Source organism: Micromonospora sp. C97 (assembly GCF_018070385.1).
Taxonomy (GTDB): Bacteria; Actinomycetota; Actinomycetes; order Mycobacteriales; family Micromonosporaceae; genus Micromonospora; species Micromonospora parva.
Window position 1 is genome coordinate 1 of the sequence record NZ_JAGPXU010000007.1, and the last position, 57,671, is coordinate 57,671.

Consider the following 57,671-nt stretch of genomic DNA (forward strand, 5'->3'; position numbering starts at 1 on the left):
CGGGCGGCGATCCGGCAAGGCGCGGTTTCGTCCGGATACCGGTGTCGTATCCGGACGAAACCGCAACGCCGCCGGTCGTCGTCCGGGCCCGCCGCAGGCCGGCCAGTTCTTATGAAACAGGCCCTAGGGGCCTGCCCGGCGTCATGCCGGACAGACCCCGAGGACGGGTCAGCGTTTCAGCGTGAAGGTGAAGTCGCCGGAGAGCTTGCCGCTCAACCGGGCCGCCGAAACAACCTTCCCCTCCGTGATGAGTCGGCTGACCTCGCCCCGCGACAGACCGCAACCGTCGGCGATCAGCCGGGTCGGCCGGACCGGGATCCGTGCCGCGTTGCGGACCGCGACGTCGAGCACGTCACAGTCCAGGTGATCCGATCCGGCGGTGTCGAGACGCCAGGCGTCGGTCCAGTCCAGGGTGAACCGGTTGCGGTGCTGAACGTCCGGATCCTGGAGCAGTTCGGCGGCCAGGCCGGGGTCGTTGGCATGGAGCCGGTCCAGCATCTCGGGTGGGATGGTGCGCACGGTCATCCGCTCCAGGACGGTGAGCTTCGCCGTCTCCCCGCACTCGGTACAGAGCGCGAGCAGCCAGGTATCGATGAGCTTGTGGTTGGCGTTGACCCGGAACTTGCCGCTCGCCCGAAGGCGCTGGGACGTGCACCCGTGGCAACGGCGGCGAATCATGGGCAGGCAGGTGGGCACGACGGCCCAATTGATGAGCACAGAGGTACACCGGTTTCAGTGAGAAGTCCGCAGCAAAAAGGAGCGCGGCGCACAGGCGCGACGCGCGACAGATCAGCTCTCGGGAGGTCTCACAGGGTGTACAACGGCACGTCCTTGCCTAGACGACCAAGGTTGCGCAGCACGGTAACGGCGCACGGCGGCGCCGCTCCACCGGTTTTCCGCGTACGCCTCAGCAGCCCAGGTGGCGGGACGTGCGAACCGGTCAGACGGTCGGGACCGGCAGCACCACGCCCTCGGCCGCCGACCGGTGCGCCAGCTCGATCAGCTCGACCGTGTGGACCGAGTCCCGTGGGTCCACCGGCATCGGTGTGCCGTCGCGCAACGCGGCCGCCACCTGTGCGTAGAAACTCTGGTACGCGCCCGGCGCGGTCGGCACCGGCCGCAGGTCACCGTCGACACCGAGCAGGCCGTAGCGCTCCGGCGGGACCTCGCCCCAGCCCGGCTGGTCCGGTCGGCCGCCGTCGTGCAGCGCCGCCTCCTGCACGTCCAGCCCGTAGCTAGTGTAGCCGGCCCGGTCGCCCAGCACCCGCAGGCGCGGTCCGAGCTGAGCGGTCACCGCGCCCATCCACAGGTGCGAGTGGACCCCGTTGGCGTGGGTCAACGCCACGAAGGCGTCGTCGTCGACGGCTGCGCCCGCGCGGCGACGGTCCACCTCCGCGTAGACGCGGTCGACCCGGCCGAACAACTGCACCGCTTGGTCGACGAGGTGGGCGCCGAGGTCGAAGAGGGCACCACCGGCCTCCTCCGGGCCGGCGAGCTCCCGCCAGCCCGGCTTGATGGTCGGGCGGAACCGCTCGAACCGGGACTCGAAGCGCAGCACCCGCCCCAACTCGCCCCGCTCGACCAGGTGGCGGACGGTCAGGAAGTCGCCGTCCCAGCGGCGGTTCTGAAAGACCGTCAGCGGCACCCCGCGCTCGGTCGCCTCGTCGACCAGCGTGCGGCCCTCCGCGGCGGTCGGGGAGAGGGGCTTGTCGACGACGACCGGCAGGCCGGCGGCGAGCGCCGCGCGCGCCATCGGCACGTGCTGCCGGTTCGGCGTCGCCACCACGACCAGGTCCAGGTCAGCAGGGGTACGCCACAGCTCGTCGGCGTCGTCGACCAGGCGGGCGTCCGGGAAGTGCTGTCGGGCCTGCTCGCGCCGCTGCGGATCACGGGTCACGATGGCGTCGAGCCGCAGGCCCGGGGTCGCGGCGATCAGCGGCGCGTGGAACACCCGGCCCGCCAGCCCGTACCCCAGCAGACCAACCCGCAGCGCCTTCGCCATGCCGTGCCCCCGTCTCCCCGGGCCGTGCCCTGGTGACGGCGGCCCCGCTGATCGAATCTACGCCCCGGGCGGTCGTGCCCGGTCGCGGCCCGGCGCTGGTCAGCTCGCGGCGTCGGCGCGCAGGTAGGTGAGGACCGCGAGCACCCGGCGGTTGGTGTCGTCGCTGGGCGGCAGGTCGAGCTTCACCAGGATGTTGCCGACGTGCTTGCCGACCGCCGCCTCGCTGACGTGCAGGCGGCCGGCGATCGACGCGTTGGAGCGCCCCTCGGCGAGCAGCGCCAACACCTCGCGCTCCCGGGCGGACAGCGCGGCGAGCGGATCGCGAGGGCGGTGCAGAAGCTGCCGGACCACGTCCGGGTCGATGGCCGTGCCGCCGTCGGCGACCCGGCGCAGCGTGTCGACGAACTCGGTGACCTCGGCGACCCGGTCCTTGAGCAGGTAGCCCACCCGTTGGCCGTCGCCGCTGTCCAGCAGCGCCGCCGCGTACCCGGTCTGCACGTACTGGCTGAGCACCACGACCGGCAGCTGGGGTCGGTCGGCGCGCAACGCGACGGCCGCGCGCAGCCCGTCGTCGCGGCGGCCCGGTGGCATCCGGATGTCGGTCAGCACCAGGTCCGGTTGGTGTTCGCGGGCCGCGGCCAGCAGGTCCGGTGCGGAGCCGACGGCGGCGCAGACAGTGAAGTCGAAGCGGTTCAGCAGCGCAACCAGACCCTCGCGCAGCAGCACCTCGTCCTCGGCGAGCACCACCCGGGTCACCGACGGCATGGCAGCTCCACCCGCACCACTGTAGGCCCGCCGGCCGGGCTGGACAGCAGCAGCCGGCCGCCCACGGCGGCGACCCGGTCGGCGAGCCCGGTCAGGCCGGTGCCCCGCGCCGGGTCGGCGCCGCCGTGGCCGTCGTCGGTCACCTCGACGACGAGGTCACCGTCGGCCCGGGTGAGGTGGACGTCGGCGCGGGTAGCCCGGGCGTGCCGGGCGACGTTGCCCAGCGCCTCGGAGACCACGAAGTAGGCGGTGGTCTCCACGATCTCCGGCAGTTCGCCGTGCAGGTCGGCGCGCACGGTGACCGGGATGGTGGCGGCGTCGGCCAGTTCGCGTACCGCACCGGCCAGGCCGAGGTCGGTGAGGCTCTGCGGGCGGATGCCGTGCACCAACTGCCGCAGCATCACCATCAGGCCCCTTGCCTGGTCGTGCGCCACGGCGAGGGGTCGGGAGGCGGGGGAGTCCTCGGGCACGTCCAGCCGGGCCAGCCCCAGCTGCAGGGTGAGGCTGGTGAGTCGGGGCTGTGCGCCGTCGTGCAGGTCGCGTTCGATGCGGCGGCGTTCGGCCTCGTACGCCCCGACCAGTCGGGTGCGGGAGCGGGTGACCTCGCGCAGCGCCGCCGCGTCCACCGGGTGGGCCAGCAGCCACCGGGCCACGGCCGCCTGCACGGCGGCGAGCAGGCCGACGGCGTACCAGAGCACCGGGATCAGCAGCACCCCCACGATCGCGTACGGAATGGCTTCGCCGGTGCTGTCGATCGGCTGCCAGATCACCACCGGCTGGTTGGCGTCGCCGGCCAGCCAGGGGCTGGAGATCATCCCGAGGTCCAGCAGGACCAGCAGCAGGAACACCCAGTACGCGACCGGCGCGAAGCCGCCCAGCCAGAACAGATACGCCACCTCCCGCCAGGTCGCGGCGCTGCGGTAGCGGGCGACCAGGCCCGGCCACGGCGACGAGGGCAGCGCACGACCGTCGACGAGCCCGACCCGCCACCGTTCGACGGCGGCCACCGGAAAGCTGACCAGCGGGGCCAACGCCAGCAGGATGAGGCTGCCGGTGGCCAGGAACAGCGTCAGCGCGACGCTCGGCGGCCGGCCGTGCAGGCGGAACGCGTTGACGGCGGCCAGCAGGGGCGCGCCGATGACGAGCAGCCCGACGGTGAGCACGCCGGCGATCGGCACGGTGGTCACCAGGTAGGCCAGCGCCCGCCAGGGCCACGCGGCGAGCAGCCAGCGGCGGCGGCGCAGCGCCTCGGCCAGGTGCGAAGGGTGTTCCGTGGTCATGCCGCAGACGCTAATCGGCAGCGGCTGGCTGCCCCAGCCGTCCAGATCCACTCTTCGGGGTATGCCCAGCACTACCCGCGAACGGGTGTGCGGGGTCCGGAAAGGGGAAGAACGGGCCGTCACGCGGCCTGCGTGACCGGTGTCGGCGGCGGCTGGAGAGACATGGGTGCCAGAACCTTCGTGGTGGTCGGCGGGACCAGCGGTCTCGGTCTCGCGGTGGCCCGACTGCTCGTCGACGAGCACCGGGTTGTGGTGTTCGGCAACGTGCCGGCCGAGGTCGCCGCGGCGACCGACGAGTTGGGTTGCGACGGGGCGGTCTGCGACGTCTCCTCCTACGAGCAGGTCCGCGACTCCTTCGCCGGGGTGGTCGAGCGCTACGGCACCATCGACGGGGTGGCGGCCTGCGCCTCCATGTGGGCGGGCGGCGACCTGGGGGACCTGTCGGTGGAGCACATCCGGCGGGCCGTGGAGATCAACGTTCTGGGCATCACGTACCTGCTGCGGGAGGCGGTGCGGCACCTTGACCGGCAGGGCCACGGCAACGTCGTCTACATCGGCGCGCTGGCGTTGGCGGCCCCCCGACCCGGCATCCCCGTCTACCGGGCCACCAAGAGCTACGGCAACAGCCTGGTCGACTCGCTGGCCGAGGCGCAGCACAGCAACCGGGTCAAGGTGATGCAGCTGCACCCCGGGCCGATGCCGACCCGACTGCAGGAACGGGTGGGTGCCGAGTTCCTGGACGAGGTGTACGCCATGCCCGAACAGGTCGCCACCGAGGTCGTCCGGTTGCTGCTGCTCGAACCCGACGACCTCTACGTCTCCGGTGAGCGCGTGCTGCGCGCGGACGGGCGGTGGTGACGGCCGCAGCCGGACCCGCCGACCGTCCGGCCTCGGCGTGGGCGCCGCTGCGGACGGCGGTCTACCGCAACCTGTGGCTGGCCCTGCTCGCCGCCAACATCGGCACCTGGATGCAGACCGTCGGCGCGCAGTGGCTGCTGATCAACCACTCCAACGCCCCCACCCTGGTCGCGTTGGTGCAGACGGCCAGTCTGCTGCCGGTGCTGCTGCTGGCGTTGCCCGCCGGGGTGCTGGCCGACAGCTTCGACCGCCGGCACCTGCTGATCGCCGTGCAGCTGTTCCTGGTGGCGGTGGCGGTGGCGTTGACACTGCTCACAGTCACCGGCCGGATGCCGCCGGCGCTGCTGCTCACCCTCACCTTCGCGTTCGGGGTCGGGCAGGCGTTGACCCTGCCGGCCTGGGCGGCGGTGATCCCGGAGCTGGTGCCGCAGGACCAGCTGCGGTCGGCGTCCGCGCTCGGTTCGATCAGCGTGAACGTCGCGCGGGCGGTCGGTCCCGCGGTGGCCGGTGTGCTGATCGCCCGTACCGGCGTCGCCCCGGTCTTCGGCATCAACGCGGTCGCCTTCGGCGTCTTCGCGTACGCGCTGTGGCGCTGGCGGCCCGACAACGCCCGCGCGGTCGAGGTGCCCGAGCGGTTCACCGCCGCGTTGCGGGCCGGCAGCCGCTACGTCCGTCACTCGCCGACGGTGCGCCGGCTGTTGCGCCGCGCGTTGGTCTTCGTGGTCCCGGCCAGCGCGTTGTGGGCGTTGCTGCCGTTGGTCGCGAGTCGCCGGCTGGGGCTGGGCTCCGGTGGGTACGGGGTGCTGCTGGCCGCCCTCGGCGTGGGCGCCATCGGTGGCGGTGTGCTGCTGGCCGTGATCCGCACCCGACTGTCGGCCAACCAGCTCCTGCTGATCGCCGGGGCTCTGTTCACGGTGGCGCTGACCGTGGTCGGCACCGTGCCGGTGGTGCCGCTGGTGCTGCTCGCCCTGCTGCCCGCCGGGATGGCCTGGGTGACCGTGCTGGCCAACGTCAATGCCGAGATGCAGCTCTTCCTGCCCAGCTGGGTACGCGCGCGGGGCCTGGCCGTCTACCAGGTGTGCTTCGCCGGTGGGCAGGCGGTCGGCGCGCTGCTCTGGGGGCTGGTGGCCGACATGGGCGGGTTGGTCCTCGCGTACCTGGCGGCGGCGGCGCTGATGCTGGTCGGCACCCTGACGAGCCGGATCTGGCCGCTGCCCGACCTCCGGTCGGTGAACCGTGAACCGGCGGCGTACTGGCCACAGTTGCACCTGGCGCACGAACCGGACCCGGGGGTGGGGCCGGTGCTGGTGACGGTGCAGTACACCGTCCGGCCGGAGCGGGCCCAACAGTTCCTGGCGGCGATGGACCTGGTGCGTGGCGCGCGGCAGCGGACCGGGGCGATGCGCTGGGGGCTGTTTCGCCCGGCCGAGACGGTGGATCGCTTCGTCGAGGTGTATGTGGTGCCGTCCTGGGACGAGCACCTGCGCCAGCACGGCGGCCGGTTGACCGGTGAGGACCGCGCGGCCGAGCAACGGGCCCGGGAGCTGACCGACGGGGAGCCCGAGGTCCGACACCTGGTGCCCGCCGCCGCTGGCCCCACGCTCTCCGACGACAGCGAGGCGCTCTGAACGGGCACCGCCAACGCGAGCAGCGGTCCACGCCGGACGTCAACCGGCCAGCGCGCCGCAGGCCGTGCTGATGGCCGGTGCCAGGCCGCCGTCGCCACAGTCGATGTTCGCCGCCGCCCGCCCGGCGAGCTGCCACTGCGCCCCGGACCGCTTCAGGAAGATCTGCGGTTCGGGAAGGGTGTCCGGCGAGCCGGCCGGTACGGCGGTCAGCCGGGCATAGGAGTTCCGACAGGCGAAGACCTCCACCCGGGCGATCCGCACGCCGCCCAGCAGCGCCTGGCTGGCCGCCTGCAACGTGCCGGGCGTACAGGTGGTGTCGGTGTCGATTGCCCGATCCGGCGCTCCGCCGCCTTCCGCTGGTGCGCCGGCACCGGCGGCGGCCCGACCCGAACCGTCACCGGCGACGGTCGCCGCGTCGCTCGCCGGGCCCGGCCCGGCGGTCGCGGTCCGCGTGGCGTCGACGGAGGGCGACGGACCACCGGTCGGGGGTGGCGTGGACGGGGTGGACCCGGGCGAGCTGGCGGCCGGCGCTCCGACCGAGCGCGGGGCGGGTTGCCCGCATCCCGCCACCGCACACGTCAGGGCCATCGCCACCGCCATCGCCACGTCACTGCCTCGAACTCGCACAGCTGACTCCCTACCTCGTCGGTCGGGTCGGATTGACTTCCCGGACCCGCCGACGACGGTAGGAGCCGTGCCTCTGCCAGAGCTGGAACAAACCTTGAATCCGCAGGCGGAGCGGCCTTTCAGGCGGCCGACACGGCCAGCGGGCCGCCGGCGGGCGACCCGAAGACGGAGCCACAGTCGGGGCCGCAGGCCCGGTGCCAGCCCGGAGCCTCCGCGGCCTCCCGGGTGCCCAACCTGGTGAACACGGCCAGGGCGTCGGCCCAGGCGGTGTGAGCCCCCGGCAGGTCACCGGCCGCCGCCCGGACCATCCCGGTGTCGCGCAGGGTTCGCGCCCGGCCCAGGTCGTGCCCGAGGGCCTGCCATCCGTCGTACGCCAGCCCCAGTGCGCGGACCGCGTCGTCGAGGTGGCCGGCGGCGAGGTGCAGCTCACCGATGGTGCGCTGCACGAGGGCGGTGCCCAGCCGGTCGTGGAGCCGCTTGCAGGTGATCAGAGAACGGTCGAGCGGCCCCCGGGCCTGGTCGACCTTCCCCTGGCGCAGCCAGATCTTCGCCAGCGCCTGCGACGTGTAGCAGGCGATGTGCTCGTCCTGATGCTCCACGATCAGGGCGTGTGCGCGAGTGCACCACTCCTCCGCCTCGCCCAACTCGCCTCGTGCCCGGTGCACCAGGCCGATGGCACGGGTGGCGATGGCCTCGCCCCGCCAGTGGCCGAGGGTGCGGTACGCGCCGATCGCCTCGCCGAGCCGCGCGGTGGCCGCCGCGTCGTCCCCCAACTCGCGGTGACAGTGCCCCAGCCCGTAGCGGGCGTGCGCGGCGCCGTTCTCGTCGCCGAGTCGGGCCAGCGTCTCGGCGGCGGCCGTCAACAACGGGATCGCCTCGTGGTGCCGTCCCACCTCGCGCAGCACGGTGCCGAGACCGTTGCGCGCGGCGGCGGCCCCCGCCTGGTGACCGGCCTCGTCGAAGAGCGCCACAGCGGCGGGAAAGTAGCGCTCCGCCTCGTCGAACCGGTCCTCCTTGTAGCGGAGCAGCCCGATGCCGCACTCGATGACGGCCTGCGCCACCCGGTTGCCCGTGCGGCGGGCGACGCCGATCGCCGCCGCGTGGGTACGGTCCCAGCTCACGAAGTCGTTGCGGACCGCGAACGAGGCGAAGACCAGCGCGTCGGCCAACGCACAGGCGGCGGCGTCCATGTCGAGTTCGGCCGCGCGCTCCACCGCGGCGACCAGGCACGCGCCCTCGGCGTCGAGCCAGCCCGGCCGCAGGTGATCCGCGGCGAGCACACAGGACTGCAGACTGACCGGCATCGGCGGTTGCCGGTACAGCGGTGGCACCGCGTGCGGAAGCCGCTCGCCGAGGCGCTCGCTGAGCTCGGTTGCCGCGGTCAACACCCGGGCCACCGCGGTGTGCAGTTCGGCGGTGCTGTCCTCCTCGACGGCACGCTCGTACGCGTACAGCCGAACCAGGTCGTGCATCCGGTAGCGCACCGTGCGGTGCACCGGGTCCGACACCACCTCGATCAGCCGGGCGTCGACCAACAGGTCCAGCAGGTCCTCGGTGACGTCGACCGGTTCGCCCAGCAGCGCCGCGCCCAGCCACTCGGCGAAGGTGGGCGCCCCCATGAAGCCGAGCAACCGGAAGATCCGCCGCGCGGCCGGGTCGAGGCCCTGGTAGCTGACCGCCACGCTGAGCCGGACCGCCAGCCCGTCGGCGGTCATCTCGTCGAGCCGGTTGCGCTCGTTGCGCAGCCGGTCGGCGAGCCGGGCGATCCGCTGGTGTGGTCGAGCGGTCAGCCGCGCACCGACGATGCGCAGGGCGAGCGGCAGGCCGGCGCAGAGTTCGACGAGCGTCTGCGCCGCCGCCGGCTCACGAGCGACCCGGTCCGCGCCGATCATCTGTCCGAGCAGGGCCAGCGACTGCTGGGAGTTGAACATCGTCAGCTCGACGTGGTGCGCCCCGGGAACAGTGGTCAGCCGGGCCCGACTGGTGGCGATCAGGGCGCAGCCCGAGTCGCCCGGCACCAGCGGACGGACCTCCTCGGCGCTGACGGCCGCGTCGAGGACGATCAGGATGCGTCGTCCGCTGATGGCCGACCGGTACTGGCCCAGCTTCTCCTCGGTGCTGCGCAGCTGCTGGACGTTCGACACGCCCAGGGCACGCAGGACCTGATTGAGGACACTGACCGGGTCGCTGCGCCGGCCGTCGAGCCCCACGAAGATCTGCCCGTCCGGGTAGCTGGTGCGCAGCAGGTGGGCGAGTCGGACGCTGAGCGAGGTCTTGCCGACGCCGCCGGGCCCGGACAGCATCAGCGGTGGCCGTGCGGTGAGCGTCTGCTGAGGCTGGGCCAGGGCGGTCAGCGCCTGCTCGATCTCCGCCTCACATCCGGTGTGGTCCGGCAGCGGGGGTGGTAGCTGGCAGCCAGGGCCGGCCCGCCCGGCACGCGTTGCGTCGTCCGGCTGGTCCTGCTCGTCCGGGTCGGTCGACGCGACCGGCTGTGGTGGGGCCACGGCGGGTGGCGGCGTCGGTTCGCGCTCGACCGCCGGACGCGGCACCGACTCGTCGCGCAGGATGCGTTGGTGCAGGAGCTGCAGCTCGCTGCCCGGGTCGACGCCCAACTCGTCGGAGAGCAGGGCGCGGGTCCGGGCGTACTGGTCCAGCGCCTCGGCGCGTCGCCCGCCGAGGTGCAGCGCGCGCATCAGGTGCAGGACGAGGGGTTCGGTGAGTGGGTCGCGTTCCAACGCCTGGCTGAGCCGGTCGGCCACCGGCCCGGGACGGCCCTGGCGCAACTCGCTCTCCGCCCACTCCACCAGCGTGCCGAGCGCCTGCTGACGCAGTCGTTCCCGGACCCGGGCCGCCCAGTCGCCGGGCAGCCCGTCCAGCGGGTCGCCGCGCCACAGCTCGACCGCCTGACGCAGCAGCTGCGCCCGTCGCGGGTCATCCGCGTCGAGGTGCTGGATCTGCTCGCTCAGGGTGCGCAGTTGCCGCAGGTCCACCCGGTCGTCGGCGGCCTCCAACTGGTACCCGCCCGCCCGCCGGGCCACCGTGATCGGGCTGACGCCCTCCCCGAGCGCGGCGGCGGCGAGCAGCCGGCGGATCCGGGTGATGTAGGTGTAGAGCACCCCGCGGGCGTCCGCCGGGGGCGAGCCGTCCCACACCCGGTCGATCAGCATCTCGACCGGTACGCCCCGACCGACGTCGACGGCCAGGGCCGCCAGCACCAGGCGCTGTTTCAGCGGGCCGAGTTCGATCGGCCGGCCGGCCACCTGGATCTGTAGTTCGCCGAGTATTCGAAGTTCCACGGCATCGCCCCCGCGCCCCGTTTGGTCGTCCACATCGGCCGTCACCAGGCCGGACATGCTTGTCAAGAATTCGTTCAGCTTCCCTACCGAATGCGGCTGCGAAGGTTTTGCCACAGCCGATCCGATGCACCGCTACCGGAGAGGCGAGCACGACCGACCAGTGCACTTCCCCTTCCGAGAGGAGCCGCCAGCAACAACTTCATCGAACGATGCGCAGAGAGCCGCCGGGGTGCCGGCAGCCCTCGTGATCTTGCACGTTCGCAGCGACTCTAACCGGCGATCGGTGGCTGTCATTGCCCCCGAGGCGATGCCGGCTACCCCGACGGGCCCTTCACCGGCCCGAAAAACCACCTTTTGCATTGGAGGACACCTGCTATGCGATTCTTCGCAGCACGCGGAAACCGGCAGTACACGACCCGGCTGATCGCCGGCGCGGCGCTGAGCCTCGCGGTCATCGGGGCGAACGCCCTGCTCACGATCTCGCCCGCCGAGGCGTCATCGATCAACGGGCCGATCACCCGGACCGAGATGCTCGACCGCGCACAGAACTGGGTCGATCGCGACATCACGTACACCCAGACCGGCACCTGGGCCAAGGACGTCGACGGTTCGCACACCTACCGGCGGGACTGTTCAGGTCTCGTCTCGATGGCCTGGCACCTCTCCCAGAGCTATGTCACCGACCAGTTCCAGGGCAGCAACGCCATGTGGACCACGCTCGGCAGCATCAACGACTTCCAGCCCGGTGACGCCATGGTGCGCAGCGGCCACATCGAGCTCTTCGCGTTCTGGAAGGACAAGAACGACCACTCCAAGGGCGCCTATGTCTACTCGTTCAACAGCGACGGGCAGACGGTGCAGAACCCGTACGCGAACAACAACACGGGCTCACGCGGCTTCAACGGTTGGGACGACCTGAGGACCTACAAACCCATCCGGCGAACCGGTATCGAGGCCACCGAGCCGACACCGGAGCCGGAGCCGGAGCCAACGCCGGTCGCGGACCCGAACGTGGTGCAACTGTCCGGGGACTTCAACGGTGACGGTCGCGACGACGCCGCCATGCTGTACCTCCACAAGGACTCGTCGATCGATTTGTTCACCTCGTTGGCCAACGCCAGTGGCGGGTTCGGGGCGTACTTCGGCAGTTACAAGCTGCCGGCGAATTCGTGGAAGTGGAACTCGTTCCGGACCATCGTGGGTGACTTCAACGGTGACGGGCGTTCGGATCTGGGGGCGATGTACTACCAGGCGGACGGGTCGATCACGATGCACACCGCGTTGGCGAACACCAGTGGTGGGTTCGGTGCGTTCACCGGGAGTCTGACCGTACCGGCGAGTGCGGCCTGGAAGTGGGACGCGATCCGGCTGACCAGCGGTGACTTCAACGGCGACGGACGCGACGACGCGGCGATGCTCTACCACCACAAGGACGACTCGATCGAGTTGTTCACCTCGCTGGGCACCACCAGTGGCGGGTTCGGCACGTTCACCGGCAGCTACAAGATCCCGGCGAACGCCTGGACGTGGGACTCGTTCCGGACCATCGCTGGTGACTACAACGGTGACGGGCGTTCGGATCTGGCCGCCATGTACTACCAGGCCGACGGGTCGATCACGATGCACACCGCGTTGGCGAACACCAGTGGTGGGTTCGGTGCCTTCACCGGCAGCCTGACCGTGCCGGCCAGCGCCTACTGGAAGTGGGACTCCGTGCGGTTGACCACCGGTGACTTCAACGGTGACGGCCGCGACGACGCCGGAATGCTCTACCGCTACAAGGACGAGTCGATCGAGCTGTTCACCTCGCTCGGCAACGCCAGTGGCGGGTTCGGCACCTTCACCGGCAGCTACAAGCTCCCCGCGAACTCCTGGAAGTGGGGTTCGTTCAAGACGATCACCGGAGACCACAACGGCGACGGCCGGTCGGACGTGGCCGCCATGTACTACCAGGCCGACGGATCGATCACGATGCACACCGCGTTGGCGAACACCAGCGGTGGGTTCGGTGCCTTCACCGGCAGCCTGACCGTGCCGGCCAGCGCCTCCTGGTACTGGGACGCCATCCGCCTTCTCTGATTCGCCCCTCGCCGCGGGAGGGCTCGACCGTCGAGCCCTCCCGCGCGCGTCGCCACGTCGGACCAGACCAGCATCAGCCGGCGCCCACCCGCGCCCGTACGCCGAGGAGTAACCAGCAATGATCAGTACAACGAGGTCGGGCGCCATCGCCGCGTTGGCAGCGGTCGCCCTGCTCGCGGTCGCCACACCGGCCGTCGCCAAGGACCCGGGCGCCGACGCCCCGAACGGACACCCGGCCATCTCCGACCTTTCCCGAATGACAGCGACTGCGGCGGTGCCCCCGGGCTATCCGGTGACGGGCATCGACGTCTCACACCATCAGGGCACCATCAACTGGTCGACGGTGGCCGCCGCGGGCGCGAAGTTCTCCTACGCCAAGGCCACCGAGGGGCTCTCCTTCATCGACAGCTCCTTCACCGCCAACTTCCGAGGCGCGAAGCAGAACGGCATCCTGGCCGGCGCCTACCACTACGCCCGCCCCGACAAGTCCGACGGCACCAGCCAGGCGAACTACTTCCTCGACCACGCCCAGTACTCCCAGGACGGCAAGACGCTCATTCCGATGCTGGACATCGAATGGCCCTGGGAGGGGTCGGGCGCGCCGTCCCCGTGTTACGGGCTGAGCACGAGCCAGATGTCGACGTGGGTCAAGCAGTTCGTGGACCGGGTCTACGCGCGCACCGGCCAGCGAACGATGATCTACACGAACACCAACTGGTGGAATCCGTGCACCGGCAACAACGCGACGTTCGGCGCCAACCCGCTCTTCATCGCCAACTACAGCTCCACGTACAAGCCGTTGCCCGCGGGCTGGAACCAGTTCACCCTGTGGCAGTACTCGGACAGCGGCTCCCTGCCGGGCGACCAGGACGTGTTCAACGGAAGCCTCAGCCAGCTCCAGGCGCTAGCCGGCGGCAGCCCGGCTCCGACTCCGGTCGCGGACCCGGACGTGGTGCAACTGTCCGGGGACTTCAACGGCGACGGTCGCGACGACGCCGCCATGCTGTACCACTACAACGACGACTCGATCGAGTTGTTCACCTCGCTGGCCAACGCCAGTGGCGGGTTCGGGGCGTACTTCGGCAGTTACAAGCTGCCGGCGAATTCGTGGAAGTGGGACTCGTTCCGCAGCATCGTGGGTGACTTCAACGGTGACGGGCGTTCGGATCTGGCGGCGATGTACTACCAGGCCGACGGGTCGATCACCATGCACACCGCCTTGGCGAACACCAGTGGTGGGTTCGGGGCGTTCACCGGCAGCCTGACCGTCCCGGCGAGTGCGGGTTGGTACTGGGACGCGATCCGCCTGACCACCGGTGACTTCAACGGCGACGGACGCGACGACGCGGCGATGCTCTACCACCACAAGGACGAGTCCATCGAGTTGTTCACCTCGCTGGGCACCACCAGTGGCGGGTTCGGCACCTTCACCGGCAGCTACAAGATCCCGGCGAACTCGTGGAAGTGGAACTCGTTCCGGACCATCGCCGGTGACTACAACGGCGACGGGCGCTCGGATCTGGCGGCCATGTACTACCAGGCCGACGGGTCGATCACCATGCACACCGCGCTGGCGAACACCAGTGGTGGGTTCGGTGCGTTCACCGGCAGCCTGACCGTCCCGGCGAGTGCGGGTTGGTACTGGGACGCGATCCGCCTGACCACCGGTGACTTCAACGGTGACGGCCGCGACGACGCCGGCATGTTCTACCGCTACAAGGACGAGTCCATCGAGCTGTTCACCTCGCTGGGCACCACCAGCGGCGGGTTCGGCACGTTCACCGGCAGCTACAAGCTCCCGGCGAACTCGTGGAAGTGGGACTCGTTCCGAAGCATCACGGGCGACCACAACGGCGACGGCCGTACCGACCTCGCGGCGATGTACTGCCAGGCGGACGGGTCGATCACCATGCACACCGCGCTGGCGAACACCAGCGGTGGGTTCGGTGCGTTCACCGGCAGCCTGACCGTGCCGGCCAGCGCCTCCTGGCAGTGGGACGCCATCCGACTTCTCTGAGCACGACCGCTCGGTGTGGGAGGGTTCCCGAGAACCCTCCCACACCGCTGTCGTCGCTGGCCCCGCTGCCGGTACGACGTACGGCACCGGCGGTTAGCATGGCGGGACTATGGCGACTGAGCGTAAGGCGACCGCAGACCCGGCCCGCAGCCTGGCCCTTCTCTGGCGCACCCGGGAGCCGACCAGCCGCAGCGCCGGCCCGGCGCTCAGCGTCGACCGGGTGGTCCGGGCCGCGATCGACATCGCCGACACCGAAGGGCTCGACGCGCTGACCATGCGCCGGGTCGCCGAGGCGCTGGGCGTCGGCACCATGTCCGTCTACACGTACGTGCCGGGCAAGGCCGAACTCGTCGCCGTCATGATCGACACCGCGTACGGCGAGATGCCGCGACCCGCCGTCGAGGGCGACTGGCGCACCCGGCTGGAGCGGATCGCCCGCGACAACCTGGCGCTCTACCAGCGGCACCCCTGGATGCTGCGGGCCGAGACGACCCGACCGGTCCTCGGCCCGCACCTGATGGCCAAGTACGACTACGAGCTCGCCGCGATCGTCGACATCGGGCTCACCGACGTCGAGGTCGACGCGGTGCTCACCCTCGTGCTCGGTCACGTGAAGAGCGCCGCGCGCGCCGCTTCCGAGGTGGTCGACCTGGAGCGCGAGACCGGCATGACCGACGGCCAGTGGTGGCAGTCGCACGCGCCCTGGCTGGAGCGGTTCATGACGGCCGGCGCCTACCCGATCGCCTCGCGGGTCGGCACCGCGGCCGGCCAGCAGCACGGCGCCGCGTACGGCCCGGAGTACGCGTTCGAGTTCGGTCTGCAACGCGTCCTCGACGGCATCTCGGTGGTGGTCGCCGAACGGGCGGCCAACCGGTAGCCCGGCCCGTTTCGGGTCAGCGCGACGCGCCCCGGTCACTCGCCCTGCCGACCCTGCGGCCCAGCCGGGCGAGTGACCGCGCCGACGGGCTGCCCGGCAACCCGACGTCACCCGGCCCGATCAGCTCGCGCCGGGCACGCAGATATTCGCCGAGCGGGCCGGCCGTGCTCACCCGCCCATCGTAGGAGCAGCCACCGGCCGCCCAGACTGGTCCTGTCACTACCAGGAAAAACAGGGAACCGGCTAGCCCCGGCCCATGGGGTGACAGTGTCGGGGTAAGCGTGATCGAGAGACGGGACAGCAATGACAGAGCCCATCACCACCCCCTTCGGTTTCGCCTCGACCGCCGACGAGGTCCTCGCCGGGGTCGACCTGACCGGCAAGCGGGCCGTGATCACCGGCGGCGCCGCCGGAATCGGCGTCGAGACGGCGCGTTCGCTCGCCGCCGCCGGCGCCGACGTCGTGCTCGCGGTCCGCCGGGTCGCGGCGGGTGAGCAGGCCGCCGCCGACATCGCGGCCAGCATCGGCGCGCAGCGGGTCACCGTCCGCGCGCTGGACCTGGCAGACCAGGATTCGGTACGCCAGTTCGTCGCCGACTGGGACCAGCCACTGCACATCCTTGTCAACAACGCCGGGATCATGGCGTTGCCCGAGCTGGAGCGCACCGCCGAGGGCTGGGAGATGCAGTTCGCCACCAACTTCATGGGGCACTTCGCGTTGACCGTCGGCCTGCACGACGCCCTCGCCGCGGCCGGCGGCGCCCGGGTGGTGTCGGTCAGCTCCAGCGGCAACCTCTTCTCCCCGGTGATCTTCGACGACCTGCACTTCGCGTTCCGGCCGTACGACCCGCTGCTGGCCTACGGGCAGTCCAAGAGCGCCGAGGCGCTGCTCGCCGTGGAAGTCACCCGCCGCTGGGCGGGCGAGGGCATCCACGCCAACGCGCTCAACCCGGGCGCCATCGCCACCGGCCTGCAGAAGCACACCGGCGGCCTGCGTACGCCCAAGGAACGGCAGAAGACCCCGCAACAGGGCGCGGCGACCTCGGTGCTGCTCGCGGCCTCCCCGTTGCTGGACGGGGTCGGGGGTCGCTACTTCGAGGACTGCGCCGAGGCCCCGATCGTCAGCGAGCGGCCGGCCGACTACAGCGGCGTGGCCGGCTACGCCGTCGACCCCGGCAACGCCGAGCGGCTCTGGAGCGTGGCGTCCGACCTGATCGCGCGGCGCGGCACCGGCCGTTGACCGCGACGCCCGGGCTCGGCGGAACCCGCCCAGGCCCGGCCGTCCGGGTGGTACGACTGGGGCGGCGGTGGCAGCTGCGGCCGGGGAAGGATGGCGATGGCGGGCAGGCTTCCGGGACGGCTGCTGCTCCGGCGGGAAGACTCGGACCGGGCCCCGCTGATCGTCGCCCTGCTGCTCTGGGTGATGTTCGACGCGATGCCGGGGCTGTGGCGGTCCGTCCGGCGATCCGGCGAGAGTGGCGTGCCCGACCAGCTGCGACACGGACAGCGGCCCCGATGACCGAGCAGGGACGACAGCACGGCGACCAGCCGCGACGACCCGACGTGGTGGAGTTGCGGGTGCACGGCGTGTCCGGGGGCGACCCCACTGTCATCCTCGACCGGCCGCAGGTCCGGCAGGTCGCCGGCGACGACAGCGGGGGCTTCCACCGCGACGCCCGATCGGACGACGCCGAACCGGGCGGGGTGACGCTGGAGGCGTACCGCTGGGGTGACCTGCCCTCCGGCACCGTCGGCCGGACCCTCGCCATGGTCTTCCTGCTGCCGTTCATGCTCGGCAACGTGGCGGTGTGGATGCGACCCACGGGCCGCCACCGCGCAGCCGGGGTCGACGTGCTGTGTCGGCTCCTCGCGCTCAACCTCACCGTGTTGTACGTGGTGTCCGTCGCCGGGGTCGCCCTCGACCTGATCGCCTGGCGCTGTCTCGGCGCGGCCCGGTGCCGCCCGCCCTTCGACACGATGGCCGGACTCGACGGCCGGCACGTCGGGGAGCGGCTGGCCGTGTTGGCGCTCCTGCCGATCGCGGCCGTGGTGCTCCTGCGCCTCCTGGGTACCCGCTGGTCCGGCCCGACCGATCATCCACTGTGGGCGATGGAGCCGCTGGTGCGCCGGCTGCGCGCGATCCATGTCGCCGCCGCGCTCGCCGTACTCGACCTCGTGCTGCTCACGGCTCGCCGCGTCGGCGGCGCGACGTTCGGGACGACGCTGCTGCTGGCGCTCAACGCGGCGGTACTGCTGGCCTGCGTCGGGCTGCTCGCCGCTCCGGGAGTGATCGACCGGCCGGCGACCATGCGAACGGCCAGCTGGACCGCCCGCACGGCGGCCGGCCTGTGCGCGGCGACCCTGGCCGCCGTGGCGGCGGACCCGCGGGGTTGGGCGCCGGCGACCGGGCTGCCCGGCTACGGCGGAATCGCGGGTGGGGCACTGCTCGGCCAGATGGCCCTGCTGGTGTTGCTCAGCGCGGTGGTGCTGGGGCACCACGGTCGGGTGGGCGGCCGGTCCGCGCTGCCCGCCGGTCTGGGGGCGGCGGTCCTCGCCACCATCGCGGTCGGCCTGGCCGGTGGGCTCTCCGCCGACCTCGTCTACCAGAGCGGGGAGTTGCTCGGCGGCTACCGCGGTGACGGGGGGCCACCGTTGCCGTACCGCTGGACGCTGCTGGCCTTCTTCCTGCACTTCGTCGCGGCGGCGCTGCTGTGTGCCGTGATGACAGTCGTGTCCCGGCGGCGTCGGCTGCGGGCGGCGGCGGCCATCACCGCCCGCGACTTCCCGGACGTGGCGCCGGAGGCGGTCGGTCGGCTGCGGTTGACGACGAAGACCGTCGCCCGGGCCCGGTTCACCGAGTGGTGGGGTCTGCTGGCCGTCACGTACGCGGCGCTCGGGGTGATCGGCCTGACCACGAGTCTGGTGGGGGGCACCGGGCGTGATCCGGAGGAGTTGGCGCGGCGGTTTCTCGGGCTGCCGGCCGGAGTGATCGAGATGGGGCTCAACGGGAGCAGCTACCTCATCGCCGCGTTGGCGTTCACGCTGTTGGCCGGCGGTGTGTTCGCCTTTCGGACCAACTGGTTCCGTCGGCACGTCGGCATCCTGTGGGACCTGGGCACCTTCTGGCCCCGGGCCGCGCACCCGTTCGCGCCGCCGAGCTACGCCGACCGCGCGGTGCCGGAGTTGGCCGACCGGATCAGCCAGCTCGCCGAGCGTCACGTCGGGGTGCTGCTCTGTGGGCACAGCCACGGGTCCGCGCTGCTCGCGCTCGCGGTGCTGCGGCTGCCCCCGCAGGTAGGTCAACGGGTCGCCCTGCTCACCTACGGGTCACCGCTGGACCGCCTGTACGCCCGGCTCTTTCCGGCCTACTTCAACGAGGGGATGCTTCGTGAGGTGGGGGAGCGGGTCGGCTGGCGGTGGCTCAACCTCTGGCGGGACACCGACCCGGTCGGCGGGTGGGTCTTCGCCGCACACCGGCCCGGCGATCCGCCTGCGGACCCGGCCGATCCGGCGAGTCACGTCGACCGGCGGTTGCGGGACCCGACGGACCTGCTGCCGGCACCGGGGGAGCGGTCTGCGCCAGCGCTACGGGGGCATCATCCGGGGGAAACCGACCCCGACTTCCGGGCGGCGGTGAACGACCTCATCGCACGCCTGCGAGCCGCGGGCTGAGCTGCGCCGGACGCCGACGGCGCTGAGCTGCGCCGGGCGCGAGGGCGGCGCTGGGCCGCGTCGGCGTCAACGGTCCATCTCGGGGATCCGGTCGGACTCCGCCACCGTCGCGCGGACCTTCCGCAGCGTGGCGTCCGGGGCACGGATGGCGGCACGCCAGCGGTCCAGGGTCCGGGTGAGCACCCGGACCACGAACTGCAACTGGTTGACCTGCTCGCGGAGCGTGCCCAGCTCGGACCGGGCGCTGAGCGCCTCGCCCTCCAACTGGGTGATCCGGGTCTGCAACGGCTGCACGAGGGTGAGGGCGGCCTCGGTGAGGGTGTCGGCGGCATCGGCCTTGAACTTGCCCCGCTGCACCACGACGGCGGCGATCGCGGCCAGGCCGGTGCCGCCGCCGAGGATGCCGAGCACGCTGAGCGCCACCTGCACCCAGTGCGGTGCCGCCGGTGGGGGTGAGCTGTTCACGTGACACCTGTCCGCAACTGTTCGTAGGTGACGAGTTCGCAGGCGCGGGCCAGGCGACGCAGGTCGATGGCGATCTGTGCGGCCCGCCAGAGCGATCCCACAGTCACCGCCATCACGAACGAGATCGCGACGAGGGAGTTCCGGCCGGACATCACCAGTACGGCTACCGCGTACATGCCGGTGATCGTGCCGAGCACCAGCACCGACGCGAGTTCGAGGCCGAGCCCGGTGGAGAGCCGGCCGGGCCACACGATGCCCAGTAGCCCACCCACGCCCACCGCGATCAGCCCCAGTTCCCAGGCGACCTGGATCGGTGCCGGCATGGACGTCTGAACTGATGTCGGACGGACGTTGAGGGTCAGCATCAGCACGCCGCACAGCGGCGCCGCGGCCAGGACAGCGATCTCGTACGGCTGGTGGCGGGATCGGATACGGAGGTTTCCCACGGCAACTCCTTGGTCCAGGACCGACGTCCGGCAGTGGCCGGCGGACCAGTGCCGTTGGGTGGGTCGCGCTGTCGAGCGGCGATCCGTGCGGCGAGGCCCCCAGTGGTGCGTTGCCTGCTGACGGTCGTTGGGCGAGAAGTACGGAGCGACCAGACGTCGTTGGCTGCCGTTATCTGCCTGTGTAGCACCGATGACCGGTTGTCGTCCACCTGGCGTAACGTCGTATTACCGCAGGTCAGGGCGCATTTCAGAGGCCTCTGGACGGCATGTGCGCGGCAGGCGGCGACCCGGTCGTTCCACCACCTCGCCGACGGTCGGTGTCGGATATCTTACCGAGGGTGACAGTGGGGTGACCGGGTCGCCGATCGGTCAACGCGCGAGCAGGGCGCGCACCGCCCGGAGCACCTCGGCCGGGGCCTCCTCCGCCATGAAGTGTCCGCAGCTGACCGTCTGGTGCTCCAGGTCCGGCGCCCAGGCCCGCCACACCGCCGCCGCGTCGTAGCCCAGCGCCGCGCCCCAGTCCTGCTGGAGCACCGTCACCGGCATCCGCAGCTGGTTGCCGGCCGCCCGGTCAGCGGAGTCGTGCGCCACGTCGATCCCGGCCGACGCCCGGTAGTCGGCGACGATCGAGGGGACCGCCTCGCGGGACGCCCGCAGGTACGCGGCCCGCACGTGCGCCGGAAGGGCCTCCGGGTCACGGGTCCAGATGTCCAGGAAGTGACCGAAGAAGGCGTCCGGGCTGCCGGCGATCAGCTTCTCGGGCAGGCCGGGCGGCTGCGCCATCAGGTACAGGTGGAACGCGACAGCGGCGCTGGTGCCGTGCAGCACGTCCCACATGTCCAGGGTGGGTAGCACGTCGAGCAGGGCCAGCTGGCTGACAGCCGCCGGGTGGTCGAGGCCGGCCCGGAACGCGACCAGGGCACCCCGGTCGTGCCCGGCCAACGCGAACCGGTCGTGACCGAGCGCGCCGGCCAGCGCCACGATGTCGGCGGCCATGGTGCGCTTGGCGTACCCGGTGCCGTCGGTGTCGAGCGGCTTGTCGCTGTCGCCGTAGCCGCGCAGGTCGGGGCAGATGACAGTGTGGTCGGCGGCCAGGTCGGCCGCGACGTGCCGCCACATGAGGTGGGTCTGCGGAAAGCCGTGCAACAGCACGACCGCCGGCCCGGAGCCGCCCACGGCGGCGTTGAGCGTCACCCCGTCGGCGACCGTGACGCGGCGGTAGTCGAATCCGTTGATCCTGGGGTCCACGGGAAACCTTCCTGGTGAGCAGTGCCGGCGGGGGCGGTGGCCCGTCGCCGTCGTACCTCGTCGAGCCTGCCCGCCGGTGATCAGCAGCCGGTCAGCGTCCGATCAGTGCCGGCCGGGCCGCCCGCCTACTGTGGTGCCATGACCAGGCAGCTGACGGCGCCCGTCGCGGTGACCTTCGGCGTACTCGGGCCGGTGATCGCCGCGACCGAGCACGGCCCGGTCCCGTTGCGGGGCCACCGGCAGCGCCTGGTGCTGGGCCGGCTGTTGATCGCCCACGGCCGGGTGGTGCCGGTGGAGCGCCTCGTCGACGACCTGTGGGAGGTCGCACCGGACGGCGCGGTGGGCGCCATCCGGACGTTCGTCGCCGACCTGCGCCGGGCCCTGGAGCCCGATCGACCACCCCGGCAGCCGCCCCGGATCCTGGTCACCGAACCACCCGGGTACGTGCTGAAGGTCGCCCCGGACGCGGTGGACGCCGGACGATTCGAGGCCGCCGTCGGCGAGGCGGCGGACCTGCTGGCGGCCGGCCGTCCCACACCGGCCGTGGCCGCGCTGGATGCGGCGCTCGACCTCTGGCGCGGGCCCGCGTACGCCGACTGCGCCAACGAGTCCTGGGCGGTCGCGGAGATCAACCGGCTGAACGAGCTGCGGATGCTCGCCGTCGAGCGGCGGGCGGAGGCGCTGCTGGCGGTGGGCCGACCGGACGAGGCCGCCGCCGACCTACCGGCACACCTGGCCAGCTATCCGCTGCGCGAGGACGCCTGGCGGCTGCTCGCCGTGGCCCGCTACCGCGCCGGCCGGCAGGGCGACGCGCTGGCCGCGCTGCGGGAGGCCCGCCACGTCCTGGTGACCGAGCTGGGCGTGGACCCGGGGCCCGAGCTGCGACAACTGGAAGCCGACATCCTGGCCCAGGCCCCGCACCTCACCCCACCGGTCGACCGGCCGGTCGCCCCCGGCCTCGGCGAGCCGGCTCGCCCCGTCGCGGCCGGGCAGCGCCCGTTCGTCGGCCGCGACGCCGAGCTGGAGCGGCTGCGGCGCGCCGCCGACGCCGCGTCCCGGGGCCACCAGCCCACACTCGCCCTGCTCAGCGGCGATCCGGGCGCCGGCAAGACGGCGCTGGCCGAGGCGGTGACCCGGCAACTCGCCGCCCAGGGCTGGACCACGGCGTGGGGACGCAGCCCGGAGTACGAGGGCGCCCCGCCGGCGTGGCCCTGGACCCAGATCACCGACGCGCTCGCCGGGCCGAACGCCCCCGTCGTCACCGCCGACCCGGAAGACGACCCGACGGAACCGGCCGACCCCGCCACGGTGCGGTTCCGCCGGCACCGCGCGGTGGCGTCGCTGCTCACGGCGGTCGCCGACCGAGCGCCGGTCCTCCTGGTCCTCGATGATCTGCACCGCGCCGACGGTGACACCCTGGACCTGTTGACCGCGCTGCTCACCGGCCCGCGACCGGCCAGCGGGCCGGTGCTGATCCTCGGCACCTACCGGGCCACCGAGATCAGCCCGGAGCTGACCGCCACCCTGGCCCGCGCCGCCGGGCTGGAGCCGGTCCGGGAGTACCTCGCCGGCCTGCCCGCGTCGGCGACCGGTGAGCTGGCCGGCGCCATCGTCGGGGCGGAACTGGACCAGGCCACCGCCCGGTCGATCCACACCCGCAGCGGCGGTAACCCCTTCTTCGTCCGCGAACTGGCCCAGTTGTACGCGGCCGCCGGGGAGTCGGGGCTGGCCGCCGTGCCGCCCGGCGTACGCGACGTGATCCGGCACCGGTTGGCGCAGCTGCCCGCCCCGACCCGTACCGTGCTGCGCCAGGCGGCAGTGCTCGGCCGGGACCTCGACCCGGACGTGCTGGGCGTGCTGGCCGGTGACCCGGCGGCGGTGCTGGACGCCGTGGACCGCGCCCTGGCAGCCGGATTCCTCAGCGAGCGGGAGCCCGACGGGCGGCTGCGCTTCACCCACATCCTGGTTCGCGACACGCTCTACGCCGACCTGTCCGCGTCGCGCCGTTGCGCCTGGCACGCTGCCGTCGCCGAGGTGCTGCGACAGCGGGAACCCGTCGAACCGGCGGCCCTCGCGTACCACCTGCTGCGCGCCGGTGGGCCGGTCGCGGCCGCTGAGGCGTCGAGGTACGCCCGGGTGGCGGCCGAGCGGGCCGAACGGGGCGGCAACCCCCATGAGGCGGCTCGGCTGTGGGGTCAGGCGATCGACGCGTACGACCGCGCCGGTGGGGTCGAGCCGGGCGGGCGGGTGACCGCGCTGCTCGGCCTGGGGCGGGCGCTGGCGGTGACGGGCCGGTTGGCCGACGCGCGGCGACGGCGCGCCGAGGCGATCGCCGCCGCCGAGTCCACCGGCGACCCCCAGCTGATCCAGGAGGCGCTGGCCGGCTTCGACGTGCCCGCCAGTTGGACGCGCAACGACGACGACGTGCTCTCCGGGCACATCGTCCGGGCCGCCGAACACGCGCTGACAGCGCTCGGCCCGGTCCGCTCGGCGCAGCGCAGCCGGCTGCTGAGCACCCTCGCGCTGGAACTGCGCGGCACCACCACCGATCGTGGCCGCCGTGCCGCCGACGAGGCCGAGGCGATCGCCCGCAGCGTCGGCGATCCGGGGCTGGTGGCATTCGCGCTCAACGCCCGCTTCATGCACTCCTTTCACCGCGTCGGTCTGGCCGGCGCGCGGGCCCGGATCGGCGTCGACCTGGTCGACCTGGCCGTCCGGCACCAGCTGGTGACCTTCGAGGTGCTCGGTCACCTCGTCCTGGTCCAGGCCAGCTGCGCGCTGGCCGACCGGCCCGGCGCGGACACCCACGCGCGCGCCGCCGACGATCTCGCCGAGCGGTACGAGCTGCCATTGGTCGGCGTCTTCACCAGGTGGTACGCCGCACTGCGGCTGGCGCTCGACGGCGACTCGGCGGCGGCAGCGCGGGCGTACGGCTCGGCAGCCGACCGCACGAGCGCCGAGGGCATGCCGGGGCTGACCCGGGGCCTGCTCCCGTTGGCACTGCTCGGCCTGCGGCTTGCCGACACCATCGGCACCGACTGGCCGGCCACCGGGCCCGGCGGTGCGGACCGGCTGATCACCGGCGCTGACGACGGGGCGGACCTGGACTGGGGTCCGCACGAACCGTGGGTCCGACCACTGCTGCTGCTCGCCGCCGGTGAACGGGACGCCGCCGCGGCCGCCCTGCGGGCCCTTCCCGAGGGACCACACGACCTGCTGCGGGAGGTACGGCTCTGCCTCGTCGGTCGGGCGGCGCGCGTGCTCGGCGACCGGGCCACGATGACCCGGGTTCACGCCGAACTGCTGCCGGCCGCCGGTGAGTTGGCAGCGGGCAGCGGGGTGCTCACCGTCGGACCGGTGGCCGGGCACCTCGCCGACCTGGCCGCCGCCCTGGGCCGGGACGAGGAGGCGGCCGAACACCGTCGTACGGCCGGTGCGGTGACCGCCCGCGCCCGTGCCGGGGCCTGATCCGCACCCGCGACCACCACAACTTGCCGGTTTCCGCCGGAACGCACCGACCGGTGCGGTCAGATGGAGCCACCGGCGCGTCCGCCGTCGGCCATGGTCCGAGGGGGTAGGCGTGGAGGCGCTCGTCCTGATCGTGGTGCTCGGTGTCACAGTGCTCGTCGGTACCACCGTTGGCGGTCGGTACCGGGTGGCCCCGCCGGTCCTGCTCATCGCGTTGGGCGTGCTGCTCGGGTTCACGCCGCCGCTGTCCGAGGTCACCCTGGAACCGGATCTGGTCCTGCTGATCTTCCTGCCGGCGATCCTGTACCGGGAGAGCCTCACCATCAGCCTGCGCGAGATCCGCGCCAACCTGCCGGTGATCGGGATGCTCGCCGTGGTGCTGGTGGTGCTCACCATGGTCACCGTGTCGTACGCCGCGCAGGCGTTCGGGGTGAACCCCGCCGCTGCCTGGGTGCTCGGCGCGGTCCTCGCGCCGACCGACGCCGCCGCGGTCACCGGTCTGGCCAAGCGGTTGCCCCGCAAGCTGCTCACCACCCTGCACGCGGAGAGCCTGATCAACGACGGCACCGCGCTGGTGGTCTTCGCGGTGGCAGTGGGTCTGCTCAGCCAGAGCGCCGAGCCGGGCGTGCTCGGCGTCGGCGAGGAGTTCGTCGGCGCCAGCGTCGGCGGTGTGGTCGCCGGTCTGCTGGTGGGGGCCGCCGTGGTGCTGGTCCGCAAACGGCTCGACGATCCGCTGCGCGAGGGCGCGCTCAGCGTGCTGACCCCGTTCGGCGCCTTCCTGCTCGCCGACTCGGTGCACGCCAGCGGTGTGTTGGCGGTGGTGGTCGCCGGCCTGGTGCTGTCCTACGCCGGCCCGCGGGTGATCCGCGCCCGGTCCCGGGTGCTGGCGTTCGCGTTCTGGGACCTGTCCACCTTCCTGATCAACGGTGGCCTGTTCGTCCTGCTCGGCACGCAGATTCCCCGCGCGGTGCGGGGCATCACCAGCACGTCGCCGCAGCGGGCGCTGCTGATCGCGCTGGTGGTCACGGTGGTCGTCGTGGCCACCCGGCTGCTCTTCATCTATGTCACAGCGCAGTCGGCGCGACTGCGCCGCCGCCGGATGGTGGACGACGTCGGTCGAGGTCCCTCCGGCTGGCGGGTGGGGACCGTCGGGGGCTGGGCCGGTTTCCGGGGTGCGGTGTCGCTCGCCGCCGCCCTGGCCGTCCCGACGATGACTGTGGATGGCCGGCCGGTGGTCGAACGCGACCTGATCATCTTCGTCACCGCGCTGGTGATCGTGCTGATCATGCTCCTGCAGGGCACCACCCTGCCGCTGGTGGTGCGCTGGGCCGGGCTCAGCGGCGACCCGGGACGCGTCGACGAGGCCCGGCACGCCCGGCGGCGGGCCGCCGAGGCGGGCCTGGCCGCCCTCCCGCAGGTCGCCGCGGAGATCGGTGTCCAGGGTGATTCGGTGCGTCGGCTGGAGGCCGAGTACCAGCGGCACCTGGAGGACCTCAACGAGGGCGGTGGGACCATCGCCGATGAGCGCCGGCTGGAACGGCAACTGCGCCTCGGCGTCCTCGCGCACAAGAGGCGGGAGGTCACCCGACTGCGCGACAACCGGGAGATCGACGACCTGGTGCTGCAGGAACTCCAGTCCGCGCTGGACAACGAGGAGATCCGGCTGCTGGGGCGCGAACCCAACGAGTGACCGTCGGCCACCGCGCGCGCCCGCGCGGCTCAGAGCACCTGGTCGAGGAACCGGCGCAGCCGCGGATGTTCGGCCCGCTCGAAGACGGCCTCGGGCGGGCCGGCCTCCAGCACCACACCCCGGTCCATGAAGGCGACGGTGTCGGCGACCTGCCGGGCGAAGCCCATCTCGTGGGTCACCACCACCATGGTCATTCCGGCGGCGGACAGGTCGGCCATCACCCCGAGCACACCCTTGACCAGCTCCGGGTCGAGCGCAGAGGTCGCCTCGTCAAAGAGCATCACCTCGGGCCGCAGCGCCAGCGCACGGGCGATCGCCACCCGTTGCTGCTGACCACCGGAGAGCTGCGCCGGTCGGGAGTTCGCCTTGCCGGCAAGCCCCACCAGCTCCAACTGGGCGCGGGCGAGCGCGTCCGCCTCGTCCTCACCGAGCTTGCGCAGTCGGCGCAGCGCCAGCGTGACGTTGCGCAGCACGCTCATGTGCGGGAAGAGGTTGAACTGCTGGAACACCATGCCCACCCGCTGCCGCAGCGCGTCCGGGTCGTCGCCCCGCACGCTGCGCCCGTCCAGCAGCACGTCGCCCCGGTCCGGTTCGATCAGCCGGTTGATGGTGCGCAGCAGTGTGGACTTGCCCGACCCGGACGGGCCGATGACACAGGCCGTCGCGCCACGCGGCACCGACAGGTCGACGCCACGCAGCACCCGGTTCGGTCCGAAGGCGAGGTGCACGTCGCGTACGTCGAGGCTGACCGAGGTCGTGCTGGCGGCGGTCATCGCCGGTCCCCTTCCATCGCGTACGGCGCGGTGTCGTCGTCCTCGTCTGTCGGCGCGGTGGCCGGCCGACCGTTGCGCAGCCGGCGGTCGATCCAGTTCACGACGTGCGTCAACGGAACGGTCAACGCCAGGTAGCACAGCCCCGCCAGCAGCAGCGCCGACTCGTTACCGGTGGTGGCCGCGTAGTCCTGCCCGATCCGGAACAGCTCCCGCTGGCTGGCCACCAGACCGAGGAAGTAGACCAGGCTGGAGTCCTTGATCAGCGCGATGAGCTGGTTCACCCAGGCCGGCAGCACCCGCCGGATGCCCTGCGGGACGATCACCAGCCGCATCGCGTCGGCCCAGGAGAAGCCGAGCGCCCGGGCGCCCTCCAACTGGGCGGCCTCCACCGACTGGATGCCCGAGCGGAAGATCTCCCCGATGTACGCGGCAGCGATGAGCGACAGCGCCAGGATGCCCAACGGGTAGGGGTCCGGTCCCCAGACCTGCATGCCCAGCGGGGCCAACCCGACGCCGATCAGCAGGATCGTCGCGGCGGCCGGCAGCCCTCGGAACACGTCGGTGTAGACCCGCGCCGGCCAGCGCAACCAGCGGCTGCGGGAGATCCCCGCGACGGCCAGCAGCAGGCCCAGCACCGAGCCGAGCAGAGCGGCGGAGACCGCCAGGATCAGCGTGTTGGGCAACCCGACGGTCAGCATCTCGGGCAGCGCCTCGCGCATCGAGTCCCAGTCGAAGAACGTTTCCCACAGGGTGCTCAACGGATCCATGTGTCGCCTCTCCTACCGCCCCGCTCGCTCGTCACCGGTTCAGGACGCCGCCGACGCGGACGCCGACGGCGCCACAGTGACCGCGCCGCTGCCCGGCTTGAAGTCCGCCGGGATCGGCCGGCCCGGGTAGTACTGCGCCTGCAACCGGGTCCAGGTGCCATCGGCGATGACCTCGTCGAGGCTCTTGTTCAGCGCCTCGCGCAGCTTGTCGTTGCCCTTGGCCACGGCGTACGCGGTCGGTGCCGGGCTGAGCTGCTTGGCCGCCACGGTGATCTTGCCGTTGCTGTCGGCGGCCGACTTCTCGCCGATCTCCGCCGGGGCGATCCACGCGTCGGCGGTGCCCGCCTTGAGCTGGTTGATCGCACCGTTGTAGTCCGGCACCCGCACCGGGTTCAGCTGCTTGCCGGTGGCGTAGTCGTCCTGGACCGTGCCCTGCACCACCACCACCCGCTTGCCGGTGAGCTGGTCGAAGCTGGTGATCGGCGAGCCGGCCGGGACGTCCAGGCCGAAGTAGCCGAAGTCGTAGCCGTTGCCGAAGTCGACTGTCTTCTTGCGAGCCTCGGTGATGGTGATCGAGGAGCTGCCGACGTCGAACTTGCGGTTGTTGACCTGGCTGAGCAGCGCGGAGAAGTCGGTGCCGACGAACTCCACACTGAGGCCGAGCTTGCCGGCCACGGCGGTCAGCAGGTCGTTGTCGAAGCCGGTGAACCTGCCGTCCTTGAGGTACACGTTCGGCGGGGCGTCGGTCAGCGTGCCGGCGCGCAGCACGCCCGGCTGGGCCAGGCCGTACGGGTTGGTGGTGGCGTCGGACGAGCTGTCGTCGCCGCAGGCGGTGAGGGCGGTGGCGGCCAGGATCGTCGCCGCCCCCAGGGCGGCGGCACGGGTCACTGCGGGAAGGAATCGCACTGGTGTCTCCGAAGGGTGGTGTCTCGGCGGGCGTGGGTGTGCGCCACCGACGGCGCGCCCGATGGGCGTACCGGTGGAAAGGGGTTTCGGGAGGGTGGTGCTAGAGCGCGGTGCCGCGACGACAGGCGGCGCTGCACATTCGCATCGTGTCCACGTGCCGTCGCCGGGTCAGTGCGGGCGAGGGTCGACCGGTGCGGAGGTCCGCGACGTCAGTCGGTGGGGTGGTGCTGAGGATGCGCATGGTTCTCCCGGGTCTGTGCTGACCTGGGTGCCAGGCCACGCTTGCACCGACGTCGTGCCGGTGCCTGGTCTTCACCCGGGGCACCCCACCGCGGAGGAGGGTTGCCGGCCAGCGAGCCGGGGCTTCGCGCTGGCGCTCATGACCTGCGCCGAGGCTAGCAGCACCAACGGGTGCCGCGTCCAGTCGGTATGACCACGCTCACCGTGCGCGACGAGCCGTCCGCGCCCAGGTCAGCCGGCGTGCACGTGCGGTCGGCGGTGTGGGTCGGGTTCCTGGCGGCGCAGGATCTCCCGGGTCACCGAGGCGATCGCGCCCTGCCCGAACGCCAGGTAGCGCAGGAAGTTGCGAACCGGGCCGCCCTCGGACCACTCGAAGTAGATGTGGGGCCGCCGACGGCTGCGGTCGCGGATCTCCAGCAGCAGGGCGGCCAGCGCGGTGGGCACCGACGAACTGGCCAGGCTGAGCACCGGGAAGCGGCCGTCGACGACGCTGCCGCGGACCAGCACCTCGGTCTCGAAGTCGGACGGGTCGGTGACCTCGACCTCGACGAAGATGACGTCGCTGTCGTCGGGGAAGTCGTTGTCCGCCATGGTCTGGGCGAGCTTGGCGCGGTACTCCGCCTCGTCGCGCCGGTCGGGTTCGTGCGCGATGAGGCGGATCCGCCGGCCGGCGCGTTCGTCGATGATCCGGGCCGCGGCCGGATCCAGTTCGACGTGATCGACGCGCAGCTCGTAGGCCCGCATCAGCCGGGACAACACCGACACCAGGATGATCCCGCCGATGAAACAAGCGGCGATCTTGACGCCACTGGGGCGTTCCACCACGTTCGCCAGCGTCGTGTAGACGAAGATCACCGCGATGACGCCGAACGCGATGGTGCGACCGCGCTGACGCTGCCGCAGCGCCGCGAGCGTCACCGCCGTCGCGGCCGAGGTGATCAACACCAGCACCCCGGTGGCGTACGCGCCGCCCTGCGCGTCCACGCTGGCCTCGAAGATGATCGTGATCAGGAACGCCACCGAGGTGAAGACCAGCACCAGTGGCCGGACGGCTCGCGCCCAGGTCGGCGCCATGCCGTAGCGGGGCAGGTAGCGCGGCACGAGGTTGAGCAGACCAGCCATCGCCGACGCCCCGGCGAACCAGAGGATCCCGATGGTGGACAGGTCGTAGATGGTGCCGAACACCTCGCCGAGGTGGGCGTGCGCCAGATAGGCCAGCGCCCGCCCGTTCGCCGGCCCGCCCGGCTGGAAGGCGTCCGGCGGGATCAGCACCGTTGTCGTCACGCTGCTGGTGATCAGAAAAACGCTCATGATCACCGCTGCGGTGGTCAGCAGCCGGCGCGCGCCACGGATCCGGCCCAGCGGTCGTGCCTCTGAATCCTGCGGGTCACCCCGTACGCTCGGCATCACCGCCACCCCGGTCTCGAAGCCGGACAGACCCAACGCCAGCTTCGGAAAGACCAGCAGCGACAGCCCGACCACCAGCCACGGGTCGCCGTGCCCGGTGGTCAGCGCGGAGGTCCAGTCGCCCACCGCGCTCGGATGCCTCACCACCCGCCACAGCGCGTCGGCCACCACCACCGCGTTCAGCGTCAGGTAGACCGCGACCAGGACGACGGCGATCCCGATCGCCTCGGTGAATCCCTTGAGGAACACCGCGCCCAGCAGCGACACGAGCAGCAGTGTGACCAGCACCTCGTGCCCCTTGAGCGCACTCGGCCAGAACGGGTTCTCGTCGATGTGCGCCGTCGCGTCAGCGGCCGAGAGGGTGATGGTGATGATGAAGTCGGTGGCCGCGAAACCGAGCAGCACCAGCACCAGCAGTTTGCCCGGCCAGTAGCTCAGCAGGCGGACCAGCATCGCGATGGAACCCTCACCGTGCGGGCTCTCCACCGCCACCCGCCGGTAGACCGGCAACGCCCCCAGCAGGGTCACCAGCACCAGCACCAGCGTCGCCACCGGCGAGAGCGCCCCGGCGGCCAGCGCCGCGATACCCGGCTGGTAACCCAACGTGGAGAAGTAGTCCACACCGGTCAGGCACATCACCTTCCACCACGGGTGGTGCCGGTGCTCCGGCGGGCGCCCGTGCGGCCCCGGGTGCTGCACGGCCTGGTCCGAGCCGGCGTCGAGCAGCCACCCCCGCAACCGGCCGGCGCGTCTGTCGAACGTCACCGGCGCGTCCCCCGTCATCCCGCTCACGGTCACCGTGAGTATCCGCCCATGGGGCCGCTGCCGTCCGCCGGTGCGCGGAACCCAGCCGACACCCCGGCGGGTTTCGGGCCCAGGGCACCGGGGATGCAGCCTCCCGGTCCGGACCGGACGGCACCGGGGGAGGGGACAGGGCATGGTCGGCGGCCGTCGCTTCCGCCCGGGTGGTGGCTTCGGCCGTCAACTCGACAAGTACGAGACGAGGGTCGGCGTGGTGCCGCCCCCGGAGTCGCCCGCCGCCTCCCACGGCCTGGTGGACAGCGCGGTCTACCTCCGGGGGCACCGGTTCGCCTCGCCGTCCGGCCTCGCCGAGACGTACCGCTGCCTGCAGGAGCAGGACGACGCGATGGCCTGGATCGGGTTGTACCGGCCCGACATCGAGCAGATCACCTCACTGGCCCGCGAGTTCCGGCTGCACGACCTGGCGGTCGAGGACGCGATCAACGCCCACCAGCGGCCCAAGCTGGAGCGCTACGGCCACACCCTGTTCGTGGTGCTGCGCGCCGCCCGCTACGACGACCTGCGGGAGGAGGTCGAGTTCTCCGAGCTGCACCTGTTCATCGGACCCGGCTTCGTGGTCACCGTCCGCCACGGTGAGGCACCGGACCTGGCCGCGGTGCGGCGGCGGATGGAGACCGAGGCGCAGATGCTCGCCCGGGGCCCGGAGGCGGTCCTGTACGCGATCCTGGACCAGGTCGTCGACGGGTACGCGCCGGTGGTGGCCGGGCTGGAGAACGACATCGACGAGATCGAGACCCAGGTGTTCGGTGGCGACCCGAACGCCAGCCGCCGCATCTACGGCCTCAGCCGCGAGGTCATCCAGTTCCAGCGGGCCGCCCGCCCCCTGCTCAGCGTGCTCGACGCGCTGGCCGTCGGCGCGGGCAGCGCCAGCGCCGACGAGGAGCTGCGCCGCTACCTGCGCGACGTGACCGACCACCTGACCCAGGTGGTGGAGCGGGTGGACGGTTTCCGGCACCTGCTGCAGAACATCCTCACCGTCAACGCGACCCTCGTCTCGCAGCAGCAGAACGAGGAGATGCGCAGTCTCACGGCGGCCAGCTACAGCCAGAACGAGGAGCTGAAGAAGGTTTCCTCCTGGGCGGCGATCCTCTTCGCTCCCACGCTCATCGGCACCGTGTACGGCATGAACTTCGTCCACATGCCGGAGCTGAACTGGCGCTTCGGTTACCTCTTCGCGCTGCTGTTGATGCTGCTGGTCTGCGGCACCCTCTATGTGATCTTCAAGCGGCGCGGCTGGCTCTGAGCCCTTGGCCGAGGCTCACTCGATGCCGCGCAGGATGTGCCGTTCGTCCTCGACGTCGTCGTCGCCGGCACCGATCCTGCCGAGCAGTACGGCGGCCGCCCAGATCGTCAGGGGGGTGGCTGCCCCGGTCATTCCGCCGCCGGTCCGGTCGTCCCGGGTCTGGCTCCGCTCCGTGCGCGGTGGCCTGCGCTGAGCCTGCATGGGCCCTGCCTCTCCTCGTCGAAGCCGCCGTGGGCGGCGCGGGGTGAATTCGCGCCACCGGCCGGGTGGGACCGCCCGTGAGCAGCCCACCACCGGTACGACAGCCACTCGAACCTTCCCACGCCCGGCCACTTCCGCACCGCTTGTTTTCGGGTTTCCGACTGCCGCCCGCCAAACCGGACATTACGCAGCGACGGTCGAGTCACGGTCAAGGCAGCGGGTGGGCGATGCCCCGGGCATGGTCGGTGAGCGCCGCGCCGACCACCGTCGCGGCCAGCGGCAACACCTCCAGACAGCGGCGCACCGCGGCGGCCATCAGCGTGTTCGGCACCCGCATGGACAGCGTGCAGTGCGGCACCCAGCGCCCCGGCTGGTAGTGCTCGGCGAGGGGGATGCCGGCGGCGGCGAGCCGGTCGTGCACCAGCCGGTGGTGCGCCAGCAACTCCGGGGTGGGCGTCGGGCCGAGCCAGAGCACCCGACCGACGAACTGGCCGGCGTGCTGGAATTCGAGCCGCAACGGGGCGGCCACCACCGTCCCCTGTAACGCCTCGGCGACCTGCTCCGGGTCGAACCGGGGCGCCACCATGAGCGAGACGTGTGGACGGTGGCGCTGCTCCAGCAGCGAGCGCATGCTCTGCACGCCCTCGGCCTCCAGCGCGTCCCAGAGCACCCGGATCCGGCGGGTGGCGTCCGGGTCCAGGTACAACTCCAGCGCGGCGACCATTTGATCACCGTAGCGGCCGAGGTTTGCCCGCCCGTCTCCGGCGGTACCTGATCCGCAACCGACCAGGAAGGCGCAGCACGTGAATGTGAGTGACCTGCTGACCGAGGCGTACGACCGACTGCCCGACCTCGTCCGCGCGGCGGTCGAGGGCCTCAGCCCCGAGCAACTGCGCCACCAGCCCGCCCCGGGCGCCAACTCGATCGGCTGGCTGGTCTGGCACCTCACCCGGGTGCAGGACCATCATGTCGCCGAGGTCCTCGACGCCGACCAGATCTGGGCCAGCGGCGACTGGGCGGGGCGGTTCGGGCTCGCCGCCGACCCCGAGAACACCGGCTACGGGCACTCGCCCGCCCAGGTCGCGACGGTAAGGCCGGAGAGCGCGCAGGCGCTCATCGACTACTACGGGGCGGTCGCCGCGCGTACCGGGGACTTCCTGGCCGGTCTGGCCCCGGCGGACCTGGACCGTGTGGTCGACGAGGCGTGGGATCCGCCGGTCACCCTCGGCGTCCGGTTGGTCAGCGTCGTCGAGGACGACCTGCAACACGTCGGCCAGGCCGCCTACGTGCGTGGCCTCCTCGAGGCCGGCTGACGGCCGGGCTCACGGCACGATCACCGCCCGGCCCTCCAGGGTCCCGTCGCGCATCTGGCGGTACGCGTCCAGGGCGTCGTCCAGCGCGAAGGTGGTGATGCTCGGCCGGACCAGGCCCCGGGCGCCCAGGTCGAGCACCTCCACCAGCTCGGGTCGGCTGCCCCAGTAGGTGGTGGCGATACTCAGCTCGTACGGCACGGAGAAGAACGACACTCCCACGGTGCCGCCGCCGATCCCCACGATGGTCAGGTCGCCCACGGTGCGGGCCGCCGCCACGCCGAGCGCCAGGGTGCTGTCCGCGCCGACGAAGTCCAGCACCACGTCGGCGCCCCGCCCTCCGGTGGCATCCCGGATCTCCTCGGCGGCGGTCGGTCCGGAGGTCACCGTGCGATCCGCGCCGCACTCCTCGGCCAGTCGCAGCGCCTCGGCCCGGGTGTCCACGGCGATCACCCGCGCGGCGGTGGTGGCCTTGAGGATCTGCACGCCCACGTGCCCCAGCCCGCCGACCCCGATCACCACGGCCGTGCTGCCCGGTGGCAGCTTCGGCCAGGAGCGCCGGACGGCGTGGTACGGGGTGAGCCCCGCGTCGGTCAGCGGTGCGGCTTGCACCGGATCCAGACCCTCCGGTAGAGGTACGACGTGCCGCGCGTGCGGGACAAGTTCGAACTCGGCCATCCCGCCGTCCAGTCCGAGCCCACCGCCTCCGCTCGGCACCGGCGCGGCGGAAGGGTTCTCGCAGTACGGGTCGATCCCGAGCCGACAGCGTGCGCAGGTGCCACAACCCCATGCCCCGAACACCGCGACCGGTTGCCCGACGGACAGCCCGGTCACCCCGTCGCCGAGGGCGTGTACCCAGCCGGCGTTCTCGTGACCGAGGGTGAACGGCGGGTTCCAGGGCACCGTGCCCGGCTCGAACTCGTCCATCAGGTGCAGGTCGGAGTGGCACGCGCCGGCACCGCCGATCCGGACCACCACCTGACCCGGCCCGGGCGTCGGGTCGGGGACCTCGACCAACTCCGGTTCCGACTGCCACTCCCGCAACCGCAGTGCACGCATGCCGGTGCTCCCGTCTGTGTCGGCTGAACCACTGGCCTGCCCACCTCGTCGCCCGGCAAACGGGCCGCCACCGGCGCGACCCCGGGGCACCCTCACCCGTTCCGGGTGAACCGGCCTCACCCGGGCGCGGGTGATCCTGCGGGGAACCGTGGGGAGGGGATCTGATGGGTGCGACGGCGGAGCAGTACCTGCGACAGCTGGACACCGGCCGGCGACCCGACCTGCCGGAGACCACCGCGGGGACGCTGCGGTTGGATGTCCGTGACGACGGCAGCACCGACCACTGGTACCTGACCATCGCCGACCAACACGTCCAGGTGACCCGCTCGGCCGAGGACGCCGAGCTGGTGGTGCGGGCCGACCGGGCGGTCTTCGACCGGATGGTTCGCGGCGAGTTGCACCCCGGAGCGGGCTTGCTGCGCAACGAGGTGACAGTGCACGGCAACGTGCAACTGCTGATGCTGCTGCGGCGGATCTTCTCCGGGCCGGACGGCGCCCGTCACCCGCGCGAGCTGGGCCGGGCCGCGCTTGCCGGCCGAACCACGCCTGCCGGCCGGGGCGCGCCGGCTGGCTGGGCCACGCCTGCCGGCGGGGCCGTGTCTGCTGGCCGGGCCGTGACGACCGCTCGGGGTGGTCGGCCGTGAAGCAGGAACTGGTGCACGTCATCGCGGGCAACATCTTCGCCATCACCGACGCCCAGGGCGACATCGAGCCCGACCCGCAGCTCCCGGTCGGACTCTTCGCGTACGACACCCGGTTCCTGTCGCACTGGGTGCTGCGGATCGACGGTGAACGGACCAACGCCCTGTCCCGGGACGACCTCACCTACTTCGAGACCCGGTTCTTCCTGGTTCCCGGCACGGCGAGCCACTACATCGACGCCGACGTGTCGATCATCAGGCACCGTTCGGTTCACGACTGTTTCCACGAGAACATCACGGTGCTCAACCACTCGTCGCAGCCCGCCGAATACACCGTCCGGCTGGAGATGGCCAGCGACTTCACCGACATCGTCGAGGTCGGGCAGGTGCGGCAGCGGGCCGTCGAGGTCGCCGCCGACCCGGCGCGTCAGCAGCTCGTGCTGCGCTACCAGCGGGAACGGTTCATCCGGGAGACCACGGTGTGCAGCACCGTCCCCGCCGACGTGGACGAGCAGGGGATGACCTTCCGGATCCGCATCCCACCCGAGGGGAGGTGGGAGACCGACCTGCACGTCACAGTGACCATGGGCGGCGAGGAGGGCCGGGATCTCCGCGCCGACCTGCAGTCGCACCAGCACGCCCTGCGCACGGGGATGGACGAGGACCTGAGCCGGTGGCTGGACCGTGCGCCGCAACTGGTGGCCGAGCGCGCCGGCCTGGAAGAGCTCTACCAGGGCAGCCTCGCGGACCTGGCGGCGCTGCGCTACCAGCCGTTCTCGTACCGCGAGCGGGTGCCGATCGGTGGTCTGCCGTGGGCGATGGGTCTGTTCGGGCGGGACAGCATCATCACCTGCCTGCAGACGATGGCGTTCACCCCCGAACTGGCCCCGTCGACGCTGCGGATGCTGGCGCTCGTGCAGGGCGGTCAGCTCGACGACTGGCTGGAAGAGGAGCCCGGCAAGATCCTGGCCCACCTGCGGTACGGCGAGACGGGGGCGTTCCGCGAACGGACGAGCGCGTTGTACTACGGCGCTGCCGACACCACCCCGCTCTTCGTCGTCCTGCTCGACGAGTACGAGCGCTGGTCCGGTGACGCGGACCTGGTCCGCGAGCTGCGCCACCCGGCCCGGATGGCGCTGGACTGGATCGACGAGTACGGCGACCTGACCGGCGACGGCTACGTGCGCTACCAGCGCCGCAACGAGCGCTACGGCGCGGTCAACCAGAGCTGGAAGAACTCCCCGGACGCGATCGTCGACGCCCACGGTCGACAGCCCGCCTTCCCCCGCGCCACCTGCGAGTTGCAGGGTTACGCGTACGACGCGAAGCGCCGAGGCGCCCGGCTGGCCCGCGAGTTCTGGGGCGACCTCGCGTACGCCGACCGGTTGGAACGGGAGGCGGCAGCGCTGAAGGAGCGCTTCAACCGGGACTTCTGGTTGCCACACCGGGGGTACTACGCGTTGGCGCTCGACCCGTACGGAGAGCCGGTCGACGCGCTGGCGTCCAACATGGGGCACCTGCTCTGGAGCGGGATCGTCGCTGACGACCGCGCGGAGGCGGTAGCCGAGCACCTGGTCGGGCCGCGACTGTTCAGCGGTTGGGGGGTACGCACGTTCGCCACCGGGCAGCGCACCTACAACCCGGTGGGCGCGCACCTGGGCGCGGTGTGGCCGTCGGACAACGCGGTGATCGCCGCCGGGCTGCGTCGCTACAGCCTCGGCGCTCAGGCGGCCCGGATCGCCGCCGGCGTCTTCGACATGACGCTGACGCTCGGTGGCGAGGTGCCGGAGGTGATCGCCGGCTACGAGCGCAGCCTGACGACCTACCCCGTGCAACTGGCGACGAGCTGCCGCCCGCAGGCGTGGTCGTCGGGGTCCCTGCTGATGCTGCTCGCCACCGTGCTGGGCCTGCGGCCCACCGGCGACAACCTGCTGGTCGACCCGGCGGTGCCCGAGGGGTTCGGCCGGCTGGAACTGCTCGACATCCCCGGCCGTTGGGGTCACTCCGACGCCTACGCGAGAGATCGGAGCACCGAACGCCGGCACCGCCTGCGGTGAGGCCGAGAATCAGCGCAGGCGGTGGCGATGACGGTCGGCGTCAGCCCATGGTCTTGGCGCCGTCGATCGACTCGCGCAGGATGTCGGCGTGCCCGGCGTGCTGGGACGTCTCGGCGATGAGGTGCAGCAGCACCCGGCGGACCGTCCAGCTCGCCCCCGGCTCGAACCAGGGAGCCTGCGGCAACGGGTGCGCCGCGTCCAGGTCGAGGGTGGCGACCAACTCGTCGGTCCGGGCGGCCACCTCCTGGAAGCGCTCGACCAGACCGGCCAGTGTCTCACCCGGTGCCATCTGGAACTGACCGACCCAGTCGACCTCCTCGCGGCCCATCGCCTCCGCGCCGCCCACCGCGAAGAGCATCCACCGGTGCTCGACGCCGGCCACGTGCTTGATGAGGCCGCCGAGGCAGAGACCGCTGACGGTGGGGCGACTGGCCGCCTGCTCGTCGGTGAGCCCGTCGACGGTCTGCAAGAGGAAACCGCGGTGCCTGCGGAGCGCCTGCAGGAGATCGGTGCGCTCACCGGTGAGCTGCTCAGTGCTGGTCATGCCGCCACCCTTTCGTCGATGTCCACCCGGTGCCACCGTATTGCCGGGCACCGACACTTCCCGGGCACGGCACCAGGTCGACGGAGGACCGCCAGCGGTTGCCGATCCGCGTCGATGGCGGTCCACTGAATGACATGGCTGTGATTAAGGTGGGCACGTCGTCCTGGGCGGACCAGTCCCTGCTGCGCTCCGGGTGGTACCCCCGCTCGGCCAGCACGCCGGCGCGTCGGCTGGGCTTCTACGCCAGCCAGTTCCCGTTGGTCGAGGTGGACACGTCCTACTACGCCATCCCGGTGCCGGAGACGACCCAGAGCTGGGTGGACGCCACACCGGACGACTTCACCTTCGACGTCAAGGCGTTCAGCCTCTTCACCGGTCACCCGACGCCGGTCACCGTGCTGCCCCGGGATCTGCGTCCGGCCGCCGGCCCGAGCCGGATCCGCCGCCGTGACCTGCCGGAGCGGGCGTACGACGAGCTGTGGACCCGGTTCCGCGCGGCCCTGGCGCCGATCGCGGCGGCCGGCAAGCTCGGTGTGGTGATGTTGCAGTTCCCGCCGTGGCTGGTGCGCAGCCCGGCGGCCGAACGCCGGATCGTCGAGCTCGCGCAGCGCTGCCGGCCGTGGCGGGTCGGTGTCGAGCTGCGGCACGGCTCCTGGTTGGACGACGCGGCCGCGGCGGACACCCTGGACCTGCTCCGCGCCCACGACCTGTCAGTGGTCTGTGTCGACATGCCACAGGGACACCCGTCGTCGGTGCCGCCGATCCTGAGCATGACGGCGGAGCCGGCGGTCGTCCGGTTCCACGGTCACAGCGACGCCTGGGTCGAGGGCGACAAGCAGGAGAAGTTCCGCTACGCCTACGCCGAGGACGAGCTGCGGCACTGGGCGGGACGGCTGGCCGAGTTCGCGGCTCTCCCCGACGAGCTGCACGTGCTGTTCAACAACTGCTGCGCCGGGCAGGCCCAGCGCGACGCCACCCGGCTGGCGCAACTGCTCACCGAGACGATGGTCGCCGATCACGCCGTCCCGACGAACGGTTGACCGGCGCACCTGCCGGCCGGCCGGGGTGCGGGTCCGCTCAGGACCGCCGTCCCCGGCTGCGCAGCGCGTCCTGGGTCGACTCGCCGATCTCCGCGTCGTCGGGGAAGGTCCGGCCACTGGGCGCGGGATCGGGTGGGGCGCCCGGCCCGGCCATCGGCGTACGCGTCGGCTCGACCGGACCGAAACCGTGTCGTCCCGCCGGGTCCGTCCGACCCGCCGGGGCACCCGCCCGCCGCTCGCCGCGCCGGCCCTCGGGCACCGCTGTCTCCTCGCTGCCCTCGTCCATCGGTGAGTCGTCGTCGGTGCCCCAGGGCGCGTCGGCGTCGAAACCGTCGCCGGTGCCCCACGGGTTGGTCGCCTCCGGCTCCAGCCGGTCGTTGTCGCCGCTGCGTCCCTTGTGCGCCGTCATGGCCACCCCGCTCGTCGGTCCGCCGCCACCGGCGGACGATGTGCCGTCCTCGGGCCGGTCTGCCCGCCCGCCCTCGCCGCCCGACAGGTCACCGGCACGCCGCCGCACGGGCGCCGACTCGTCGTCGCGCGGGATTCGTCGTCGCTCCGGTACGCGCGCGGGGCCGGCCGGCGCCCCGCCGTGGTGGTGGGGGGGGGACGCCGGCCGGCCCGACGCTTCAGCGTCCGGCCATCGCCATCGGCCGCTTGCCGTTGCTCATTCCCGCCATCTTGATCATGCTCTTGGACGCGCCCTTCATCCCACCCGCGCGACCGAGCATCCCGCGGAACACCTGGCCTGGCTTCTGCTGCTCACCCATGTACGCGGTGACCACGACCAGCGTCCCGGTCAGCGCCGGAATGGCCCACTGGAGCAGCTTCATCTGCCGTTGCGACGAAGCCACACTGGCCGGGGTCTGGTGGTTCGGCTCGGTGGCACCGCTCACCGACGGGCCGCCGGCCTTCTCCAGCCGCATGCCGACCAACCGGCTGTAGCCGGTGACCGCGAGCGCGCCGATGGTCAGCGCGGTCTTGATGGCGCTGGCCCGGCCGACGCCGGACTGGGCCGCCACCCGTGGGCTCTCGGTCACCAGTTCGCCGACGGCGCCGGCCAGGTGGGCGCCGATCGCCGCCGCGTTGACCGGCGTCCACTTGGACCATCCGGCCGACGCGACCGGGAGCCGCTGGGTCGAGTCGCTGATTTTCGCCGCTGCGCCGTTGACACCGAAGGCACCCATGAGGGAGCCGCCAAACCAGGCCGCCAGGCCCAGATCGTGCATCGAACGCAGTGCGGTGTGCCGTTCGGACATGTGATCCCCTTCCGCCGTGTCGGGCGGTGCGGCTTACCCGCCGCTCGGGCGGCTAACCCCGGCCCGCCAGGGCCGATCCGCGCCGTGGCGGGCAACTACGGGACATCCGTGGCGTCGGTGCGTCGGCCTCGTCCGGGCAGGAGTCGTTCGCCCGGTGGCGGGTAGATCCTCCAGCGACGCCGACGAGAGGGGAACGCGATGTCGCAGCCGGACGAGAGCCGGGAGAAGACCCCCAAAACAGACGCGGTGCTCATGCACCCCGACAACGACCCGAACCGGAACACCGCCGAGGTCGCGCCCCGCAAGGAGCACGCCGAGATCCAGGTCGAGCGGGACGGTGAGCTGGTGCCGCTGGACCAGGACGAGTGAGCCGACCCGCCCCCGACGGGCCGGTACGGCTCAGCGGGGCGGCAGGTCGGTGGCGAAGGCGGCGATCCGCCGCGCCAGCGGAACGCCCGCGCGGACCCAGGTGAAGTGGTCCAACGGCGCTCCGGCCTGCGCCACTGTGTACCGTTCCCGGGTCACCGGCGCGTCGCCGAGCTTCGCGCAGAGGTGGTCCATGGTCTGGTGCGGCGTGTACTGGTCGTCGTCGACGCTGACGGCCAGCACCGGTGTCCGTACCGCGCGGACCGCGGCCTCGGCGTCCGTACCGTTGAGCCGGGGGAACCGACCGGTCCGCGCGGTGTACGCCCAGTCGCGGATCACGCCGCGCGCCTGCCGGCCACCGAAGCCCCAGCCCGGCCAGAAGCCGAGCAGCGCCGCCGTGGCGGCGATGCCCTGGGTGTAGGGCAGCACGCCGAGGCCGCGCCGGCCCGGGTAGCTCCGCCAGTGCGGGATGCCGACAGCTACCAGCGCCAAGCCGTCCACCTCGCCGCCGCCGTGCAGGGCGAGGTGCAGCAGCGCGGCCTGCCCGCCGAGTGAGTGCCCGAGAAGCACTCGGGTGCGCCCGTCCAGCCGCGGCTTGAGGGCGGCCAGGACGGCGCCGACGTCGTCGGCCAGTTCGGCGTAACCGTGCCGGTCCGCCCGACTCGGCGCGGGCGTGCTCGCCCCGGTGCCGCGCAGGTCGGCCACGACCACGGCCAGCCCCGCGGTGCGCAGCGCGGCGGCGAAGGGCCGGTAGTAGCGGGCCCGGACGCCCATCGCGGGCCAGATCACCACCACCGGCGCGCCGGTCACTCCGGACGGTTCCGGATAGACCTGCACACCCAGCCGGCCACCGTCGACGTCGACGAACTCCTGCGCGTACTCCAGATCCCCGTTCACCGGCCCAGCCTACGGCCCTGACGTTACCGGCGGGTAGCAGCAGGCCGTCGACGACCGGGGCGCAGCTGACGCCGCACGCGATGGAGGGCCCCGCCACCTGGCGGAGCCCTCCGACCGACGCTGCGCTCAGGAGACCGAGATGGCCCCGTTGCTGGCGCGCACGCAGGCCACCGAGCGGGCGCTGGTGGAGGCCGCGCCGCTCAGGCACTGGCCGAGCACCTGGTGCCCGGTGGCGTTCGGGTGCCACGACTCCTGGCAGGTCTGGAAGTAGCTGACGCAGGTGTTCGCGATCCGCTGGATGGCGATCTTGTCCTTGCCGGCGAGGCTGGTGACGAAGGTGCCGGTCGCGCCGTCCTGAAGCCGGATCGGAGTGGCCAGCGCGCCGGTCGGGCTGCCGGTCTGCTCGCAGAGCCGGGCACCGTTGAAGGCCTGCTGCACGTTCAGGTACACCAGGTCGTCGGCCGGGAACTCGGCAGCGAGGGTGTCCCTGGTGGACTTCACGATGCTGCCCAGGCCCTGGGAGAAGCGGTGCCCCGGCGCCAGGCTGGCCCGGTGGATCGGGCACCCGCCCGCGTACCGCTCGGCGCCGAGGTCACGGAACTTGTCCCGGGTGTCGTCCCGGCCGTCCTCCTCGTGGAACGTCTGGTTCAGGTCCAGCGGCAGCGGGTTCGTGTAGTCCTGGAACACCACCCGGTGCTGACCGTCCGCGTCCACCTGGTCGAGGGTGGTGAGGATCTGGCGTACGGCCGCCGTGGTCTCCGCGGTCGCGGCGCTGAGCTGCGCGGCGGTGGCCAGGTCGGCGTCGCTGCACGGCTTCTGCTCCACCGGGCCGTTCAGGTACGCCCAGAACTCCCACCAGCCGGTCCAGGCGTCGGCGATGAACCGGTTGGCGCACTTCTCCGCGACGCTGCCGAAGGTGAACGAGCTGTTGTTGGAACCGAGTCCGATCAGCACCAGGTCGATGTCCTGGGTCTGCGCGACGGCGCGCAGCTGGCTCAGCTGCGAGGCCACGGTACGACCGTTGGCCCGCGCCTGGGAGGCGTTGGCGATGTCGTGCGGCTGGCCGCCGGAGCAGGCCAGGTTGAACCGGTTCTGGATGCCCGGCAGGTTGGCCTGGTGGAGCGAGGCGTTCGCCGAGCGGTGGCAGAAGAACGCGTTGTTGTTCGCCGCCGTCCAGCCGGGGAAGCCCTGGCTGGCGCCGTTGACGTCGACCACCGGGGTGTACGCCCCGGCGCCCTCGCCACTGATGAAGCTGTCTCCGAGCGCCACCGCGGCGGTGGGCAGCGCGGCGGACGCGGGTGCGGGCAGCGCGACGGCGGTCGACAACGCGGCCATGGCGATCGTGAGTCCCGCGGCGAGCGCGGTACGCCGGAACCTGGGCATGGGGCCCCCATCCATCGAAAGATGAAAGATTCTCTGAGGGCGCGATCAGATCACCCCTGCACGACGGACGTCAATGGCCCGTAACAGATTCGTTCGATGAAAGACACGCGCGCGTAGGCAGGACGCGGTACCGCGTCGAGGTCGGCGTGCGGTGGTGGGTGGTGGCGCGCGGCGCTACCGGGCGACCCGGCCGCCGCGGTTCAGCACCGCCGCGCCGGCGACGTTCAGACCGACACCCCAGATCAGGAGTACGCACAGCCACTGCACCCACCGCAGCGCCGTCATCTCTCCCGAGAGCAGGTTGCGCACGCTGCCGAACGGGGTGAGCCACGGCTGCGCGGCCTCCACCCCGCCCAGCAGCGCGAACAGCCCCAGCGGCAGGACGATGGTGGCCAGGAACGCCACCGCCGCCGAGCGCACCAACAGGCCCAGCCCGGTGCCCACCAGCCCGGCGACGAACTGCACCAGCACACTGCCCACCGCTACCGTCCAGGCGTTCCGCCACGGCTCGTCGGCGACCTCGGCCGTGGTGAGGGCGAGCGTCGCGGCGCAGATCAGCACGCCGATGACGCCGATGACGACCGCCGGCAGCCCCACCGCGAGCACGGTGGGCAGGATCGCCGGGCGCACCGGCGCCCGGCGCAGGTCGCTGACCAGCAGGATGCCGAAGAGCGGGGTCGCCACCGACATCAGGCTCTGGACGGTGCCCGAGAGTTCGGCGAAGGTCCGGTCGGCCGGAGCCACCGCCGCGACCAGCGCCACGGCGGCCAGCAGCCCCGCCACCAGGGTGCCCACCAGCAGCCACCGCCGGGCCCGGGTGCCAAGGGAGCGCCGTAGGGCGTCGCGAAACGTCTCGGTCACCGCAATCGCCTCCCGATCTCCTCGACCCGGACCGGCGCGCACCCCGCGCGCACATTGGCCGCGATCACGGCTGAGCGTACCGGCGGCGCTGTCTCTGCGTGGCCCCATGATCACCCGGCGGCTGTTCGTTGGCTCACGTCCCGAGGGACCCGCGCGGCGGGTCGCACAGGGCCTCCGACACTTGTCCTAGCCTCGGGCTAGGCTCGCTGCGGCGCGCCACGCCGGCTGATGTCGCCGGTGACCGGCAGCACACCGCCGAGACCGGGGAGTACGACCAGTTGACCGCAGAGCCTGACACCCTGTACGGGGCCGATGACCTCACCCACCTTGAGGGGCTGGACGCTGTCCGCAAGCGGCCCGGCATGTACATCGGTTCCACCGACAGCCGTGGCGTGGGTCACCTCGTCAACGAGATCCTCGACAACTCCACCGACGAGGGAGTCGCCGGCCACGCCAGCCACGTCGAGGTGATCCTGCACCCCGACGGCTCCGTGCAGGTCGACGACGACGGCCGGGGCATCCCCACCGACGTGCACGCCAAGTCCGGCATCTCCGGCGTCGAGCTGGTGCTGACCCGGCTGCACGCGGGCGGCAAGTTCGGCGGCTCCGGCTACAAGACCTCCGGCGGTCTGCACGGCGTCGGCGCGTCGGCGGTCAACGCGCTGTCCCGCCGCTTCGACGTGACCGTCCGCCGCGCCGGCAAGATCCACACGATGTCGTTCCGGCACGGCGTCCCGGGCATCTTCGACGGCGACGGGCCGGACGCCCCGTTCACCGCCGGCCCCGGCCTGCAGGTGACCGGCGCCATGAAGCGCGGCCAGCGCACCGGCACCTCGATCCGCTGGTGGCACGACGCCCGCTACTTCGAGACCGGTGCGGCGCTCGACGTCGACGCCGTCCGGATGAAGCTGCGCAACACCGCGTTCCTGGTCCCCGGCGTGACCTACCTGCTGCGCGACCTGACCGGTGAGGCGCCCGCCGAGGAGCGGTTCCACTACCCCAACGGGCTCAGCGACATGGTGGAGTTCCTCGCCCCGGCCGGCGACCGGCCGGTCTCCGGCATCCTGCTGGTCAACGGTGAGGGCACCTACCGGGAGAACGCCGCCGACGCCAACGGCGTCATGCAGTCCAACGTGCAGCGGCGGGCCGAGGTCGAGGTGGCGTTCCGGTGGGGCACCGGTTACGAGCGCACCGTCGAGTGTTTCACCAACACCATCCGTAACGCGCACGGCGGCACCCACCGCAAGGGCTTCGAGCGGGCCCTGGTCCGCGCGCTCGCCGACGCGATCCGCAACACCCGCGGTCTGCTCAAGGCCAAGGAGGAGCCACCCACCCTGGACGACGTCCTGGAGGGGATGACGGCCGTGGTGCACGTGCGGATCCCCGAGCCGCAGTTCACCTCCCAGACCAAGGACGAGCTCTCCACCACCGGCATCACCAAGGTGCTCCAGTCCCTGGTCGACGCGCACGTCAAGGCCTGGCTGGAGGACCGGCGCACCAAGGCCGAGGCGCGCACCGTCCTGCAGAAGATCGTCGACGCCGCCCGGGTGCGGCTCACCCAGAAACAGCAGAAGGACGCCGCCCGGCGCAAGACCGCCCTGGAGGGCGCGTCCATGCCGCCGAAGCTGGTCGACTGCCGGGCCACCGGCATCGACCGCAGCGAGTTGTTCATCGTCGAGGGTGACAGCGCCCTGGGAACGAGCCGGATGGCCCGCTCCTCGGAATACCAGGCGCTGCTGCCGATCCGCGGCAAGATCCTCAACGTGCAGAAGGCCAACCTCCAGCAGGTTCTGGACAATGCCGAGTGCGCGGCCATCGTGCAGGTGCTCGGCGCCGGCTCGGGGCGCACCTTCGACCTCTCGGCGCTGCGTTACGGCCGTGTGCTGATCATGGCCGACGCCGACGTGGACGGCGCCCACATCCGGACGCTGCTGATCACCCTGTTCGCCCGGTACATGCGGCCGCTGATCGAGGCCGGTCGGCTCTACGCCGCGATGCCGCCCCTGCACAAGATCACCACCAAGGGGCGCAACCCGCAGACCGTCTACACCTACACCCAGGCCGAGATGGAGACGACGGTCCGCAAGCTGGAGAAGGCCGGCAAGCAGATCGTCACCCCCATCCCACGGTTCAAGGGTCTCGGTGAGATGGACGCCGACGAGCTGTGGGACACCACGATGAACCCGGCCACCCGTGCCGTCCGCCGGATCACCCTGGACGACGTCGAGGCCGCCGAACGCATCCTCGAACTGCTGATGGGCGAGAAGGTCGAGCCGCGCCGCAACTGGCTGATCGACTCCGCCGACCGGGTCGACCGGGAAGCGATCGACGCGTGAGCATCCGTCTCGCTCTAGTGGAAAGCTGAGTCATGGCACGCCGTAAGGAAAACAAGGTCGACCTCTCCTCGTTCGACCAGGCCGGCGCGCGGGTCTTCGACAATCCGCTGGTCACCGAGGTTTCCGACTCCTACCTGGAGTACGCGTTCTCGGTCATCCACTCCCGCGCCCTGCCCGACGCCCGCGACGGCCTCAAGCCCGTGCACCGGCGCATCCTCTGGTCGATGTACGAGCAGGGTTACCGCCCCGACCGTGGGCACGTGAAGTCCGCCCGAATTGTCGGGGATGCGATGGGTAAGTACCATCCGCACGGCGACACGGCGATCTACGACGCCATGGTGCGCCTCGCCCAGGACTTCTCGCTCAACGTGCCGCTCATCGACGGGCACGGCAACTTCGGCAGCCCTGACGACGGCCCGGCAGCATCGCGGTACACCGAAGCGCGGATGTCCCGCGAGGCCATGCTGCTCGTCGGTGAGCTGGGCGAGGACACCGTCGACGTCGAGCCCAACTACGACGGGTCGCTGACCCAGCCGACGGTGCTGCCGGCGGCCTTTCCCAACCTGCTGGTCAACGGCGCGTCCGGGATCGCGGTCGGGATGGCCACCAACATGATCCCGCACAACCTGGCGGAGGTCGTCTCCGCCGCCCGCTGGCTGATCAACCACCCGGACGCCACTCTGGACAAACTCATGGAGTTCGTCCCTGGCCCCGACCTGCCCACCGGCGGGGTGCTGCTGGGCCTGGACGAGGTGCGCCGGGCGTACGAGACCGGGCGCGGCGTGGTGCGGATGCGCGGCAAGGTGGAGATCGGCCCGATCGAGGGCAGCCGGGGCCGCCAGGCGATCACCGTGGTCGAGCTGCCCTACGGCGTCGGCGCGGAGAAGGTCATCGCCGCGATCACCAACGAGGTCACCAAGACCAAGCGGCTGACCGGCATCGCCGACGTCAAGGACCTCACCGACCGGGAGAGCGGCACCCGGCTCGTCGTCGAGTGCAAGGTCGGCGTCAACCCGCAGGCGCTGCTCGCCGACCTCTACCGGCTGACCCCGCTGGAGCAGTCGTTCGGCGTCAACAACCTGGTCCTGGTCGACGGGCAGCCGCGCACGCTGGGTCTCAAGGCGCTGCTGGAGGTCTTCCTGTCGCACCGCTACGAGGTGGTCACCCGACGCACCTCGTACCGCCGCCGCAAGCGTCAGGAGCGGCTGCACCTGGTCGACGGTCTGCTGATCGCGCTGCTGGACATCGACGAGGTGGTCCGGCTGATCCGGGGCAGCGACGACGCGCAGGCCGCGAAGGACGGGCTGATGAGCCGGTTCGGCCTCTCCGACATCCAGGCCACGTACATTCTGGACACCCCGCTGCGTCGGCTGACCAAGTTCGACCGGATCGAGCTGGAGGCCGAGCAGGAACGGCTGCGCGGCGAGATCGCCGAGCTGAGCAAGATCCTCGACGACGAGCGGGTGCTCCGCAAGGTGGTCTCCGACGAGTTGGCGTCAGTGGTCAAGCAGTTCGGCACCGACCGTCGGACGACGCTCGTCGACGGTGACCTGAAGGAGGTGCTGGCCGCGTCCGCGCCGGCCGGCCCGCTGGAGGTCGCCGACGATCCGTGCCAGGTGATCCTCTCGGCGACCGGGCTGGTCGCCCGGACCGCTGCCGAGTCGGAGGAGAGCGCCGAGGGGCGTCGCCGCAACGGCCGGGTCAAGCACGACACGGTACGCGCCATCGTGCATTCCACCGCCCGGGGCCGGGTGCTGCTGTTGACCAGCGCCGGTCGGGCGTTCAAGGTCGACGTCCTGCCGCTGCCGGTGCTGCCCGAGCAGGCGGGCACGGTGTCACTGCGGGGTGGTATGTCGGCGGCCGAGCTGGTGCCGTTGGCGGCGGGGGAGACCGTCGTCGGCCTGGCGCCGCTCGGCGGGCAGGCGGATGGCTCCCCGGGGCTGGCGTTGGGCACCCGGCAGGGCGCGGTGAAGATCTGCGCGCCGGAGTGGCCGGTGCGCTCCGACGAGTTCGAGGTGATCGGTCTGCGCGACGGTGACGAGGTGGTCGGTGCGACCTGGCTGACCGACGGCGCCGAGACGTTGACGTTCGTCACCTCGGAGGCGTCGCTGCTGCGCTTCCCCGCCGGGTTGGTCCGCCCGCAGGGCCTCAAGGGCGGTGGTATGGCTGGCATCAACCTGCCGGCCGGCGCGCGGGTGGTGTTCTTCGGCGCGGTGCGCACCGACGACCCGGGGCATGGCGATCCGATGGTGGTGACCTCCACCGGCGCGACGGTGAAGGTGACGCCGTTCAAGGCGTACCCGGCGAAGGGTCGGGCGACCGGCGGCGTGCGCGCGCACCGCTTCCTCAAGGGTGAGACGGACGTGGCCGTTGCCTGGGTGGGCCCGCGACCGGTCGGCGCGACCGGCACCGGCGACCCGGTGGAGCTGCCCGCGGCGGATCCTCGGCGCGACGGCAGCGGCTTCGCGGTGATGCTCGGCCCGACGGTGGTGGGTCACCTGATCGAGCGCGACTGACCCACCCACCTGAGGCGTCGCCCGAGCGTGCCAGGTCCGCCGAAGATCGTGCTCGATCCTGGAAGTAGTGGCATCACCGACGCGGTGATGCCACTCGATCCTGGATCGAGCACGATCATGGGGAGCGCGGTCTCCGGAAGAGCGCTATGGTGGGGCCCTCTGTTGTCGGCGGCGGTGGAGATCCCGATGGTCGGCCACGGCCACAGCCTCAACGTCGCGGTAGCCGGCTCCCTGGTCCTCTGCAAGTTAGCCGGCCTCCTCTAGCACAAGGCGAGACGTTCGAGGCGGCGGCGGACCTCCTCGGCTGCGGGGTCGCGCACGTCCTCGTAGATCCGCGCGGCCAGGCGCCAAGCGGCAGCGGCGGCGTTCCGGTCGCCCATCCCTTCCCGGGTGTCCCCGAGCCGGATGAGGGTTTCCGCCTCGTGGTACCGGTCCGCGGAGGCGCGAAAGAGGTGGATCGCCTGCTCGTAGCAGTCGACCGCGCGGTCGCGTTCACCGAGGCGGTCGTAGGCGAACCCGAGGCTGTCCAGCGTCGCGGCCTGACCGTTGCGGTCGTCGGTCCGGCGTTGCTGGTCGAGGGCCTCGCTGCAGCTGGCGATGGCCTGGACGTAATCGCCGGTGGTGGCGAGCAGCCAACCGATCGCGTTCAGGGTCCGGGCTTCGCCCGCGTGGTTGCCGACGAGCCGGTAGAGCCGCAGCGCCTCGCGACCGTGTGTGAGCGCCTCGTCGAGCCGGCCGTCCAGGTAGCAGAGTTCGCAGTAGTTGTGCAGCGTCTGGGCCTGGCCGATCGGGTCGCCGAGCCGTTCGTGCAGCTCAAGCGCGCGCTTGAGCCGGTGCTCGGCCGTGGTGCGGTCGCCCAGTCGGATCAGTGCGCGGGAGAGCAGCCGGTTGGCGACGGCCTGTCCGGCGAGGTCGTCGATCTTCTCCGCGGCCGTCAGCGCGACACTCTGGATGGCGAGTTGGTCCTGCCAGAGGCCGCGCGGCGCCGAGAAGGTGGTCAGCGCCCACGCGATCTGCCAGGCGTACGCTTCGAAGCCGTTCTGGGCGGCCTGTCGGACCACCCGGACCAGCACCCGATGCTCCGCCGTGAACCAGGCGAGTGCGCCGTCGTGATCGGTCACCGGCCGCCTGGCGGGTACGGGAAGCGGGGCCACCGGCTCGATTGGGGGCCACTGCGGCTGCAACAGCAGGGCGGCCGGGTAGGCGGCGTGCAGGTAGTGGTCGTACAGGCGCTGTCGGGCTGCGACGTGTTCGTCGCCGCGTTCCGACGACTGCGCGAGTTCGGCAGCGTAGGCGCGCAGGAGGTCGTGGAAGGCGAACCGGCCGGGCGTGTGTTCCGTCAGCAGGTGGAGCCGGGTCAGTTCCCGCAGGATCGGTGTGACGGCGGTGGCCGGCACGCCGGCGAGCGCCGAGGCCGCGGCGGCGGTCAGGTCGGGGCCCGGATGCAGCCCCAGCAGGGTGAACAGCCGGGCCGCGTCCGCACCGAGGGCCAGGAACGACCACGAGAAGACGCGCCGGACGTCGCCGTCGGCCAGCGCGTCCAGCCGTGCCTCGGCCGAGTGCAGTTCGGCGGCGATCGCGCTGAGCGGAAACGTGGGATGGGTCGCGGCACGCGCCGCGACGATCGACAGTGCCAGCGGAAGCCGGCCTGCGGCCTCGATGATGTCGGCCACGGCCCCCGACGCGGAGGCTAGCCGGTTGTCCCCGAGACGTCTGGCCAGCAGGCTCATCGACTCCTCCGCCGTGAGCACGTCCAGTGTCAACGGCGTGGCGCACTCGCTGGCGACCAGGCCGCCGAGTCGGTCACGGCTGGTTACCACGACCATGCAGCGGCCCGCGCCGGGCAGCAGGGCGCGCACCTGGGCGGAGTCGCGAGCGTTGTCGAGCACCAGGAGCATCCGACGGGAGGCCAGCAGGCTGCGGTAGAGACCAGTCCGCGCCTCCGTGTCGGAGGGTATCCGCGCGTGGGGCACGCCGAGCGCTTCGAGGAAGCCGGACAGGGCGTCGGCCGGGGACACCAGGCCGACTTCGTCGTAGCCGCGAAGGTTCACATAGAGCTGGCCGTCCGGGAAACGGTCGGCCACCCGGTGCGCCCAGTGCAACGCCAGGGTGGTCTTGCCGACTCCGGCCATGCCGGACACCACAGAGATGGTCACGCTCGTGGGCAACTCGGCCCCGCCGCTCAGCAGCCTGTCGAGGCTCGCCAACTCGACGCTGCGTCCGACGAACTCCGGCACCGCACGTGGCAGTTGCTCGGGACGTTGATGGAGCGGCCCCACCGCCGTGCCCGACGCCGGCCGGTCCGGCCCCGTCGGTGGTTGCGCCGTCAGTCCCGGGCGGTGATGCAGGATGTCGTCGTACAGTGCGACGAGCTCGGGTGCGGGATCGAGGCCGGTCTCCTCGGCCAGTTTCTGTCGGGCCTGCCGGTAGGCGTCCAGCGCGCCGGCCACGTCTCCGATGCGGTACAGGCCCACCATCAGTTGGCCCCACGCCCGCTGTCGCAGCGGGTGCCTGTCGAGCAGGCCGCGTAACCGGTGCACGACGTCGGCCGACGCGCCGAGGGCCAGCATCGCCTCGGCGTGGTCCTCCTCGACGAGCAGCCGACGCTCCTCCAGTTGCGCCACCCGCCGCGCCAGCCGTGGGCGCAGTGGCAGGTCGGACAGTGGTGCACCACGCCACAGGCGTAGCGCGTCGGAGAGTTCGGCCTCGGCCCGGTCCAGGTCGGCAGCGGCGAGCGCCTCACGACCCCGCGCCGCGGCGGCGTCGAACAGGTCCAGGTCCCGTTCGCCGGGGCCCACCCGCAGCAGGTAGCCGCCGGCCGCGGCGGTTATCCCATCCCAGGTCGCCCCACCGCCCAGTGACCGCCGTAGTCCGCGTACGTAGGTGCGCAGGTTCGCGGCGGCCGACGGCGGCTCGTCGTCGCCCCACAGCATCGCTGTCAACTCGTCGGTGCCGACGACCTCATTCGGGCGCAGCAACAGGGTCGCCAGCAGGAGACGCTGCTTCACCGAGCCCAGTGGAACCGACCGGCCGTCGTGGTACACCCGGAACGGGCCGAGGAGTTCGAAACGCAACCAGGCACCTCACCTGTGGGCACTGCCATGTGCTGCCACGTTTACAACACCCGGACAACGCGGGCGAGCGGATGTCTGTACGCCAGTTGTGCGGCGGTTGTACGGGGCCCACCGTACCGTTCTACCGTCCGCACCGCCCCATCCACGAGCGTCCACCCCTTGCCCCCGGTCGACTCGTCTCGTCGTGCCCGGGGTGGGACCGCGTGGCCGGCCGCCTGAGGGCCGATGTGGCCGGTTTGACCCCTCGTCATCATCCCGACGACCTGAACATCAGATTGGATCACACTCAATGAAATCCAGGATTGCCGCGCTACTGACGGCCGTCGCACTGGCATTCACAGCAATGGTCGTGACAGCAGGTCCGGCCTCCGCCGCCACGGCCCCGTGCCGCCAGTACAGCTACGGCTACGGCGGAACCGGCAACTGCGTCAAGGCCATTCAGGGCATCGCGAACGTCCTCTCGATCACCAACGCGGCGCGGTCCGAGGCGGGTCCGGTCGCCCGGGACGGTCGCTTCGGCTCCCAGACGCAGGCCGCGATCATCAAGATCCAGCGTGCGGCGGGCATCGCCGTCGACGGATACGTCGGCCCGCAGACGTGGCGGGCGCTCTGCTACTACGGGGCGTTCTGGGGACACGACATGCAGGCCAAGGCCGACTACCGCTGGGCGAAGTCGTACGCCTGCTGATCCGCCCATCAGCCGGCTGCGACGCACCTGCCGACCAGCGACTCGCAAGGTAGGTCCGGACGCGGGGGGTGTCCGGACCTACCTTGCGGTTCCCCCGGCCTCATCGCCGTCGCGGCGGTGGGGCGGCTGCCGCCCGAGGGCCAAGGTCAGGCGACGTTGTGGGGGCGGAACTGAACGCTCACGCGAGGGCCCACCGGGCGGGTGGTCTTGGGGATGGCGTGCTCCCAGGTGCGTTGACACGAGCCGCCCATGACGATCAGGTCGCCGTGGCCCACCGGGAAGCGGAGGCTCTCACCGCCGCCGCGTGGGCGGAGCAGCAGCGGTCGGGGCGCTCCGAAGGAGACGATCGCGACGATGGTGTCGCTGTGCGCGGAACGGCCGATGGTGTCGCCGTGCCAGGCCACGCTGTCGCGCCCGGAGCGGTAGAGGCACATGCCGGCGGTGACGAAGGGCTCGCCCAACTCTGGCGCGTAGTGGCTGGTCAGCGCGGCCCGCGCGGCGGTGAGCACGGGGTGGGGGAGTTGCCGTGCGCCGTCGTACCAGCAGAGCAGCCGGGGCACGTCGACCTCGGCGTCATACATGGTGCGCCGCTCGGCCCGCCAGGGCACCTCGGTGAGCAGGGTGTCGAGGACCGAGTCGGAGCCGCGCACCCAGCCGGGGAGGTGGTCGACCCAGGCGCCCCGGCTGAGCTGGTGTCGGCGGATCTGGCCGGGCAGTGGTCCCAGTGTGGGCCCGGCGTCGGCCAGGTCGAGCATCGACGGCTGGTAGGCGGCCTGCGTCATGCAGCCACCCTAGCAGCAGTTTCGTACACCCGTGCGAATGGTGGCGGTGGAGCGGTCAGCGCGGCACGGCGACACGCACCGCGTCGAACACCGCGTCCACGACCCGGGCCCGGCCCTGCCCGTCGACCGTGGACCAGGCGCGCGCGGTGAGCGTCGCCCGCCGCTGCGGCGAGCTGAGCAGCCCATGCAGGGTCCGCGCCGCCGCGGCGCGGGCGGCGCGTCCGGCGACACCGCCGGCGGTCAGCTCCGGCAGTTCGCCGAGGCCGGCGGCCAGGCCGTGCCGCACCACCCGGGTGTACGACTCACGTTGGTTGTCGACCACGCAGACCAGGGCGCTGGGGGCGCCCAGGCAGCAGAGTTCCCAGGTGGACGTGCCGGCGGCGCTGACCACCAGGTCGGCACCGGTGATCAGGGCCGGCAGCGAGGTGGTGGGCGGGACCGGTCGGATGATCTGCCCCCGCCCGGGGGTGACGTCCTCGATCTCCGCTTCGATCTCGGGTCGCCCGACGATGACCGTGAGGTCCATCGGATGCCCGGCGGCCACCAGCACCCGGGTCAGCACCGGGGCGGCGCCCACCGCGTCGGTGCCGCCGAAGAAGGCCAGCACCCGGGGGCGACTGACCGCCGTGGCGGGCGGGGCGACCGGCGGCCGGGCGTTGATCACGCTGTCGCGCAGCAGGGCGTACCCGCTGCCGGCGAGCAGCCGGCCCGGCAGCCCCGGCAGCTCCGCGCCGAAGTTCTGGTCGAGGTAGAGATCGGCGACCTGGCCCCGGCTGTCGCCGTCGATGATGGCGACCGTGTACACACCGGCGGCGCGCAGCGCGCCCGCGCCGGCCGGGTCCAGGTCGTAGGAGTCGAGGACCAGCACGTCCAGTTCGTGTCGGCGGGCCGCCTCGACCAGATCGGCCGCCGAGTCCGGGCCGGGGAGCAGCGGGATGCCCCGCGCGGCCAGCTCCGCGGTGGCCCAGTCGAGCCGTTCGACGGTGCCGAACACCGTGACGTCGGCGCCCCGGGCGAGGAACTCCTCGGCGAGCGCCAGGCAGCGGACGAGATGGCCGACACCGCGCCGGGGGCCGGCGTCGCAGCGCAACCCGACCCGCACGGTGCTCAGGACTCCTCCAGTTGCTTCTGTCGGACGTCGGCGTTGAGCGCGCGCAGCCGGGGCTGACCGTCGAGCCAGTCGGTGAGCTTGGCCAGCGGCACGCTGACGTCCCCGAAGTGGTCGATGATCGCGCTGACCAGCGCCCAGTCCTGCTCGGTGTCGAGGGTCAGCCGCAGTGCGGAGCGGTCCGGGGTGAGCGTCACCCCGAGCACCCGGAACAGCTCCGGGTGGGTGTACGCGTACGAGGTGACGTGCACCCGGTGGTGGTCGGTGGCGAGCCGGCCCAGGGTGCGGAGCGTCTCCGCTCGGATGATCTCGACGTCCAGCCCACGGGGCAGGGTCCGGGCGATCGACGTGCTCGCGTAGTCCAGCCCGGGGACCGCCCGGTACACCGACGCGACCAGGTTGATGATCTCCGGGTCGAGCAGCGGGCAGTCGGCGGTGAACCGCATGACGGCGTCCCCCGGGTGCGCCGCGAGGGCGCCCACGAACCGGTCCAGCACGTCGTCGACCGGCCCGCGGTGGCACGGCACGTCCAGCCGCGCGCACTCGTCGGCCACCGCGTCGTCGACAGTGTCGGTGCTGGTGGCGACCACCAGGTCGGCGAGGACACCGCTGTCCTGGGCGGCGCGGACCACCCGGCCCAGTACGGACCGTCCGGCGAGCGGGCGGAGCACCTTGCCGGGCAGCCGGGACGAACCCATGCGCGCCTGGACGATGCCGACGATCCGTGGCCGCGTGCCGGTGCCGGGCGGCGGTAGGCCGGTCACTGCTGCTCCTCCTGCTTGGGGGCGAGCACCGCGGTGGCCCGGCGTTTGGCGGCGCGGGCGCCCCGCTTGGCCAGCCGGGCCGGGGTGATGGCGAGCCGACCCACCCGGTAGCTGATCGACCCGCTGAGCAGGCTGATCGTGGTCTCGGCCCGGCGCAGCGCCCGTTCCCGTGAGGTGAGCAGTTCCTCGGTCCACGCGGTCAACGCGGCCAACCGGGTGAGTTCCTCGCGCTGGCGCAGCCACGCCTCACGCAGCTGCTGGTAGCTGTGCCCGCCGATGGGTGGGTCGGTCGGGGCGACGGCGTGCAGCTCGGTGGCGAGGTCGGCAGTGCCTGCGGCGTCCAGCCCGTGCAGGGCCGCGGCGATGGCCGCCTCGGCCTCGACCGCCTCGCTGACTGTCGCCCGGTCGAGGTCGTGGCCGGCGAGGCCGCCGAGCACAACGGTCAGGCCCGCCACGTCGAGGGTGGACGGCCACGGATGGGCGTACCCGCCGGTGAGCAGGCCCGTGGCGAAGCGCCACAGCGCGCGGGCGAGCACCACGTCGGCGGGGAGCGCGGCGGTGACCCGCCAGCTGGGGTCGAGCACCGCGTACCGCTCGCCGTCGAACACGACGTTGTCGGTGCCGGCCAGCGCCGCCGCGCCGGCGATCCGGCCGTCGGCGTCGGCCTGGTCGGTGAGCCAGCCCGCGTACCCCCGCAGCAACGCGCGCACCGTGCCCAGGTCGCGGCGCACTGCCGCGTCGAGCAGCACGGTACGCAGCAGCCGGCCGGACGGCACCGGCCCGGACAGCGCGTCCGCGTCCCGGTAGGCGGCCTTCCCGCCGGCGAACGGTGCGCCGGCCGGGGTCCTCGGGTCGCTGGTGGGGATGAGTCCCCAGCGCCAACCGGAGGGGCCGTGCAGCACCTCGAGCACGCCGATCCCGGGACGGCCGGTCTGCACGAGCGCCACCGGCAGGTCCCGGTCGGCGGTCGGTGTGCTCGGGTCCTCCGGGTCGGCGGGGCGGTGGGCGAGGGTCAGCCAACCCGGCGCGAGGTCGGCGGCGCGCCCTGCGTGCAACGCGTCCACCGCCAGCCGGGCCGGGTCCTGGAGCACCGTGGCGCTGGTGAAACCCCCGGCGCAGGCACCGTGCAGCACCGCGTCGAACAGACCGGAGCCGGCGTCCCGGTCGAGGTGGTCGGCGTCCAGCAGGGCCGTCGGGGTGCTGACATCGGGGTACGCGGCCCAGCACGTGGCCGGCATCAGCCCCGCCACGCTGAGCCGCTCGCGCAGCTGGTCCCGGTTGGCCGGGCGGGCGCGGTCCAGCACGCCGCCGATCGCCCAGGCGGCATCGTCGCGGCGGGCGTACCAGGGGGTGGTGTCGACCAACCGGTGCAGGCCCAGTGGGTTGTCCAGGCGCAGCAGCAACGCGCCACCGGGTCGCAGCACGGTGACCAGTCGGGCCAGCACGCCGTCCCAGCCGAGCTGGGTGCCCTCCACCGACTCCACCGGGTCCAGTCCGGCGGCCGCGATCACCACGTCGTACGTCTCGTCCTCGGGCAGCCCGGCCGGGCCGCCCACCACCAGGCGGGCCGCCCGGTGCGCCAGCGCCACCGCGTCCGGGTGGCTGCGCAGCAGGCAGGTCACCTCGGCGTGGGCGAGCTGGTCGAGCAGCGCCGGGTCGTGTGGACCGGCCACCAGGACCCGGGCGCCGGGCGGCACCAGCCGGGCGGCCAGCGCGGCGAGCGGCCCGCCGTCGGCCAGCCGTTCCTGCGGCAGGTCGGACCAGGCCAGCATCTCGCCGCCCGGCAGGGTGATCCGGCCGGCGGGTGCCGTCTCAGTCGTCACGGTCTTCCTCTTCCTCCTGGAGGTTCGCCCAGCCGAGCAGCTCGCGCAGTTCGGCCGGCGTGCAGCGGTGGTCGGTGCCCAGCTCGGCGCGGGCGATCTCGACCGCGGTGGGCAGGTCGACAGTGCTGCCGTGCAGCTGCGGCCACTGCCGCCGGATCCGGGCGGTGCCGCCGAAGGTGGGGTCCTCGTTGGACAGGATCATCGGGTCGCCGTAGACGGCTGGTTCACATCCCGCCGCGATGCCGTAGAAGATCGCGCTGGTCAGCCGGTTGGAGGCGACCCGGCGGTGCCGGCGCAGCTCGGTGAGCTGTCGGTCGAGGAAGTCCGGGTCGGTGTCCTTCCACCAGTGCCCCCGGTAGCCGTGGCAGATCACGCGGAATCCGGCGCGTT

The 57,671-nt window shown here is 72.2% G+C and carries 48 protein-coding genes and 1 riboswitch (1 of these 49 running past the window's edge); of the genes, 19 read left to right on the forward strand and 29 right to left on the reverse strand.

Annotation, left to right across the window (positions count from 1 at the left end):
- Window positions 1–168: 168 nt before the first annotated feature.
- The 4 genes from KBX26_RS12470 to KBX26_RS12485 all read right to left on the reverse strand — a co-directional run bounded on the left by KBX26_RS12470 (window position 169) and on the right by KBX26_RS12485 (window position 4,047).
- Window positions 169–717, reverse strand: a complete 549-nt coding sequence (locus KBX26_RS12470; RefSeq protein ID WP_210865469.1) for a DUF1062 domain-containing protein — start codon at window positions 715–717, stop codon at window positions 169–171.
- 223 nt (window positions 718–940) lie between these two features.
- A complete protein-coding gene (locus KBX26_RS12475; RefSeq protein WP_030335930.1) occupies window positions 941–2,002 on the reverse strand; it encodes a Gfo/Idh/MocA family oxidoreductase in 1,062 nt (353 codons plus the stop codon).
- Window positions 2,003–2,101: 99 nt separating this feature from the next.
- The gene (locus KBX26_RS12480) at window positions 2,102–2,767 is read right to left on the reverse strand and encodes a response regulator transcription factor (RefSeq protein WP_030335928.1); all 666 of its coding nucleotides are present in this window, start codon (window positions 2,765–2,767) and stop codon (window positions 2,102–2,104) included.
- Window positions 2,755–4,047 (reverse strand): sensor domain-containing protein, encoded by a 1,293-nt coding sequence (locus KBX26_RS12485; RefSeq protein ID WP_210865470.1) that lies wholly within the window; start codon window positions 4,045–4,047, stop codon window positions 2,755–2,757. Before KBX26_RS12485 ends, KBX26_RS12480 begins: the two co-directional genes overlap by 13 nt.
- A 162-nt stretch (window positions 4,048–4,209) precedes the next feature.
- Here KBX26_RS12485 and KBX26_RS12490 point away from each other — a divergent pair, with 162 nt between their 5' ends.
- Both KBX26_RS12490 and KBX26_RS12495 read left to right on the forward strand, forming a co-directional pair.
- Complete coding sequence (locus KBX26_RS12490) at window positions 4,210–4,905, forward strand: SDR family oxidoreductase (protein WP_030335924.1); 696 nt, start codon at window positions 4,210–4,212, stop codon at window positions 4,903–4,905.
- A complete protein-coding gene (locus KBX26_RS12495; RefSeq protein ID WP_030335922.1) occupies window positions 4,899–6,533 on the forward strand; it encodes an MFS transporter in 1,635 nt (544 codons plus the stop codon). Before KBX26_RS12490 ends, KBX26_RS12495 begins: the two co-directional genes overlap by 7 nt.
- Before the next feature lie 39 nt (window positions 6,534–6,572).
- Here KBX26_RS12495 and KBX26_RS12500 read toward each other — a convergent pair whose 3' ends face one another.
- The gene (locus KBX26_RS12500; protein WP_210865471.1) at window positions 6,573–7,160 is read right to left on the reverse strand and encodes a hypothetical protein; all 588 of its coding nucleotides are present in this window, start codon (window positions 7,158–7,160) and stop codon (window positions 6,573–6,575) included.
- A 119-nt stretch (window positions 7,161–7,279) separates the two neighbouring features.
- A complete protein-coding gene (locus KBX26_RS12505) occupies window positions 7,280–10,456 on the reverse strand; it encodes a BTAD domain-containing putative transcriptional regulator (protein ID WP_210865472.1) in 3,177 nt (1,058 codons plus the stop codon).
- A 375-nt stretch (window positions 10,457–10,831) separates the two neighbouring features.
- On the opposite strand from KBX26_RS12505, the gene KBX26_RS12510 reads away from it, so the two are divergent.
- The 3 genes from KBX26_RS12510 (at window position 10,832) to KBX26_RS12520 (ending at window position 15,429) form a co-directional block, all read left to right on the forward strand.
- Window positions 10,832–12,535: a VCBS repeat-containing protein gene (locus tag KBX26_RS12510; protein ID WP_210865473.1), complete on the forward strand. Its 1,704-nt coding sequence runs from the start codon at window positions 10,832–10,834 to the stop codon at window positions 12,533–12,535.
- Window positions 12,536–12,653: 118 nt separating this feature from the next.
- Window positions 12,654–14,552: a GH25 family lysozyme gene (locus tag KBX26_RS12515; RefSeq protein ID WP_210865474.1), complete on the forward strand. Its 1,899-nt coding sequence runs from the start codon at window positions 12,654–12,656 to the stop codon at window positions 14,550–14,552.
- 109 nt (window positions 14,553–14,661) lie between these two features.
- Entirely contained in the window at window positions 14,662–15,429 is a 768-nt protein-coding gene (locus tag KBX26_RS12520) for a TetR/AcrR family transcriptional regulator (protein WP_030335913.1), read from the forward strand.
- Window positions 15,430–15,445: 16 nt separating this feature from the next.
- Here the strand turns inward: KBX26_RS12520 and KBX26_RS12525 are convergent, their stop codons facing one another.
- Window positions 15,446–15,601, reverse strand: coding sequence for a hypothetical protein (locus KBX26_RS12525; RefSeq protein ID WP_210865475.1), 156 nt, complete (start codon window positions 15,599–15,601; stop codon window positions 15,446–15,448).
- Between the two features lie 131 nt (window positions 15,602–15,732).
- Here KBX26_RS12525 and KBX26_RS12530 point away from each other — a divergent pair, with 131 nt between their 5' ends.
- The 3 genes from KBX26_RS12530 (at window position 15,733) to KBX26_RS12540 (ending at window position 19,100) form a co-directional block, all read left to right on the forward strand.
- The gene (locus tag KBX26_RS12530; RefSeq protein WP_210865476.1) at window positions 15,733–16,668 is read left to right on the forward strand and encodes an SDR family NAD(P)-dependent oxidoreductase; all 936 of its coding nucleotides are present in this window, start codon (window positions 15,733–15,735) and stop codon (window positions 16,666–16,668) included.
- A 96-nt stretch (window positions 16,669–16,764) separates the two neighbouring features.
- Window positions 16,765–16,947: a hypothetical protein gene (locus tag KBX26_RS12535; protein WP_210865477.1), complete on the forward strand. Its 183-nt coding sequence runs from the start codon at window positions 16,765–16,767 to the stop codon at window positions 16,945–16,947.
- A complete protein-coding gene (locus KBX26_RS12540; protein WP_210865478.1) occupies window positions 16,944–19,100 on the forward strand; it encodes a hypothetical protein in 2,157 nt (718 codons plus the stop codon). Before KBX26_RS12535 ends, KBX26_RS12540 begins: the two co-directional genes overlap by 4 nt.
- 66 nt (window positions 19,101–19,166) lie before the next feature.
- Here the strand turns inward: KBX26_RS12540 and KBX26_RS12545 are convergent, their stop codons facing one another.
- The 3 genes from KBX26_RS12545 to KBX26_RS12555 all read right to left on the reverse strand — a co-directional run bounded on the left by KBX26_RS12545 (window position 19,167) and on the right by KBX26_RS12555 (window position 21,259).
- Window positions 19,167–19,565, reverse strand: coding sequence for a hypothetical protein (locus tag KBX26_RS12545; protein WP_030335905.1), 399 nt, complete (start codon window positions 19,563–19,565; stop codon window positions 19,167–19,169).
- Window positions 19,562–20,011, reverse strand: a complete 450-nt coding sequence (locus KBX26_RS12550) for a hypothetical protein (protein ID WP_156057840.1) — start codon at window positions 20,009–20,011, stop codon at window positions 19,562–19,564. The genes KBX26_RS12545 and KBX26_RS12550 overlap by 4 nt, the downstream gene beginning before the upstream one ends.
- A gap of 369 nt (window positions 20,012–20,380) precedes the next feature.
- Window positions 20,381–21,259, reverse strand: a complete 879-nt coding sequence (locus tag KBX26_RS12555) for an alpha/beta fold hydrolase (RefSeq protein WP_210865479.1) — start codon at window positions 21,257–21,259, stop codon at window positions 20,381–20,383.
- Window positions 21,260–21,397: 138 nt separating this feature from the next.
- On the opposite strand from KBX26_RS12555, the gene KBX26_RS12560 reads away from it, so the two are divergent.
- Both KBX26_RS12560 and KBX26_RS12565 read left to right on the forward strand, forming a co-directional pair.
- Window positions 21,398–24,727, forward strand: coding sequence for a BTAD domain-containing putative transcriptional regulator (locus KBX26_RS12560; RefSeq protein ID WP_210865480.1), 3,330 nt, complete (start codon window positions 21,398–21,400; stop codon window positions 24,725–24,727).
- A 112-nt stretch (window positions 24,728–24,839) separates the two neighbouring features.
- Entirely contained in the window at window positions 24,840–26,417 is a 1,578-nt protein-coding gene (locus tag KBX26_RS12565; protein WP_030335898.1) for a Na+/H+ antiporter, read from the forward strand.
- 29 nt (window positions 26,418–26,446) lie between these two features.
- Here KBX26_RS12565 and KBX26_RS12570 read toward each other — a convergent pair whose 3' ends face one another.
- From KBX26_RS12570 to KBX26_RS12585, 4 genes are all read right to left on the reverse strand, one after another.
- Entirely contained in the window at window positions 26,447–27,190 is a 744-nt protein-coding gene (locus KBX26_RS12570; RefSeq protein ID WP_030335896.1) for an amino acid ABC transporter ATP-binding protein, read from the reverse strand.
- On the reverse strand, window positions 27,187–27,957 hold the full coding sequence (locus tag KBX26_RS12575) for an amino acid ABC transporter permease (protein ID WP_030335893.1): 771 nt from the start codon (window positions 27,955–27,957) through the stop codon (window positions 27,187–27,189). Before KBX26_RS12575 ends, KBX26_RS12570 begins: the two co-directional genes overlap by 4 nt.
- 39 nt (window positions 27,958–27,996) lie before the next feature.
- Window positions 27,997–28,863, reverse strand: coding sequence for an ABC transporter substrate-binding protein (locus KBX26_RS12580; RefSeq protein WP_210859235.1), 867 nt, complete (start codon window positions 28,861–28,863; stop codon window positions 27,997–27,999).
- Window positions 28,864–29,136: 273 nt separating this feature from the next.
- Window positions 29,137–29,248, reverse strand: a riboswitch (SAM riboswitch).
- Window positions 29,249–29,334: 86 nt separating this feature from the next.
- The gene (locus tag KBX26_RS12585) at window positions 29,335–31,293 is read right to left on the reverse strand and encodes an amino acid transporter (protein ID WP_210865481.1); all 1,959 of its coding nucleotides are present in this window, start codon (window positions 31,291–31,293) and stop codon (window positions 29,335–29,337) included.
- 154 nt (window positions 31,294–31,447) lie between these two features.
- Between KBX26_RS12585 and corA the strand changes: the two genes are divergently transcribed.
- On the forward strand, window positions 31,448–32,575 hold the full coding sequence (gene corA / locus KBX26_RS12590) for a magnesium/cobalt transporter CorA (RefSeq protein ID WP_210859233.1): 1,128 nt from the start codon (window positions 31,448–31,450) through the stop codon (window positions 32,573–32,575).
- A 15-nt stretch (window positions 32,576–32,590) separates the two neighbouring features.
- Here corA and KBX26_RS12595 read toward each other — a convergent pair whose 3' ends face one another.
- Complete coding sequence (locus tag KBX26_RS12595; RefSeq protein WP_091401337.1) at window positions 32,591–32,776, reverse strand: hypothetical protein; 186 nt, start codon at window positions 32,774–32,776, stop codon at window positions 32,591–32,593.
- Window positions 32,777–32,984: 208 nt separating this feature from the next.
- Window positions 32,985–33,500, reverse strand: a complete 516-nt coding sequence (locus KBX26_RS12600; RefSeq protein WP_030335886.1) for a 2'-5' RNA ligase family protein — start codon at window positions 33,498–33,500, stop codon at window positions 32,985–32,987.
- Between the two features lie 79 nt (window positions 33,501–33,579).
- On the opposite strand from KBX26_RS12600, the gene KBX26_RS12605 reads away from it, so the two are divergent.
- Window positions 33,580–34,089, forward strand: coding sequence for a DUF664 domain-containing protein (locus KBX26_RS12605; protein ID WP_210859231.1), 510 nt, complete (start codon window positions 33,580–33,582; stop codon window positions 34,087–34,089).
- Window positions 34,090–34,098: 9 nt separating this feature from the next.
- Here the strand turns inward: KBX26_RS12605 and KBX26_RS12610 are convergent, their stop codons facing one another.
- On the reverse strand, window positions 34,099–35,145 hold the full coding sequence (locus tag KBX26_RS12610; RefSeq protein ID WP_030335882.1) for an NAD(P)-dependent alcohol dehydrogenase: 1,047 nt from the start codon (window positions 35,143–35,145) through the stop codon (window positions 34,099–34,101).
- Between the two features lie 164 nt (window positions 35,146–35,309).
- Here KBX26_RS12610 and KBX26_RS12615 point away from each other — a divergent pair, with 164 nt between their 5' ends.
- Window positions 35,310–35,789, forward strand: coding sequence for an SCP2 sterol-binding domain-containing protein (locus tag KBX26_RS12615; RefSeq protein ID WP_210865482.1), 480 nt, complete (start codon window positions 35,310–35,312; stop codon window positions 35,787–35,789).
- The gene (locus KBX26_RS12620; protein WP_210865483.1) at window positions 35,786–37,843 is read left to right on the forward strand and encodes a glycogen debranching N-terminal domain-containing protein; all 2,058 of its coding nucleotides are present in this window, start codon (window positions 35,786–35,788) and stop codon (window positions 37,841–37,843) included. Before KBX26_RS12615 ends, KBX26_RS12620 begins: the two co-directional genes overlap by 4 nt.
- A gap of 40 nt (window positions 37,844–37,883) precedes the next feature.
- Here the strand turns inward: KBX26_RS12620 and KBX26_RS12625 are convergent, their stop codons facing one another.
- Complete coding sequence (locus tag KBX26_RS12625) at window positions 37,884–38,387, reverse strand: DinB family protein (protein WP_030335876.1); 504 nt, start codon at window positions 38,385–38,387, stop codon at window positions 37,884–37,886.
- 134 nt (window positions 38,388–38,521) lie between these two features.
- Here KBX26_RS12625 and KBX26_RS12630 point away from each other — a divergent pair, with 134 nt between their 5' ends.
- Window positions 38,522–39,427: a DUF72 domain-containing protein gene (locus KBX26_RS12630; protein ID WP_051708761.1), complete on the forward strand. Its 906-nt coding sequence runs from the start codon at window positions 38,522–38,524 to the stop codon at window positions 39,425–39,427.
- Window positions 39,428–39,464: 37 nt separating this feature from the next.
- Here KBX26_RS12630 and KBX26_RS12635 read toward each other — a convergent pair whose 3' ends face one another.
- Window positions 39,465–39,836 carry a hypothetical protein gene (locus KBX26_RS12635; protein WP_210865484.1) on the reverse strand — a complete coding sequence of 124 codons (372 nt, stop codon included), beginning with the start codon at window positions 39,834–39,836 and terminating at the stop codon, window positions 39,465–39,467.
- Between the two features lie 217 nt (window positions 39,837–40,053).
- Window positions 40,054–40,683, reverse strand: a complete 630-nt coding sequence (locus KBX26_RS12640; RefSeq protein ID WP_210857746.1) for a hypothetical protein — start codon at window positions 40,681–40,683, stop codon at window positions 40,054–40,056.
- A 198-nt stretch (window positions 40,684–40,881) separates the two neighbouring features.
- Here KBX26_RS12640 and KBX26_RS12645 point away from each other — a divergent pair, with 198 nt between their 5' ends.
- On the forward strand, window positions 40,882–41,052 hold the full coding sequence (locus KBX26_RS12645; RefSeq protein ID WP_210857745.1) for a hypothetical protein: 171 nt from the start codon (window positions 40,882–40,884) through the stop codon (window positions 41,050–41,052).
- Window positions 41,053–41,082: 30 nt separating this feature from the next.
- On the opposite strand, the gene KBX26_RS12650 is transcribed toward KBX26_RS12645, so the two are convergent.
- The 3 genes from KBX26_RS12650 to KBX26_RS12660 form a co-directional block, all read right to left on the reverse strand.
- Complete coding sequence (locus KBX26_RS12650; protein WP_210865485.1) at window positions 41,083–41,946, reverse strand: alpha/beta fold hydrolase; 864 nt, start codon at window positions 41,944–41,946, stop codon at window positions 41,083–41,085.
- A 126-nt stretch (window positions 41,947–42,072) separates the two neighbouring features.
- A complete protein-coding gene (locus KBX26_RS12655) occupies window positions 42,073–43,329 on the reverse strand; it encodes a hypothetical protein (protein WP_030335866.1) in 1,257 nt (418 codons plus the stop codon).
- Between the two features lie 174 nt (window positions 43,330–43,503).
- Complete coding sequence (locus KBX26_RS12660; protein WP_030335864.1) at window positions 43,504–44,190, reverse strand: hypothetical protein; 687 nt, start codon at window positions 44,188–44,190, stop codon at window positions 43,504–43,506.
- A 278-nt stretch (window positions 44,191–44,468) separates the two neighbouring features.
- Here KBX26_RS12660 and KBX26_RS12665 point away from each other — a divergent pair, with 278 nt between their 5' ends.
- Both KBX26_RS12665 and KBX26_RS12670 read left to right on the forward strand, forming a co-directional pair.
- Window positions 44,469–46,526 (forward strand): type IIA DNA topoisomerase subunit B, encoded by a 2,058-nt coding sequence (locus KBX26_RS12665; protein ID WP_030335863.1) that lies wholly within the window; start codon window positions 44,469–44,471, stop codon window positions 46,524–46,526.
- Window positions 46,527–46,558: 32 nt separating this feature from the next.
- On the forward strand, window positions 46,559–49,042 hold the full coding sequence (locus KBX26_RS12670; protein WP_030335860.1) for a DNA topoisomerase (ATP-hydrolyzing) subunit A: 2,484 nt from the start codon (window positions 46,559–46,561) through the stop codon (window positions 49,040–49,042).
- Window positions 49,043–49,302: 260 nt separating this feature from the next.
- Here the strand turns inward: KBX26_RS12670 and KBX26_RS12675 are convergent, their stop codons facing one another.
- The gene (locus KBX26_RS12675) at window positions 49,303–52,116 is read right to left on the reverse strand and encodes a BTAD domain-containing putative transcriptional regulator (protein WP_030335858.1); all 2,814 of its coding nucleotides are present in this window, start codon (window positions 52,114–52,116) and stop codon (window positions 49,303–49,305) included.
- Window positions 52,117–52,465: 349 nt separating this feature from the next.
- Here KBX26_RS12675 and KBX26_RS12680 point away from each other — a divergent pair, with 349 nt between their 5' ends.
- Window positions 52,466–52,804, forward strand: coding sequence for a peptidoglycan-binding protein (locus KBX26_RS12680; RefSeq protein WP_245233726.1), 339 nt, complete (start codon window positions 52,466–52,468; stop codon window positions 52,802–52,804).
- Window positions 52,805–52,950: 146 nt separating this feature from the next.
- Here KBX26_RS12680 and KBX26_RS12685 read toward each other — a convergent pair whose 3' ends face one another.
- The 5 genes in view from KBX26_RS12685 to KBX26_RS12705 are tightly spaced (at most 55 nt apart) and all read right to left on the reverse strand, a layout consistent with a single transcriptional unit that may run on beyond the window.
- Window positions 52,951–53,586, reverse strand: coding sequence for an alpha-ketoglutarate-dependent dioxygenase AlkB (locus KBX26_RS12685; RefSeq protein ID WP_030335857.1), 636 nt, complete (start codon window positions 53,584–53,586; stop codon window positions 52,951–52,953).
- Between the two features lie 55 nt (window positions 53,587–53,641).
- Entirely contained in the window at window positions 53,642–54,697 is a 1,056-nt protein-coding gene (locus tag KBX26_RS12690; RefSeq protein WP_210865556.1) for a PseG/SpsG family protein, read from the reverse strand.
- Window positions 54,694–55,458: a glycosyltransferase family protein gene (locus KBX26_RS12695; RefSeq protein ID WP_307857804.1), complete on the reverse strand. Its 765-nt coding sequence runs from the start codon at window positions 55,456–55,458 to the stop codon at window positions 54,694–54,696. Before KBX26_RS12695 ends, KBX26_RS12690 begins: the two co-directional genes overlap by 4 nt.
- A complete protein-coding gene (locus tag KBX26_RS12700) occupies window positions 55,455–57,281 on the reverse strand; it encodes a class I SAM-dependent methyltransferase (RefSeq protein ID WP_210865486.1) in 1,827 nt (608 codons plus the stop codon). The genes KBX26_RS12695 and KBX26_RS12700 overlap by 4 nt, the downstream gene beginning before the upstream one ends.
- Window positions 57,271–57,671, reverse strand: the end of a protein-coding gene (locus KBX26_RS12705; RefSeq protein ID WP_210859779.1) for a hypothetical protein. The gene runs 448 nt beyond the window's last position; 401 of the gene's 849 nt are visible here — the last part of the coding sequence; its start codon lies off the right edge, out of view — the gene reads right to left on this strand; the stop codon is at window positions 57,271–57,273. The genes KBX26_RS12700 and KBX26_RS12705 overlap by 11 nt, the downstream gene beginning before the upstream one ends.

Bases quoted from the DNA above. Each gene is read 5' to 3' on its own strand.
- KBX26_RS12640 (WP_210857746.1), bottom strand. From the start codon at position 40,683: ATGTCCGAACGGCACACCGCACTGCGTTCGATGCACGATCTGGGCCTG.
- KBX26_RS12600 (WP_030335886.1), bottom strand. From the start codon at position 33,500: ATGGTCGCCGCGCTGGAGTTGTACCTGGACCCGGACGCCACCCGCCGG.
- KBX26_RS12510 (WP_210865473.1), top strand. From the start codon at position 10,832: ATGCGATTCTTCGCAGCACGCGGAAACCGGCAGTACACGACCCGGCTG.
- KBX26_RS12595 (WP_091401337.1), bottom strand. From the start codon at position 32,776: ATGCAGGCTCAGCGCAGGCCACCGCGCACGGAGCGGAGCCAGACCCGG.
- KBX26_RS12490 (WP_030335924.1), top strand. From the start codon at position 4,210: ATGGGTGCCAGAACCTTCGTGGTGGTCGGCGGGACCAGCGGTCTCGGT.
- KBX26_RS12530 (WP_210865476.1), top strand. From the start codon at position 15,733: ATGACAGAGCCCATCACCACCCCCTTCGGTTTCGCCTCGACCGCCGAC.
- KBX26_RS12560 (WP_210865480.1), top strand. From the start codon at position 21,398: ATGACCAGGCAGCTGACGGCGCCCGTCGCGGTGACCTTCGGCGTACTC.
- KBX26_RS12625 (WP_030335876.1), bottom strand. From the start codon at position 38,387: ATGACCAGCACTGAGCAGCTCACCGGTGAGCGCACCGATCTCCTGCAG.
- KBX26_RS12685 (WP_030335857.1), bottom strand. From the start codon at position 53,586: ATGACGCAGGCCGCCTACCAGCCGTCGATGCTCGACCTGGCCGACGCC.
- KBX26_RS12540 (WP_210865478.1), top strand. From the start codon at position 16,944: ATGACCGAGCAGGGACGACAGCACGGCGACCAGCCGCGACGACCCGAC.
- KBX26_RS12575 (WP_030335893.1), bottom strand. From the start codon at position 27,957: ATGGATCCGTTGAGCACCCTGTGGGAAACGTTCTTCGACTGGGACTCG.
- KBX26_RS12485 (WP_210865470.1), bottom strand. From the start codon at position 4,047: ATGACCACGGAACACCCTTCGCACCTGGCCGAGGCGCTGCGCCGCCGC.
- KBX26_RS12520 (WP_030335913.1), top strand. From the start codon at position 14,662: ATGGCGACTGAGCGTAAGGCGACCGCAGACCCGGCCCGCAGCCTGGCC.
- KBX26_RS12480 (WP_030335928.1), bottom strand. From the start codon at position 2,767: ATGCCGTCGGTGACCCGGGTGGTGCTCGCCGAGGACGAGGTGCTGCTG.
- KBX26_RS12655 (WP_030335866.1), bottom strand. From the start codon at position 43,329: ATGCCCAGGTTCCGGCGTACCGCGCTCGCCGCGGGACTCACGATCGCC.
- KBX26_RS12570 (WP_030335896.1), bottom strand. From the start codon at position 27,190: ATGACCGCCGCCAGCACGACCTCGGTCAGCCTCGACGTACGCGACGTG.
- KBX26_RS12645 (WP_210857745.1), top strand. From the start codon at position 40,882: ATGTCGCAGCCGGACGAGAGCCGGGAGAAGACCCCCAAAACAGACGCG.
- KBX26_RS12585 (WP_210865481.1), bottom strand. From the start codon at position 31,293: ATGACGGGGGACGCGCCGGTGACGTTCGACAGACGCGCCGGCCGGTTG.
- KBX26_RS12610 (WP_030335882.1), bottom strand. From the start codon at position 35,145: ATGCGTGCACTGCGGTTGCGGGAGTGGCAGTCGGAACCGGAGTTGGTC.
- KBX26_RS12615 (WP_210865482.1), top strand. From the start codon at position 35,310: ATGGGTGCGACGGCGGAGCAGTACCTGCGACAGCTGGACACCGGCCGG.
- KBX26_RS12635 (WP_210865484.1), bottom strand. From the start codon at position 39,836: ATGACGGCGCACAAGGGACGCAGCGGCGACAACGACCGGCTGGAGCCG.
- corA (WP_210859233.1), top strand. From the start codon at position 31,448: ATGGTCGGCGGCCGTCGCTTCCGCCCGGGTGGTGGCTTCGGCCGTCAA.
- KBX26_RS12670 (WP_030335860.1), top strand. From the start codon at position 46,559: ATGGCACGCCGTAAGGAAAACAAGGTCGACCTCTCCTCGTTCGACCAG.
- KBX26_RS12515 (WP_210865474.1), top strand. From the start codon at position 12,654: ATGATCAGTACAACGAGGTCGGGCGCCATCGCCGCGTTGGCAGCGGTC.
- KBX26_RS12535 (WP_210865477.1), top strand. From the start codon at position 16,765: ATGGCGGGCAGGCTTCCGGGACGGCTGCTGCTCCGGCGGGAAGACTCG.
- KBX26_RS12630 (WP_051708761.1), top strand. From the start codon at position 38,522: ATGGCTGTGATTAAGGTGGGCACGTCGTCCTGGGCGGACCAGTCCCTG.
- KBX26_RS12475 (WP_030335930.1), bottom strand. From the start codon at position 2,002: ATGGCGAAGGCGCTGCGGGTTGGTCTGCTGGGGTACGGGCTGGCGGGC.